The sequence below is a fragment of the Akkermansia muciniphila genome (genome assembly GCF_018709685.1).
In the GTDB taxonomy this organism is placed as follows: Bacteria; Verrucomicrobiota; Verrucomicrobiia; order Verrucomicrobiales; family Akkermansiaceae; genus Akkermansia; species Akkermansia muciniphila_E.
This window is the reverse complement of sequence record NZ_JABDHQ010000007.1, coordinates 1-57,671: the sequence shown is the minus strand read 5'-3', so window position 1 is coordinate 57,671 and position 57,671 is coordinate 1. Positions and strand designations below refer to the sequence as shown.

At 59.6% G+C, this 57,671-nt stretch carries 43 protein-coding genes, 1 tRNA gene and 1 riboswitch; of the genes, 25 read left to right on the top strand and 19 right to left on the bottom strand.

The genetic code is table 11. The features are described from left to right. The first annotated feature begins 132 nt into the window (after positions 1 to 132). The 3 genes from HHJ06_RS06255 (at position 133) to HHJ06_RS06245 (ending at position 4,206) form a co-directional block, all read left to right on the top strand. Positions 133 to 633 (top strand): hypothetical protein, encoded by a 501-nt coding sequence (locus tag HHJ06_RS06255; protein ID WP_215428495.1) that lies wholly within the window; start codon positions 133 to 135, stop codon positions 631 to 633. Between the two features lie 291 nt (positions 634 to 924). Beyond that, a complete protein-coding gene (locus tag HHJ06_RS06250; RefSeq protein WP_215428494.1) occupies positions 925 to 2,511 on the top strand; it encodes a SecDF P1 head subdomain-containing protein in 1,587 nt (528 codons plus the stop codon). 48 nt (positions 2,512 to 2,559) lie between these two features. Then, positions 2,560 to 4,206: a fumarate hydratase gene (locus HHJ06_RS06245; RefSeq protein WP_102713342.1), complete on the top strand. Its 1,647-nt coding sequence runs from the start codon at positions 2,560 to 2,562 to the stop codon at positions 4,204 to 4,206. A gap of 634 nt (positions 4,207 to 4,840) precedes the next feature. Here HHJ06_RS06245 and HHJ06_RS06240 read toward each other — a convergent pair. Continuing rightward, a complete protein-coding gene (locus HHJ06_RS06240; protein ID WP_215428493.1) occupies positions 4,841 to 5,377 on the bottom strand; it encodes a hypothetical protein in 537 nt (178 codons plus the stop codon). Positions 5,378 to 5,549: 172 nt separating this feature from the next. Here HHJ06_RS06240 and HHJ06_RS06235 point away from each other — a divergent pair, with 172 nt between their 5' ends. Next, a complete protein-coding gene (locus tag HHJ06_RS06235; protein WP_215428492.1) occupies positions 5,550 to 6,002 on the top strand; it encodes a 6-pyruvoyl trahydropterin synthase family protein in 453 nt (150 codons plus the stop codon). 115 nt (positions 6,003 to 6,117) lie between these two features. Here HHJ06_RS06235 and HHJ06_RS06230 read toward each other — a convergent pair whose 3' ends face one another. The 3 genes from HHJ06_RS06230 to ffh form a co-directional block, all read right to left on the bottom strand. Next, a complete protein-coding gene (locus HHJ06_RS06230; protein ID WP_215428491.1) occupies positions 6,118 to 6,900 on the bottom strand; it encodes a hypothetical protein in 783 nt (260 codons plus the stop codon). A 211-nt stretch (positions 6,901 to 7,111) separates the two neighbouring features. Then, the gene (locus HHJ06_RS06225) at positions 7,112 to 8,761 is read right to left on the bottom strand and encodes a beta-N-acetylhexosaminidase (RefSeq protein ID WP_215428490.1); all 1,650 of its coding nucleotides are present in this window, start codon (positions 8,759 to 8,761) and stop codon (positions 7,112 to 7,114) included. Between the two features lie 124 nt (positions 8,762 to 8,885). Continuing rightward, on the bottom strand, positions 8,886 to 10,325 hold the full coding sequence (gene ffh / locus HHJ06_RS06220; RefSeq protein WP_215428489.1) for a signal recognition particle protein: 1,440 nt from the start codon (positions 10,323 to 10,325) through the stop codon (positions 8,886 to 8,888). Positions 10,326 to 10,436: 111 nt separating this feature from the next. On the opposite strand from ffh, the gene nadA reads away from it, so the two are divergent. The 8 genes from nadA to HHJ06_RS06180 all read left to right on the top strand — a co-directional run bounded on the left by nadA (position 10,437) and on the right by HHJ06_RS06180 (position 19,424). Further along, a complete protein-coding gene (gene nadA, locus HHJ06_RS06215) occupies positions 10,437 to 11,372 on the top strand; it encodes a quinolinate synthase NadA (protein ID WP_215428488.1) in 936 nt (311 codons plus the stop codon). 17 nt (positions 11,373 to 11,389) lie between these two features. Then, positions 11,390 to 12,388, top strand: coding sequence for an SAM-dependent methyltransferase (locus tag HHJ06_RS06210; protein WP_215428487.1), 999 nt, complete (start codon positions 11,390 to 11,392; stop codon positions 12,386 to 12,388). A 489-nt stretch (positions 12,389 to 12,877) separates the two neighbouring features. Then, positions 12,878 to 13,459: an NADH-quinone oxidoreductase subunit NuoB gene (gene nuoB / locus HHJ06_RS06205; RefSeq protein WP_215428486.1), complete on the top strand. Its 582-nt coding sequence runs from the start codon at positions 12,878 to 12,880 to the stop codon at positions 13,457 to 13,459. 55 nt (positions 13,460 to 13,514) lie between these two features. Continuing rightward, the gene (locus tag HHJ06_RS06200) at positions 13,515 to 14,099 is read left to right on the top strand and encodes an NADH-quinone oxidoreductase subunit C (RefSeq protein WP_215428485.1); all 585 of its coding nucleotides are present in this window, start codon (positions 13,515 to 13,517) and stop codon (positions 14,097 to 14,099) included. Between the two features lie 35 nt (positions 14,100 to 14,134). Beyond that, positions 14,135 to 14,947, top strand: coding sequence for an RbsD/FucU domain-containing protein (locus HHJ06_RS06195; protein WP_215428484.1), 813 nt, complete (start codon positions 14,135 to 14,137; stop codon positions 14,945 to 14,947). Positions 14,948 to 14,955: 8 nt separating this feature from the next. Beyond that, positions 14,956 to 15,255 (top strand): hypothetical protein, encoded by a 300-nt coding sequence (locus HHJ06_RS06190; protein ID WP_215428483.1) that lies wholly within the window; start codon positions 14,956 to 14,958, stop codon positions 15,253 to 15,255. 15 nt (positions 15,256 to 15,270) lie between these two features. After that, positions 15,271 to 16,398: an AMP-binding protein gene (locus tag HHJ06_RS06185; RefSeq protein ID WP_215428482.1), complete on the top strand. Its 1,128-nt coding sequence runs from the start codon at positions 15,271 to 15,273 to the stop codon at positions 16,396 to 16,398. Between the two features lie 251 nt (positions 16,399 to 16,649). Then, positions 16,650 to 19,424 carry a tetratricopeptide repeat protein gene (locus HHJ06_RS06180; RefSeq protein WP_215428481.1) on the top strand — a complete coding sequence of 925 codons (2,775 nt, stop codon included), beginning with the start codon at positions 16,650 to 16,652 and terminating at the stop codon, positions 19,422 to 19,424. A gap of 89 nt (positions 19,425 to 19,513) precedes the next feature. On the opposite strand, the gene HHJ06_RS06175 is transcribed toward HHJ06_RS06180, so the two are convergent. The 8 genes from HHJ06_RS06175 to HHJ06_RS06140 form a co-directional block, all read right to left on the bottom strand. Beyond that, positions 19,514 to 23,194, bottom strand: coding sequence for a LamG-like jellyroll fold domain-containing protein (locus HHJ06_RS06175; protein WP_215428480.1), 3,681 nt, complete (start codon positions 23,192 to 23,194; stop codon positions 19,514 to 19,516). Between the two features lie 164 nt (positions 23,195 to 23,358). Then, positions 23,359 to 24,168: a PEP-CTERM sorting domain-containing protein gene (locus HHJ06_RS06170; protein WP_215428479.1), complete on the bottom strand. Its 810-nt coding sequence runs from the start codon at positions 24,166 to 24,168 to the stop codon at positions 23,359 to 23,361. A 414-nt stretch (positions 24,169 to 24,582) separates the two neighbouring features. After that, entirely contained in the window at positions 24,583 to 25,905 is a 1,323-nt protein-coding gene (locus tag HHJ06_RS06165) for a Gfo/Idh/MocA family protein (protein WP_215428478.1), read from the bottom strand. A gap of 21 nt (positions 25,906 to 25,926) precedes the next feature. Then, positions 25,927 to 28,029 carry a M3 family metallopeptidase gene (locus HHJ06_RS06160; protein ID WP_215428477.1) on the bottom strand — a complete coding sequence of 701 codons (2,103 nt, stop codon included), beginning with the start codon at positions 28,027 to 28,029 and terminating at the stop codon, positions 25,927 to 25,929. 155 nt (positions 28,030 to 28,184) lie between these two features. Beyond that, on the bottom strand, positions 28,185 to 29,840 hold the full coding sequence (locus HHJ06_RS06155) for a tetratricopeptide repeat protein (protein WP_215428476.1): 1,656 nt from the start codon (positions 29,838 to 29,840) through the stop codon (positions 28,185 to 28,187). A 12-nt stretch (positions 29,841 to 29,852) separates the two neighbouring features. Continuing rightward, on the bottom strand, positions 29,853 to 31,610 hold the full coding sequence (gene argS, locus HHJ06_RS06150) for an arginine--tRNA ligase (protein ID WP_215428475.1): 1,758 nt from the start codon (positions 31,608 to 31,610) through the stop codon (positions 29,853 to 29,855). 482 nt (positions 31,611 to 32,092) lie between these two features. Continuing rightward, complete coding sequence (locus HHJ06_RS06145; protein WP_215428474.1) at positions 32,093 to 32,617, bottom strand: hypothetical protein; 525 nt, start codon at positions 32,615 to 32,617, stop codon at positions 32,093 to 32,095. Between the two features lie 94 nt (positions 32,618 to 32,711). Continuing rightward, positions 32,712 to 33,575 carry a hypothetical protein gene (locus tag HHJ06_RS06140; protein ID WP_215428473.1) on the bottom strand — a complete coding sequence of 288 codons (864 nt, stop codon included), beginning with the start codon at positions 33,573 to 33,575 and terminating at the stop codon, positions 32,712 to 32,714. A 191-nt stretch (positions 33,576 to 33,766) separates the two neighbouring features. On the opposite strand from HHJ06_RS06140, the gene HHJ06_RS06135 reads away from it, so the two are divergent. Together HHJ06_RS06135 and HHJ06_RS06130 are read left to right on the top strand one after the other, a co-directional pair. Then, the gene (locus HHJ06_RS06135; protein ID WP_215428472.1) at positions 33,767 to 34,267 is read left to right on the top strand and encodes a GNAT family N-acetyltransferase; all 501 of its coding nucleotides are present in this window, start codon (positions 33,767 to 33,769) and stop codon (positions 34,265 to 34,267) included. 96 nt (positions 34,268 to 34,363) lie between these two features. Next, complete coding sequence (locus HHJ06_RS06130; protein ID WP_215428471.1) at positions 34,364 to 35,377, top strand: TlpA disulfide reductase family protein; 1,014 nt, start codon at positions 34,364 to 34,366, stop codon at positions 35,375 to 35,377. Between the two features lie 40 nt (positions 35,378 to 35,417). Here HHJ06_RS06130 and HHJ06_RS06125 read toward each other — a convergent pair whose 3' ends face one another. After that, positions 35,418 to 35,777: a TfoX/Sxy family protein gene (locus HHJ06_RS06125; RefSeq protein ID WP_251841441.1), complete on the bottom strand. Its 360-nt coding sequence runs from the start codon at positions 35,775 to 35,777 to the stop codon at positions 35,418 to 35,420. 189 nt (positions 35,778 to 35,966) lie between these two features. Beyond that, positions 35,967 to 36,185: riboswitch (cobalamin riboswitch) on the top strand. A gap of 15 nt (positions 36,186 to 36,200) precedes the next feature. On the opposite strand from HHJ06_RS06125, the gene HHJ06_RS06120 reads away from it, so the two are divergent. The 8 genes from HHJ06_RS06120 to HHJ06_RS06085 are packed head-to-tail and all read left to right on the top strand — an operon-like array spanning position 36,201 to position 46,689. Further along, a complete protein-coding gene (locus HHJ06_RS06120; RefSeq protein ID WP_215428469.1) occupies positions 36,201 to 37,166 on the top strand; it encodes a sirohydrochlorin cobaltochelatase in 966 nt (321 codons plus the stop codon). A 1-nt stretch (position 37,167) separates the two neighbouring features. Beyond that, positions 37,168 to 37,875, top strand: coding sequence for a precorrin-2 C(20)-methyltransferase (locus tag HHJ06_RS06115; RefSeq protein WP_215428468.1), 708 nt, complete (start codon positions 37,168 to 37,170; stop codon positions 37,873 to 37,875). Beyond that, positions 37,872 to 39,113 carry a hypothetical protein gene (locus HHJ06_RS06110; protein ID WP_215428467.1) on the top strand — a complete coding sequence of 414 codons (1,242 nt, stop codon included), beginning with the start codon at positions 37,872 to 37,874 and terminating at the stop codon, positions 39,111 to 39,113. Before HHJ06_RS06115 ends, HHJ06_RS06110 begins: the two co-directional genes overlap by 4 nt. A 6-nt stretch (positions 39,114 to 39,119) precedes the next feature. Next, positions 39,120 to 39,782, top strand: a complete 663-nt coding sequence (locus tag HHJ06_RS06105; RefSeq protein ID WP_215428466.1) for a precorrin-8X methylmutase — start codon at positions 39,120 to 39,122, stop codon at positions 39,780 to 39,782. A gap of 38 nt (positions 39,783 to 39,820) precedes the next feature. After that, entirely contained in the window at positions 39,821 to 40,939 is a 1,119-nt protein-coding gene (gene cbiD / locus HHJ06_RS06100) for a cobalt-precorrin-5B (C(1))-methyltransferase CbiD (RefSeq protein WP_215428465.1), read from the top strand. Beyond that, complete coding sequence (gene cbiT, locus HHJ06_RS06095; RefSeq protein WP_215428464.1) at positions 40,927 to 42,144, top strand: precorrin-6Y C5,15-methyltransferase (decarboxylating) subunit CbiT; 1,218 nt, start codon at positions 40,927 to 40,929, stop codon at positions 42,142 to 42,144. Before cbiD ends, cbiT begins: the two co-directional genes overlap by 13 nt. Continuing rightward, on the top strand, positions 42,141 to 44,759 hold the full coding sequence (gene cobM / locus HHJ06_RS06090) for a precorrin-4 C(11)-methyltransferase (RefSeq protein WP_215428463.1): 2,619 nt from the start codon (positions 42,141 to 42,143) through the stop codon (positions 44,757 to 44,759). Before cbiT ends, cobM begins: the two co-directional genes overlap by 4 nt. 46 nt (positions 44,760 to 44,805) lie before the next feature. Beyond that, on the top strand, positions 44,806 to 46,689 hold the full coding sequence (locus HHJ06_RS06085) for a cobyrinate a,c-diamide synthase (RefSeq protein ID WP_215428462.1): 1,884 nt from the start codon (positions 44,806 to 44,808) through the stop codon (positions 46,687 to 46,689). 57 nt (positions 46,690 to 46,746) lie between these two features. Here HHJ06_RS06085 and cobO read toward each other — a convergent pair whose 3' ends face one another. Beyond that, positions 46,747 to 47,274, bottom strand: a complete 528-nt coding sequence (cobO, locus tag HHJ06_RS06080; RefSeq protein ID WP_215428461.1) for a cob(I)yrinic acid a,c-diamide adenosyltransferase — start codon at positions 47,272 to 47,274, stop codon at positions 46,747 to 46,749. Positions 47,275 to 47,281: 7 nt separating this feature from the next. Here cobO and HHJ06_RS06075 point away from each other — a divergent pair, with 7 nt between their 5' ends. The 3 genes from HHJ06_RS06075 (at position 47,282) to HHJ06_RS06065 (ending at position 48,420) form a co-directional block, all read left to right on the top strand. Next, the gene (locus tag HHJ06_RS06075) at positions 47,282 to 47,461 is read left to right on the top strand and encodes a hypothetical protein (protein ID WP_215428460.1); all 180 of its coding nucleotides are present in this window, start codon (positions 47,282 to 47,284) and stop codon (positions 47,459 to 47,461) included. Between the two features lie 56 nt (positions 47,462 to 47,517). Further along, a tRNA-Ser gene (locus HHJ06_RS06070) sits at positions 47,518 to 47,605 on the top strand. Positions 47,606 to 47,769: 164 nt separating this feature from the next. After that, positions 47,770 to 48,420 carry a hypothetical protein gene (locus HHJ06_RS06065; protein WP_215428459.1) on the top strand — a complete coding sequence of 217 codons (651 nt, stop codon included), beginning with the start codon at positions 47,770 to 47,772 and terminating at the stop codon, positions 48,418 to 48,420. A 309-nt stretch (positions 48,421 to 48,729) separates the two neighbouring features. Here HHJ06_RS06065 and HHJ06_RS06060 read toward each other — a convergent pair whose 3' ends face one another. The 5 genes from HHJ06_RS06060 to HHJ06_RS06040 all read right to left on the bottom strand — a co-directional run bounded on the left by HHJ06_RS06060 (position 48,730) and on the right by HHJ06_RS06040 (position 57,526). Beyond that, complete coding sequence (locus tag HHJ06_RS06060) at positions 48,730 to 49,536, bottom strand: hypothetical protein (protein WP_215428458.1); 807 nt, start codon at positions 49,534 to 49,536, stop codon at positions 48,730 to 48,732. Between the two features lie 48 nt (positions 49,537 to 49,584). Continuing rightward, positions 49,585 to 51,852 carry a cytidylyltransferase domain-containing protein gene (locus HHJ06_RS06055; RefSeq protein WP_215428457.1) on the bottom strand — a complete coding sequence of 756 codons (2,268 nt, stop codon included), beginning with the start codon at positions 51,850 to 51,852 and terminating at the stop codon, positions 49,585 to 49,587. Beyond that, positions 51,831 to 53,873 carry a hypothetical protein gene (locus HHJ06_RS06050; protein ID WP_215428456.1) on the bottom strand — a complete coding sequence of 681 codons (2,043 nt, stop codon included), beginning with the start codon at positions 53,871 to 53,873 and terminating at the stop codon, positions 51,831 to 51,833. Before HHJ06_RS06050 ends, HHJ06_RS06055 begins: the two co-directional genes overlap by 22 nt. A gap of 333 nt (positions 53,874 to 54,206) precedes the next feature. After that, the gene (locus tag HHJ06_RS06045) at positions 54,207 to 56,414 is read right to left on the bottom strand and encodes an alpha-1,2-fucosyltransferase (protein WP_215428455.1); all 2,208 of its coding nucleotides are present in this window, start codon (positions 56,412 to 56,414) and stop codon (positions 54,207 to 54,209) included. Positions 56,415 to 56,479: 65 nt separating this feature from the next. Further along, a complete protein-coding gene (locus tag HHJ06_RS06040; RefSeq protein WP_215428454.1) occupies positions 56,480 to 57,526 on the bottom strand; it encodes a glycosyltransferase in 1,047 nt (348 codons plus the stop codon). Positions 57,527 to 57,671: the final 145 nt, after the last annotated feature.

Below are 57,671 nucleotides of genomic sequence, written 5' to 3'. Positions count from 1 at the left end.
ATGGCTTCAACAGCCCTCTTACGCTGTCATAATGCACCTGAAATGGTACTTTAGTCAACGAAAATATACCATTAAAGTTACCTTTTACAAAAAAGGTTGAAAAATCGCACCATTCCCGTTATAAATCATTACATGAGTGAGAATCAGGATGAACTCAAGGTGCAGATCAAGGCATGGCTGAAAGCCCAGAACATCTCCCGCAGTGATTTTGCGGCCGCATGCTTCGTCTCTCCCCACACGGTCCGCAACTGGCTTGCCAAGGTGTCCATCCCCAAGGACAAGGAAGCTCTCATCCGGCTCATGATGGAAAAGACGGAAGGAGAGAAAAAACTGAAGGAGGCGGCAAGAGCCAATTGGAAACCCTTTGCCGTCATGCTGAGCACGGAGGATTACAAGCTCATTGAAGAAGCTGCCAGAAGAGACAACATGACGGTGGAGGAATGGGCGGAAGCCACTCTGATCAAGGACGCCCAAAGGAGGATGAAGAATTATTACGACGACGAAAGCAGCCTGGTGAACGATACTCCCATGGCTGCGGAAATTCCGGAGGAATACGGCGCCCCCAAGTCTTCTTCCTCTTCCAGTTCTTCGTCCTCCGCCCCCTCTTCTCCCCGCCGCAAACCACGGCAGTAAACTACAGGGGACGTAACCCGCCCTTTCGGAACAGGAATGGCCACCCTCTGACGGTTCCCTTGACTCAAATCCTCCGGCACCCTGCGGTTCCGGGGGATTTTTATTCCGGGGCCTGGCGCGACGAAAGGCCATACGGCAACTGAACCGGGAACGGCCATGAGCAGACCATCTTAATGAAGAAGGCGCGTCCTGCGGGCCACGGCGGGGACATTAATAACGCAAAGGCTTGCGGCGCCTCAGTCCGTTCTTTTTTCTTGCCTGGCATGTCCAAGGGATTCTATCGTATTAACAATGAAACAACTACTCTGCCTGCTGCTCCTTTCCGCCTTCCGGCTCCCGCTTTCCGCCCTGGCGGAGGCAGTTCCTCCGCCCGTTCCCGCCATTGCCGTCAGGATGGTGCATCCGGACAATCAGGAGCTGGCCGGCAAAGGCAAACCGGCCCCGGAAGGGTACACGGCCTGCGTGCATGAGTTCCGGGGGAACGATGGGGAAATGAAACGGACACGGCTGTTTGTGAAAGATGCTCCCGTCATCACGGAAGCGGATGTGGAGCGTGCACAGGCTGATCCGGGCAATCCCGGACAGATCAACATCACCCTGAACACACGGGGCGGAAGAGCCATGAAAGAAACCACCTCCGCCATGAAGCTGGGGCATGACCGGCTGGCGGTTCTGGTCCATGGAAGGGTAACCACGGCTCCCGTAGTGATGGCCATTCTTTCCAATACCTTCACCGTCTCCGGACTGGACGGGGAAAATGAAGCTGAAAACCTGGCTGAACTGCTCAACCGCAAGGCTGCCGCCGGAAAGGCGATTTCCTTCACCCCCCGTGATCTGGCCCTGTACGCCGTTCATCCGGACAGCAGCCGGCTGGTGAAGGAAGGAACGCTTTCCGTACCGGGCTACCGGCTCTGGAGCCGCCCGGGCGCGGAGGAAGGAAAGAACGCGGAGAAGGAGTACCTGTTTCTGGGGAACGCCCCCATCGTCACCGGGGATTATGCCCAGTCCGCACGCCCCAATCTGGATTATCCGGGGCATCTGAACATCGTCTGGAATGAAGAAGGGGCCAGAAAGCTGGAACAGGCCTGCGCCGCCCTCCGGCCCGGCAGGGACAGGATAGCCGTAGTCCTGCGCGGAGCCATCCTGTCCACGCCCGTGCTCCATGGAGCGCCTTCCCATGCCACCCTCATTCCCGTGCCGGGGGATGACCGCCAGCTGGATGGCCTGTGCACGGCCATCAATAACCAGCTTCCGCCTCTCACGGAACAGCAGCAGCGGGAGGCGAAAAAGGAGCTGGCCATTTATCCCGTGCATCCCCGCAGCGCGGAACTGGAACAGAGGTTCCTCCCGGAACTCCGGCGGGGAAGAACCATTCACCTGAAAAGCGGGTTCCGCTCCATTCCTTACAACCGCCCCGGTTTCCCGGAGCCCGTCCCGGCCTGGGCCTTCATCCGGCCGGAATCCCTGATTGCCCCGGAGGATGTCCGGTACGCGTCACGGGAGCAGGACGGCACCATCACGTGCGACCTGCTGCCCCGGGCGTGGAAGAAGCTGCGTTCCTTCATGGACGGAAGCCCGGCGGGAAACGTGGCCGTGGCGATTGCCTTCCGGGGGAGGGTGCACCAGGTGTTCAACATCAGAAACAGCTTGTGGCAGATGTGGGGAGTCCCCCTGGTTACCACCATTCAGCCTGTTTCCGTCATTTGCATCTTCACCCCGGAGGAGGAACGGCGCATGGACCGGGAATTACTGTACTTCATCCTCAGGGACATGCTGTCCCCCGCCTGCCCATGGTTCTTTAAAAACTGCGTTCCCTTCCGTACGCTGGGGGAACAGAAGCCTTTTTTAATGATTGATTCCGGCTTGGACCGGCCCTGATTTTTTTGCTCGAACCGGGGGCGGCGCTCCGCTATATTGCCCCCCGTTATGGCAACACCGGATTTTCATTACCAGGACCCTTTTCCCATTGAAAAGGATGACACCCAGTACCGCCTCATCACGTCCGACTACGTGAGCGTGGGGGACTTTGAAGGGCACCCCATGCTCAAGGTACAGCCGGAGGGCCTGCGCCTGCTGGCCGCGGAAGCCTTCCATGACGTGGCCTTTTTCCTGCGCCCGGCCCACCTGAAGCAGGTGGCCGCCATTCTGGACGATCCGGAAGCCAGCGCTAATGACAAGAGCGTGGCCCTGACGATGCTCCGCAACGCGGAGGTAGCCTCCGCCGGCATCCTGCCCTTCTGCCAGGATACGGGCACCGCCACCATCGTGGGCAAGAAGGGCCAGCAGGTCTGGACCGGCTGCGATGACTGCGAACAGCTTTCCCACGGCGTTTACGATGCCTACACCCAGAACAACCTGCGCTATTCCCAGACGGTTGCGCTGGACATGTACACGGAGAAGAATACCGGCACCAACCTGCCCGCCCAGATTGACATTGAAGCCGTGGAAGGCATGAAGTACTCCTTCCTCTTCGTCGCCAAGGGCGGCGGCTCCGCCAACAAGACCTACCTTTACCAGGAAACGAAGGCCCTGCTGAACCCGGCCACGCTGAAGAAGTTCCTGGTGGAGAAGATGAGCACGCTGGGCACGGCGGCCTGCCCGCCGTACCACATCGCCTTCGTCATCGGCGGCACGTCCGCGGAAAAGTGCCTGAAGACGGTGAAGATGGCCTCCACCAAGTATTACGACAACCTGCCCACCACGGGCAACGAGTACGGCCGCGCCTTCCGCGACCTAGAGCTGGAAAAGGAACTGCATGAAGAAGCGTGCAAGCTGGGCCTGGGCGCCCAGTTCGGCGGCAAGTGGTATGCGCTGGACGTGCGCGTCATCCGCCTGCCCCGCCACGGAGCCTCCTGCCCGGTAGGCCTGGGCGTCTCCTGCTCCGCGGACCGCAACGCGAAGGCCAAGATCACGCCGGAAGGCATCTTCATTGAACAGCTGGAAACCAACCCCGGACAGTATATTCCGGAAGCCCTGCGCATGACCTCCAGCGAGTCCGTCTCCATTGACCTGAACCGCCCGATGAAGGAAGTGCTGGCGGAACTGAGCAAGTACCCCGTCACCACGCGCCTGAGCCTGAACGGCACCATCATCGTGGCGCGCGACATCGCCCACGCCAAGCTGAAGGAACGCCTGGAAAAGGGTGAAGGCATGCCCCAGTACATGAAGGACCACCCCGTGTACTACGCCGGTCCGGCCAAGACCCCGGAAGGGTACCCCTCCGGCTCCTTCGGCCCCACCACCGCGGGCCGCATGGATTCCTACGTGGACCTGTTCCAGGAAAACGGCGGCTCCATGATCATGATCGCCAAGGGCAACCGCAGCCAGCAGGTGACGGACGCCTGCCAGAAGCACGGCGGCTTTTACCTGGGCTCCATCGGCGGTCCCGCCGCCATCCTGGCCAAGGACAACATCAAGAAGGTGGAATTGCTGGAATATCCGGAACTGGGCATGGAAGCCATCTGGAAGATTGAGGTGGAGGACTTCCCCGCCTTCATTCTGGTGGATGACAAGGGCAACGATTTCTTCGCGAAGATCCGCGAAGGCTGGGCCTGCGCCGGCTGCGGCCATTAAGCCGCCCGGACAGAGCGCCGGATTTTTACCCCTGTTCCGCCATGCCGCGCGGAACAGGGGATTTTTTACGGGGCTTTTACAGGAAGAGCCGCGGCCATCCCTCATCCTTCTTCACGGGAAGCGGGATAAAAACCGGTTCATCCCTGCACTCTTTTATCCCTTTTGGGCTTTTGGGTGAACTCTCCCGAGCATCCCACGGTCCGCCGTTCAAGCATTCCATGAGGAAATCCACAGCCGCCAGAAAACCTTGCAAGACGTTTCCCGGAGATTTTCCCTCTTGACTATTTATGGAAATTTTCCATAGTAGTCCCAGTTAGTATCATACAAATCACATCACCTCTAATAAATCGCCCCGTCCTGTGTCAGCAGGACGGGGCTTTTCGTTAGCTGAACATTACAATGAGTAATTCAATCAGCCTAGTTAGTATGATACAGTAATTCACATGGTACACCTCCTTTTTCAATCCGGGACCAACCCGGCACGGAGATTGTGCATAAAATAACATTTATTTCAAGATTTTCTCATTTGAGAAGTTAAACACACAAGCGGCCGAATACTGTCTTTCAGCCTGTTTTCCGCACGTGCCGCAATCCGCTTCACAGGAAAACCTCCGGAACCTATGCGGCGCCCGCTTCACCCAAGCAGGGAATAAAGCAGCATCAGCGTCAGATTGGCGCCAGCGGCCAGCAACAGCCTGCCCGGCTTCAAGTACCGCGCCTTTCCCAGGAAAACCGCCAGCACCGTGAAGACGGCATACAGGGATGTCCATATCAGGAAGAATTCCGCCAGATTCCTTCCGTTCCCGAGATTGTCCAAGGGCATCTTCCAACCGTAAAACAGGAGGGGAAACGCCGGAAGCACAGCATAAACGGCATATACCCAGTTCCTCACCACCGGCCTGAAGGTGACCGTCAGCGGGTCCCTGCCAAACAGGATATTCCGGGCATGAATGTCCTGCACTTTTTCCTTCCGCAAAGCGAAGGGCAGATAGAAGAGGAGAAGCATGGGCAGCAGGGCGGCCCAGGCGTACAAGATCGTAGCCGCCCCCAGCATGAAGACGAAGAAGGCCACAAAAATGATGGGGATGGCCGCCATGAGCAGGAAAAGAAGGCTTGTCCTGCGATCCGATTTTTCTCCCATTTTCAGGAAGGACCATGAAAGGTAGGCCATAGGGTAAAAGGCTGGTTTTCCGGATGTTGACAGAAACCACTGCCGCACGCAAGGAAAAGCCGCCCACCGCCAGCTAGAGCCGTCACACCCCCTTCCGCACGCAGGAAAGGGGGGACGCAGACAGACTCTGATTGGGATTGCCCGCCGCCCCTTCCCACGCTATCCTGCCCTCATGGCCTACCGAATCTGCAAATCCATTGAACTGGAAAGCGGGCACCTTCTGTCCAAGCACCCCGGCAATTGCAAATTCCCCCATGGCCATACGCGCTCCGTGGAGATGGTGTTCCGGGCGGATACGCTGGACGCGAATGACATGGTGCTGGATTTCAAGGCCGTCAAGCAGATGATGGGGGATTTTCTCCAGCAGTTTGACCATTCCCTGTGCGTGAATACGGAAGACCCCAATTACGCCGCCTTTGTGGCCGCGTACGGGGAACGCATCATCCCGTTTGACCGGGAAGACCCCACCAGCGAGGTGATGGCGCGCACCATTTTCAACTTTGCCCGGCATGCGCTGGAAAAAGCCAAGGAAAGCTGCGGGGAGTACCCCGTGCGGGACTGCGTCACGCTGGAACGCGTGCGCGTGTGGGAGACCAGCAGTTCCTGGGCGGAATACGGGGAATAGAAGGGACAAGCCCGCTTTCCGCCGTCCCTGGAACGGGCAGGCACCACTCCATTCAGCTTGCGGTCTCCCGGCCGCAAGGCAGCTTCTCCTGCACGGAGTTTCCGAACGCCCACCCTTAAAAGGGATTGATGGAGATCATGCGTTTAGACGTCTTGTGCCCGTAGGTGGAGGAATACACATCCGTAATTTCACGGGACCATTCGTCAATGGTGTGCTGATGGTGGGCGTATTTTTTAAAGTCCTTGGTGTCCACGCCCAGCAGGGAGCTGTGGTCTTCCTCGTAATCCGCAAATTCGGAAACGATGCGGCCATTCTCATCACGCAGGCGTCCCGCCATGGCGATGTGCCCCTTCTTGATGAATCTCTTGACCAGGCCGCCCCCCTTGATGCCGCTCAACGCCGTGACAAAGATGCCCGCTTTGGCGTTCGTAGGCGTAATGGAGATGATGGCGAGTTCCAGCGTATAGGCTCCCTTGGTGCCGACGGGAACCATGTCGAAATTCGGGTTTTTGGCAACCTCCTTCTCCATGCTGGCCGTCACGCTCTTCTGGAAGTACGCCGCCAGATTGCGCAGGGCGTCAAACCCTTCACTGGTCTCCGGCCTCACATCCATGTGAACCGTATCCACCGGAAGAACGGCCATCATCACCTTTTTGCCATTTACGCCGTTCACCCTGTCATTCCATACCTTGTCATCCGGAGCGTTCCAGTAGGCATCAAAAGGAATGCGGGAATCCCCATTCTTCACACAATGCTCCACAAACCCCGTCTGCGGCACATGCTTGAAGTTGTTGGAACAGGCTACCACGGCCATGCCGCCAAGCAGGACGAGGACCATCAGGGAAGCCAGAAACAGAAACCGGTATTTTTTCATAAACAGGGAATCAGCTAGAGTCATTTCATACATGACCCGGCATCTTCTGTCAATAAAACCCCAGGAAACGGAACTCCCATGAACGGAAAAAGACAGGGAGGCACGGAATATTCCGGAAACCGGAGGGGCCTTTTAAGGCGGCACGGCTGAATCCCGCAATCAGCCTTCCCCCGGAAAAGGAAACCGTGAAGCTCATAAGGCGCCGGATTAAAAGAACGTCCGCTCCGGGCGCTTCTTAATCCTCATCATCCATGGGGCGGTATTTCACGGCCAGTTTTTCCAGGAGCTTCAGGGCCAGGGCCGCGCGGCTGCGGAAGGATTTGTAGTCCCGCGGGTCGCAGTCGCTCCAGGCGCGTTCGGCCAGCGCCAGGGCACGGGGCCACGCCATGTATTCCACCAGTCCCATGTTGTACAGGTATTCCGTCCAGATGTTGGCCTGGAGGCCGCGCACCTTGGCGGCCTCCTCCGGAGAGAGTTCCGGCAGTTCATAGCCGTAGACCTGCCTGAGCGGTATCAGACCCCCGATGGCCTTCGGCTCCGTGGGAGCGGCGGACTGGTAGTAGTCAAAGTAGAAGTGGGAGCAGGGGGCCAGAATGACGGGATGCCCCTTTCTGGCCGCCGCCGCGGCAAAGTCATTGCCGCGCCATACCATGACGAAGATGTGCTTGTCCGCCTCCAGCTCCCCGGCTTCATCCCAGACGATGGCGTCATAACCGCCCTGGCGAACGTAGTCCGCAATCTGCTGCAGAAAGTCCCGGCTCAGGGCCCTGAGGTCCGTCTCCTTCAGGTCTTTCAGACGGCTCTGGCAATATTTGCAGTTTTTCCATGCTTCCGCGGATACCTCGTCATGGCCCAGATGGATGGGGGAGCCGGGCGGGAAGACGGCCTTGAGTTCATCCACCACGTCTTTCACGAAGCGGAGCGTTTCCGGACGCCCCATGCAGACGGCGTCCCGGCCTTTTTTGCCTTCCACGGGAAAGTCCACCCCGTCGCAGATCAAATCCCCGTAAGCATGCATGGCCGCGTAGGAATGGCCGGGAAGGTCTATTTCCGGCACAATGGCGACCTGGCGGCTGCGGGCATAAGAGATGATTTCCCGCATTTGATCCTGGGTGTAAAAGCCGCCGTAGGTGGCCTCCGGGTCATGCTCCTGGATGGCCAGCTTCACTTCCTGCCAGTTCCATTCCCCGTTGGCCAGCGGCACGCGCCACGCGCTCATGGAGGTGAGGAGGGGGTATTTTTTGATTTCCATGCGCCAGCCGGGCCCGTCCGTCAGGTGCAGGTGAAGCCGGTTGAGCTTGAACAGGGACATGGTGTCAATCATGCGCTTGACCTCCGCCATGGTGAAGAAGTGGCGGGAGACGTCCAGCATGATGCCCCGCCATTCAAAGCGGGGAACGTCCCTGATGGAGAAAACGGGCACGGAGAAGCCTTCCGCGGTCCGGTTGGCGTTCAGTATCTGCACCGTGCTCTGCCAGGCGTAAAAGAGCCCGGAGGGAGCCGCCGCTTTCAAATGCAGCACGCCCCGGCCCTCCTTCCCGGCGTCCAGGCGCGCCTCATATCCTTCTCCCGTTCCCGCGGGGGTTCCTTCCACGGAGCACACCACGTCTGCGGATTCCCTGTCCCCGGTCATGGAGAGGCCGGACAGGACGCCCTGGGCGTTGAGCACATTCAGGAGAGCTTCCACTACGGGAGCATCCTTTTCCGGCGCATAGACCGCCAGCCGGAGCGGGAGACGCGCCACGGCGGACCGGTCAGACCTGCATGCGGAGGGCGCGGGGAGCAGCACCTCCTCCGCCGGGACGGCATTACCTTTTTCCGCATTCAGCAAGCCGGCCAGAACCAGCACAGCCGCCACCCGGTAAAACCGCCTTTGATCCGTCATTCCCGGAGTACGGGAACGCCCCAGCCGTTCTTTCACGCAAAGGGCGCCGCCAAGAGGGCCGCTCTCCGTGCACGCAAATAAAAAGGCGCGGCTGATTGCACAGCCGCGCCTCCGGTCATAACCGTTATTTGCGGCCGCCGAAGAGGCCGCCCAATCCTCCGCCAAGTCCGCCAAGACCTTTCAGGGAACCAAGACCGCCGCCCATGCCGGGAAGGCCGGGCATCTTGCCGCCCTTCCCTTTCATGGCCGTCATCTGCTTCATCATGGCGCCCATTTTGCCCTTGCCGGACATCATCTTGCGCATCTCGGAAAAATTCTTGATGAGCTTGTTCACCTCCATCAGGGAGCGGCCGCAGCCGGCGGCAATGCGGCGGCGACGGGACGGGTTCAGCAGGTTGGGATTGCTCCTTTCCCTGGCCGTCATGGAGAGCACGATGGCTTCCATGTGCTTCATCCTTTTGGGATCCAGCGCGCCGTCCGGAAGCTGTTTCTTGATTTTGCCGAAGCCGGGGAGCAGGCCCAGCAGGCCTTCCAGCGGTCCCAGGTTCTGCATCATCTTCATCTGGTCCAGGAAGTCGTTGAAGTCAAATTTGCCGGACATCATGCGGTCCATGGATTTGGCCGCCTGCTCCTCGTCAATGCGGGCGGCGGCATGTTCCACCAGCCCCACGATGTCGCCCATGCCCAGGATGCGGTCCGCCATGCGGCCGGGGACAAAGGGGCCGAACTGGTCCAGCTTTTCCCCCTCACCGGAAAATTTGATGGGCTTGCCCGTCACGGAGCGCATGGAGAGGGCCGAGCCCCCGCGGGCGTCCCCGTCCAGCTTGGTCAGGACGATGCCCGTGACGTTCACGGCCCGGTCAAAGGTCTGGGCCACGTTCACGGCCTGCTGGCCCGTGGCGGCGTCCACCACCAGCAGGGTTTCCCGCGGGGAGAGGAAGGCGTGCAGGTGGCGCAGCTCGTCAATCAGGGCTTCGTCCACTTCCTGGCGGCCCGCCGTGTCAAAAATCATCACGGTCCCGTTCTGGGTCCGGGCCCATTCCAGGGCTTCACGCGCCACGGCCACCACATCCCGGCTGCCGGGGGCGGGCTTGTATACGGGCACTTCTATCTGTGCCGCCAGCGTGGCCAGCTGGTCCACGGCGGCGGGGCGCACCAGGTCACAGGCCACCAGCAGGGGGCGGCGCCCTTCGTTTTTCAGGCGCAGGGCCAGCTTCGCGCTGGTGGTGGTCTTGCCCGCGCCGTTCAGGCCCACCACCATGATTCTGGCGGGGTCCGTCAGGTCCAGCCCTACGGCGTCCCCGCCCAGCAGGGCGGCGATTTCATCCCGGAAGATTTTGACGATCTGTTCCCCGGGCTTGATGGATTTAAGGACTTCCTGCCCCATGGCGCGCTCCTTCACGCGGCCGATGAATTCCCGGGCCACGCCAAACTCCACGTCCGCTTCCAGCAATGCCAGCCGGATGTCGCGCAGGGCGTCCGCAATGTTCTTCTCTGAAATCTTGCCCAGGCCGCGCAGCCTCCGGAACGTGTTATCCAGTTTATCTGCTAAAAGTGAAAACATAATCGTATGATGCGCCAGACTGTGCCACAATTCCCCGCCCCCGTCAACAAGTGCGCCCTGCATGGGACATGATGCTTGACTTGCCGGGGGCTTCCCCCCATCTTTTCCCGCATGGCACCTTTTGACCTGAAAGAGGAAATTTTACGCCTGAAACAAGAACGCAACGCCATTATTCTGGCGCACAGCTACCAGACCGGGGATATCCAGGACATGGCCGACTACGTGGGCGATTCCCTGGGGCTGGCCTACAAGGCCCAGCATACGGACTGCGGCGTGATCGCCTTCTGCGGCGTCCATTTCATGGCGGAGACCGCCAAAATCCTCAATCCGGACAAAACCGTCATCCTGCCGGACGCGGACGCCGGGTGCTCCCTGGAGGCCTCCTGCGACGCCGGGGAACTGGAAGCTTTTCTAAAAGAGAACGCCCATAAGAATTATTACGTGGTGGCGTACGTGAACTGCTCCATCGGCGTGAAGGCGCTGGCGGACGTGATCGTCACCTCCGGGAATGCCGTGAAGATCGTGTCCCAGGCTCCGGAGGACCGCCCCATCCTGTTCGTGCCGGACCAGAACCTGGGCGCCTGGGTAGGCCGCCAGCTGAACCGCCCCATGGAGCTGTGGAACGGCGCGTGCCACGTGCACATGGAGTTTACGCGGGACCAGATTCTGGCCCTGAAGGAGAAGCACCCCGGCGCGCCGGTGGTGGCCCACCCGGAGTGCACGGAGGCCGTGCGCCTTCTGGCGGACCACATCTGCTCCACGGAGAAGATGATTCCCTACTGCACGGAAAGCCCTGCCAGGTCCTTCATCATCGTTACGGAATCCGGCATCCTGCACCGCCTGCGCAAGCTGGTGCCGGGCAAGGAGTTCATCCCGGCCCCCACGGAGCAGTGCTCCTGCAGCACCTGCCCGTACATGAAGATGAACACGCTGGAAAAACTGTACCTGGCCCTGCGGGACCTTTCCCCCGCCGTGGAACTGCCGGAAGACCTGCGCAAGAGGGCGGAAGCCCCGCTGCTGCGCATGCTGGAGCAGTCCAAATCCTGACCCCCGTTTTCCCGCGCATGATACGCCTTTCCGACCACATCGCGGCCGCCGGCGGCTGGCTTTCCCTGGAAGCCTTCATGCAGCTGGCCCTGCACCACCCGCAGGAGGGGTATTACTCCGCCGCCATTGAGAACATCGGGAGCCGCGGAGATTTTTCCACCACTCCCACGCTGTCCCCCATTCTGGCAAAAGCCATCGCCGCCCGCTGGAAGGAGGCCTGCGCCCGCTGCGGCAAGCGGCTGCCCCTGCTGGAGATAGGCGCCGGCTCCGGCGCGCTGGCCGTCAAGGTCCTGGAACAGCTGGGTTTCTGGAACCGCCTGAATACGGATTACGTGATTGTGGAGTCCTCCCCCCGGCTGCGGGAATTCCAGCATCTGCTGCTCGGGAGCCAGGCCAGAATTTATGCCACCATGGAGAAGGCGCTGAAGCACTGCGGCGGCAGGGCCTTTATTTTTTCCAACGAACTGGTGGACGCCTTCCCGGCCCGCGTGTTTGAGTATACGGAACAGGGGTGGCAGGAGGTGGGCCTTGCCGTGAAGGACGGAGCCGTGCGGGAGGAACTGCGCCCCGTCCGCCAGAAGCCGCTTTTTTCCCATATGCTGGAGTACGATTCCCAGCCGGGGCAGCGCCTGGAGATTCATGATTCCTACGCGCGCTGGTTCACCGGCTGGCTGCCCCTGTGGAGCAAGGGAGTCATGACCATCGTGGATTACGGGGATGAAATGGAGCGCCTTTATTACCGCCGCCCCAAGGGTTCCCTGCGCGGGTATAAAAGCCACCAGGTGCTGACCGGGGAGGAGCTGTACCGGAACCCCGGCCTCACGGACCTGACGTGCGATGTAAACTTTACGGACCTGCTGGAGCTTTCCCGCAATTGCCTGGGGGATACGGTCACCCTGATGACCCAGCGGGACTATCTGCTCCCCTACGCGGAGAACACGCCGCAGGACGCCTTTCTGACGAATGAGGATGGCGCGGGCGGCCATTTCCATGTGCTGATTCAGGAACGGCTTTAAGACAGGTACGAACGCCGGAACCCGGGCGTACCCGGTCGGATGGGATGCGAAGCATGAAGCCCGCAGGGCGGTTGAATCTGAAAGATGAACGGATTCATGGAAGGCCTGTCTTCATCCCCTTCAAGAAGGGTCATACGTTAACAGCTCATCGTCAATACATAACAAATCCTTTTCCGCGCTTCTGTCATAAATTTCTCCACTTTTTGAACATCATGCCGTCACCGGGACTCTAACCTGCATCAGTAACAAACCGGGCGGCGGGAGGTAGAGAGACCGCCACCCACAATGGGGAGTTCTGAGTTTCATAGGTAATATAGTTGGATAAAAACCCGCACGGGGGAAACCCCGTGCGGGTTTATTCATCCCTGCTCCGGACCGCCCGGAAAACAAGGCCGGAACAGGCCGCAGAAAATCATGGCTGAACCAAATTAAGGCTTGAGAGTTGAGGGCATCTCGCTAATCTGGCTTCAGCAAGAATCATCTGTTATCATGGCCACCACGAACGAAACGAATATTTACGAAACAGGAGTACTGGACTCCAACGCGGAAGGCAGTTTTGTCTATACCACCCTGGACGCCGCCATCAACTGGATTCGTAAAAATTCCCTCTGGCCCATGCCGATGGGGCTTTCCTGCTGCGCCATTGAGTTCATGGCCGTGGCTTGTTCCCGGTATGACCTTTCCCGCTTCGGTTCTGAAGTGACGCGCTTTTCCCCCCGCCAGGCTGACGTGATGATCGTGGCCGGCACCGTTACCTACAAGATGGCCCTGGCCGTCCGCCGCATCTGGGACCAGATGCCGGAGCCCAAGTGGTGCATCGCCATGGGCGCCTGCGCCTCCACCGGCGGCATGTTCCGCTCCTATTCCGTGCTCCAGGGCGTGGACAAGATTATTCCCGTGGACGTTTACATTTCCGGCTGCCCCCCCCGCCCGGAAGCCATTCTGGAAGCGCTGCTCACCCTGCGCAAGAAGCTGGATACCCAGCAGCCCGCGCGCACCTTCTTCAAGAAGGAAGAGCCGCGCGAAGCCAACGCCCCCGTTCCGGTCGATACGGAAATGCCCCTCGAATAACACGCCAGCCCCCCGACTGTTTTCCTACCGTTCCACCTTTTACCATTCCTTTTTCATGCCTTCTCTAGAATCACAGATCAAGACCGCCGCAGACAACGCCCAGAAACGCTTTGGGAAAGACGTCATCACGGACCGCTATGAGTTCCGCGGAGACGTTACGCTGACCGTCGCACGCCACGCCGTGGCGGACGTCGTGCGCTGGCTGCGGGATTCCGCCGGATTTGACATGATCGTGAACCTTTGCTCCGTGGACAATATGGGAGAGAGCCCCCGCTTTGAAGTCAACTACACGCTGACGCAGGCGGAAACGGGCGTGAACCTGAGCCTCAAGACGAAGGTGGACGACGGTGAGGAAGTGCCCTCCGTCTCCGGACTGTTCCAGTCCGCCAACTGGCACGAGCGCGAAGTGTGGGACCTCATGGGCATTAAATTTTCCGGCCACCCGGATTTACGCCGGATTCTGATGTGGGAAGGCTATCCTTATTTTCCTTTGCGAAAGGATTTCCCGGTTCAGGGCGTACCTACTGAGTTGCCCGGCGTCGCCTTTACGGAGGCAGCCCCCACGCAGGGCGCGCCATTCGCCACGGAACAGGGCCGCTGCCCCAGTGCATGCCGCGAACCCCGGTCCCATAAATTCTAGCCCATTTTCCAGCCCCGCAAGGCGGGGCCCATCCCATGACCCGACTCCCCCTCATTCTGCCCGTGTGTATCATCAGCCTGCTCAGCGGCTGCCAGGACGCAAATCCGGCAGAGCAGGAATGGAGGGACCAGTTGTATAAAAATCTGGCGATCGTGGGAGCCAGAAACTGGATTGTCATTGCGGAGTCCTCCTTCCCCGCCTATACGGGCGCGGGCATCAAGACCATGGTTTCCGACAAGACGTCAGATGAAGTGCTCATGGACGTGCTGAACATGCTGGAGGAGGAGGCCCATGTGGTTCCCCGCATCATGGTCAGCTCCGAACTGCGCAGCGTCACGGAGGATTACGCTCCTGGCGTCAAGCGTTACCGCAATAATATCAACAAGATGCTTCCGGGACGCCAGCATTTTGAGTTGATGAGCCGCACGATCAATTCCCTGATCGAAGACGCCGCCAAGCAGTTCAACGTGCTGGTCATCAAGACCAGGACGTCCCTGCCCTATTCCAACATTTACATTGAACTGGATTCAGGGTACTGGAATTCGGAATCGGAGACGGCCCTGCGCAAGTCCCTGGAGGCCAAGGACGCGGCCAACCGCCGCGCGGCACAGGACACGGTGCTGGACGTCCCCCTTGCTCCGGGAGCGGCCCCCGCGCCCGCGACGCAAGCTCCCAAGGCAGGCCCCCAGACGCCGGGAACGCCTGCCGCCCCCACGGACAACCTGCCGGAGCTGCCCCGGGAAAACGGCCAGCCGGCCTCCCCCGCCGGAGACAAGGCTCCGGGAATTGCCCCTCCCCCCATCAAGGACCCGCTGGGCGGCAAGACCTCCATGGCAAGACTTTCATGAACCATCATATGGACAAGGCCACAGAAGAACGCCTCCGCGTGGAGGCATGGGTAGGGGACGCCATTCTGGCGCTGTACGTCAGGGAATGGATTCTGGCGGAGGAGGGAGCGATCAACGGAAAGCTTTTCATCGAGTTCACCAGCAATGATTTCCTGCGCCGCACCGGCAACGCCACAGGCGTGGAGGCGGAAATAGGCCGCACGTTCAAGACAGGCGGCTTGGAAGCGGCCTATGCGTGGATTGAGCACCATCTGAAACCCCGCATGGAGGAGCGCTGGCATACCCTGCGCAGGAACGCCTCCCGGTAAACCGCCGCGTCCGCCATGTCCGCCACCGGAACATCCCTGCCCTGGGACCGGGACAACGGCCCCTGCGTGATGGCGCCACCCCATTTGAAGGACTGGGGGGAACGTGCCGCGGCTTTTCTTTCCCGCCAGGGGATGGACAAGGCCGTTGCCTTTGCCACGTCCGGTTCTTCCGGTTCCCCGCCCAAAGCCATTTTATTCACCCGCCGCGCCCTGAACGCCTGCGCGCGCGGCGCGCTGGACCACCTGCACGCGGAACGCGGGGACTGGTGCTGCCCGCTGCCCGTCTGGCACGTGGGAGGCGCCATGATCCACCTGCGCGCCGCCCTGGCCGGGACCGCCGTCCATACGCTCCACGGCAAGTGGAATCCGCATGCTTATGCGGACCTGATGAAAAGTTCCGGGGCCCGCTGGTCCTCCCTGGTCCCCACGCAGGTTATTGACCTGGTCAGCCACCGCCTCCGGGCTCCGGCCACCGCCGGATGCATTATTGTGGGCGGGGGGGCCCTGGACCTGGAAACGGGGCGGAAGGCGCGCGCCCTGGGCTGGCCCGTGGTGCAGAGCTACGGCATGACGGAGTCCGGCTCCCAGCTGGCTACCGCCCTCCCCGGCGATCCCTACCACACGGACCGCCTTTCCCTTCTGCCGCACTGGGAGGCGGCAACGGATGAAGGTGGGCTCCTGCGCTTCCAGGGGGAAGGCAAGTTGTGCGGACGCCTGCTGACGCAGCCCGATGGAGGTTTTCTGCTGGAACGGGTAGCCCCGCAGGAGTGGTGGCGCACCCGTGACCTGGTGCGCCTGGAGGGGCGTCTGCTGACCTTCCTGCGCCGGGCTGACAGGCTCGTCAAGGTCCTGGGGGAACTGGTGGACCCGGATGCCGTTCAGGATGCTCTGCGCCGCAGCGTTCCGGAGGCCGTGGTGGAGGCCGTTCCGCATCCGCGCGCGGGAACCGAACTGGTTGCCTGCGGGCCTTCCGCGGCATTGCTGGAACAGGCCTGCCGTGAATGGAATGCGGCGGCTCCCGGCCCCCAGCGCATCCATTCCGTCATGGAGACGCCTATTCCCCTGACGGTGATGGGGAAACTGGACCGCAGCCGGCTGCGCGCCCTGCTGCGGGAACAGCCGGAAAAACGCCGGGAGGTTTAGTGAGCCGCCGGCCGCCGGAAGTTTTTATTTAAAATGGCGCGGGCCGGAGGGACGCTGCGGGCTTGAAATCCTCTGTTCCTTCCGCCCCTACCACCCGTGAAGCCCGCTCCTATGCCCCCGTCCGTACCCCCGGAGCCGTTTCAGGAGCCTGCTTTAAATTAAAGAACGTGACATAATAAATAGTTAAACATTCAGTCACGTGAAAAACGCTTGTAGGGCAGAGGTTTTTCCTGCTAGAAAAGAGCTGACCCATGCGTGCCCGTCTTCTGCTTATTCCCTTTATTTTTTCCCTCCCGGCCCACGCCCAGGACGCTCCGTCCCAGGCGCCCGCAAATCCGCCCGGACAGGCGGAGTCCGCCCCGGTCCGGGACCTTTCCCAACTGCCCATGGACGGCGGCTGGACGTATGGGGAACTGCTTGACAAGGCCGCCACGGGAGATTTCCGTGCCAACATGCTGGCCGGGGAGTACTGGATGGGACTTTATTACCTGAACCGCGGGGACCTGCCGCTGGCCTGCCTGGAACACATGCAGCATTTTTTCCGTGACGCGGCGACCGCATCCGGGCATCCGGCCCCCAGGCTCATGATGACGGACCCCTACGGGATTTTCGGCATTTTCAAGGCGCAAACCATGCAGCCGGAGCATGCGGAATGGCTGGAGGCCTGCCGCAAGCTGGCCGGGAAAGGGGACATGGACGCCGTCACCGCGCTGTACACCGTTACAGACCTGCCGGAGGCAGAGTTGAGGCGCTACCTGGCTCCCCTGGAGAAGAAAGCCGCCTCCGGCGACCAGGACGCGCTGGCCCAGCTCGCTTTCATCAAGGTGGACTGGCTGAAGGAAGACCCGGCCGCCGTTCTGGATTCCCTGATGAAGCACCGGAAAAACGCCAAAACGGTTCTTCTGGCCCGGATGGGGGAACTGGCCCATTTTCTGGGAAAGACAGCTTCCCCTGACCATCCGCGCCGGAAGGAGTGGCAGGAGCTGGCCTTTGAGACTCTTTCCAAAGCGGCAGAAGCGGGGCACGCCGCGGCCATCGCCATGCTTCCCACCCTGCCTGAAGAAATCCGCGGCGGGCTCAAGCAAGAATACCTCACGGAGCTTCTGGAGAGGGGGGACCTTCCCACCATGCTGGCCCTGATTTCCCGGGGCGCCAGCGGAACCCTCAAGCTGGAGAATGGGCAGGTAAAGCGCATCTGTGACAAAGCCCGGAAACTGGGGAGCAATAATGCCTATGCCTGGTACGCGCAGTGGATTTCCGAACAGAAGCCCCCGCAGGAACAGGAGCTGCGCAAAGCCGCTCTGGACCTGCTGGCCCTTCATGACGAACGGGGCATGCCCTTCCTAAAGGAACCGCTCACCCTGCCCCAGAAAAAGCTTAACCAGCTCCCGCCCTACGCCAAAACGCACAAGGAGCTGGAACTTGCCTCCCAGCTGGGAGACGCGGATTCCAGCGTCCAGCTGGGCGAGCTGTGGAAGGAGGAGCTTGCCAACACCATGGATTCCGTGGGGAAGGCCCATGAAGCGCGGGAGAACATGCGCACGTGGTACAAGCAGGCGGCGGAGGAAGGCCACCCCCTGGCCAAACTGCGCCTGGCCCAGATGGAGGACCCGGAGTTGATGGACAGGCCTGCCATGGAACCGGCCAAAACCCTGCTGAATGACTGCCTGGCGAAAGCCGCCACAGGGGATTTCATCACGCTGAGAGGCATTTCCGAGTACGTCACTCCGGAACAGTGGGAAGACCTGACCGCCGTTCTCCGCAAAAAAGCGCAGGAAGGGGACGCCCGCAGCCAGGCGGACCTGGCCTACCTGATGCTGTTCAGCTACAGGAGCGAGGAGTCCGGCTACCCGGAAGCCCTGGCCTGGGCCCGGCTTTCCGCCGGACAGGGGGACCCCTGCGGCATGTACGTGCTGGGCCGCGCCCTCATCTATGAATTCGGTCTGGAAAAGCGCATGGCGGAGGGGGATTCCTGGATGTTCCGGGGAGCCCTGAAAGGCCATGTGGATGCGGCGGACATGTGGAGTTCCAATAATGAAAATCTCCAGCCTTACAGCGCCATGATGCACGGACTGGCGGCGCGGGGGCATATTCCCTCCCTGCTCTTCCTGGCCAACCAGGCCGCCTATCCCCAGAATATGGAGGAAGCGGCGGTGCAGGATTCCTCCAGTTCCCCTTACCAGCAGGTGAAGCTGACCCTGAACGGAACGGATGAAAATACTCCCCCGTGGCTCAAAAAGCCGGGCGCGAAGAATAAGGCGGAAGATACCCTGACGGACGCCGGAGCCGTTCCGCCCTGGATGACGCCATCCGGCAAGGAACGCCAGGCCCCCGCCCCACAGGCCATTAACCCGGAGGCCGTGAAGCTGTGGGAACAGGCCGTGGAACTGGGCAGCCTGACCGCCCTGGACGAGCTGGCCAATTATTATGAAACCGTGGCCGGGAACATAAAGGACCCTGCGGAACGGCAGCAGCTCCTGGCTTCCGCCATGACGGCAGCCACCGCGCTGGTGAAAAAGGAGGATGTGCGCGGCCTCAAGAGGCTGGCCCGGTATTACGAGCAGGGAATCGGCGTGCAGCCGAACAAGGAGCTGCACAAGGATTACGTGCTGAAGGCCGCGGAGACGAAGGATCCGGAGGCCCTGGTGGAGAAGGCGCGCCTGCTCATCAAGGGAGAGGACATGGAGCCGGACCCCAAGGCGGCGCTTGATATTCTGACCAGGCTGGAGCAGAACCAGACCCATGCCGTGCCGGGCATGTATTTCCTGCTGGGCTACCTGCATGAGGAAGGCCTGGGAATACCGCAGGATACGGCGTTGGCCTACCAGTTTTACATTAAGGGCGCGGAACAGGATGACGCCAAGTCCATGAATAACCTGGGTTCCATGTATGAACGCGGAACGGGCGTGGCCAAGGACCTGGCCGAGGCGCAGAAGTGGTACGAACAGGCGGCGGAACTGGGGAATGAGGATGCCCGCGCCAATGTGGAGCGGGTGAAGGAAAAGATCAAGAAGAAGGGGAAATAGTTTCCTCTCCTGTTCCGGGAATACCACGGAACGGGGTGGGCCGCAGACCTCTGCGGCCCTTTCTATTTCACAAAGGGAGAGTAAAAAAGCTATTCCCGCGTCACTTTCAGGCGGAGGAAGCGGCGTCTCATTCCGCTCTCCTGCACGGGTTCCGTATCCCGGAATTCGGCGGACGTCTTTCCGGCGGTTTCCACTTCTCCCAAGGACGTCCAGTTGAGCAGGTCCGGGGAGACTTCCACTTCATGCCTTACTTCCACCGCCTGCGGGTTCACGGGCCAGCGCAGGACCATGTACATTTTTCCGTCAACGCCCTCTTCCGCCGTCACCTTCGTGACGCTTCCGCAGGGTTTCAGCGGGTCCAGGCCCGTGGCGTATTTCATCAGGTTGATGATGCCGTCCCCGGAGGGGGAGGCATCCGCAGCCGTCCGGTCCGCCGCGGCGTCCGGGGGGAAGGAGTCCTGCACCCATTTGTCGTAGCCCGCCAGGTCGGCCCCGGCCTGCGTGACGGTGACGGCGCATTCCTGCTTGTCGGAAGCGCGGAACACCACCGTTCCGGACCGTGCGGCGGCGGATTTGTTTTTCGCCGCCGTCAGGATGACCGTGGTGCGGCCAATGCCGGAGGCGGCGGAAACGGAAATCCATTCCGGAGATTCCGCCACCACCCAGCCCAGGGCTTCCTCTTCCATCTGCACTTCCACATCCACCGCGCCTCCGGCGGCGGGAACGGACGCCCCCACCCGGGACAGGCTGAACGGGGAGGCCGTCACGGGGAACGACGTGGAAGACACGTAGCGGTTGGCGGCGCGCAGCAGGGAGCGCCGGTCAAAGTAGTTGTTGCTTCCGGAGGCGTCCGCCACGTCCAGCCCCATGTCCCAGTACATGAAGCCCGCCAGCTTCTGGCCGCTGATGTATTTGGCTTTCTTTTTGACGGTGGTGACGCCGTTGTAATGCAGCGTCAGGTTCAGGCCGGAATAGGAATAAACGGCCGTGTCATTGTCAGGGTTGTCCGCTTCCGGGCAATTGGCGGCAATCTCCCTGTATCCCCTGATGTAGTCCCCCGGCTTTTTGCCGTCAGGCAGTCCGGAGGTTCCGGGCGTTCCCTGGAAAGGGGCGCTTAAAATGATCTTGTTGTCCGGGAAGCCCTGGCTCCGGAATTTTCCGCAGGCGGAAACCATGCTGTTATAAGTATTCACGTCAATGGACGGCCCGTAGTTCTGGAAGGTGAAGTAGTCCACATACTGCATGTACGCGGCAGGGAACCAGTAGGCGACGGTATGCAGGGAGATGGAAAAGAACATGTCCGGATTGGTCTCCCGGATGGCCTGGGCCAGCTGGCCGTAGTTGGTCCATTTCCCGTCCCCCTGGTACAGCCATTCAAAGTCCAGGTCCACGCCGTCCAGCGGATATTTTTTCAACAGGTCCCTGATGCCGTCCGCAAACCTCTGGCGGGCGGCGGCATTCGGCAGCATGGCGCTCCACGCTCCTCCGGCAATGCCCAGGCGGATGCGCATGCCTCCAACCCCTTCCGTCATGCTGCGCAGCGTGCGCACATGTTCCGCCCAGGAGGCGGTATCACGGCCAAAGACATCACTGTTCCCCCAGCGGGCCACAATGAGGCGGTCATTCCAGTTGGGCTGCACTTCCGTGCCCAGACGGTTGACGGGCCGGGCCAGATGCCACAGGCGCATGTCGTCTATTTTCCCCTTCAGGTTCCGGCCCACGACGGCATTCGGCGTGCCGTTCATCTCCCCGGCGGCAACCGCCGCCGTTTGCAGGGGGGAACCGTTCAGGTAAAAGACGCCCGTTCCCGCCGTGGAGTTGCGGATGAAGGCCAGCCAGAAATATTCGTTGAGGGCTACTGCGGGCAGGTCCGCCTCCCAGGCGGCGGTGGAGCCCGCTTGCAGGCGCGCCTTGTAATGGCCGTCCGCCCACGCCAGCGTCATGGACACGCTGTCGTTTTCAAACAGGGTGACATTCTGCTCCCCGGCGGATAGAGCCAGGTTCACTTCAATAGTGAACGCGTTGGCATTGCTGCCCGCCAGCAGCCCGTTGCCCACGTTCATATAAGCGTTTTCTCCGGTGAATTCCAGAACGTTCGTCCGCGTGCCGTCAGCGGGGAGAAGCTGCACGCCCCGGCTTTCCGTCACGTCGTTGTCCGGGTAGGAAAAGCTGATGTCCCCGTTGGCGGCGGCGGAAGCGGCGCCGATGTAAATGAGGTCGGAGTTATTGATCATGTGGGGGCGGGAGGGCCAGTTCCACATGATATGGCTTTCACGGACGTATCCGGTCACCAGCATGTACCGGAAGGTGTTGTTGTCCGTGACGATGGAGAATTCCGCTCCGGGCGGCGTCACCGCCTGGTAAGGCCGGGTGAAGGAACTGCCCGTTTTGTCCGCAAATTCCGTCCATTTGGCATCCCGGAAGTCCCCGTCCAGCCTCCATAATCCTATCAGGCGGCCATACCTGGGGTGTGCCATGGGCAACGGCCCCGTCAGGAAAAAGTCATCCGCCTCCGCCCCCAGCTCCGCATTCCAGAGCCGCAGTTCATCCCGGGCGCCCTTGAACTGCGCCGCCAGCTCCAGCCCGGTCCAGCCGTTTTTCATGGCAGCGAGGTAAGGCGCGGCGGGAGCGGTCCCCGCCAGCATTCCGTCCACATACAGGCTGACGTTTTCCGCCCCCAGGGATACCGCCACATGGCGCCAGGTTCCGGCGGCAAAGGACTGGCCGGAAGCCTCCAGGGAGGCGGGAGTTTCCGCATTCCCCGCTTCCAGGCGCAAACGGCCCCCGTTCAGGGAGAGCGTGGAAGACCCCAGGGAAAGTATGGCGCCGGAGGCGGCGTCCTCATCCGGCCTGATCCACAGCTCACAGGTCATTTCCCCGTTTCCGGTCCAGGCGTCCGCAGGAACGGGAAGCGCCACCGGGGAGGAAAGAACGGTCAGCGCCTTGTTATGCAGCACGCTGACGGGCCGCGGCTCCGGAGCGGGAGGGGCCGCAGTATCATCCGTACGGACAGTCAGCGCATTCAAATTCATGGAGCCTGTTCCGGCGGAGCTGCCTTCCTTCACCACGTCAAAAACGAGCGTCCCCGCCTCATCCGCTTCCGCAGTCCATTCCACCGCCATGTAAGTATCCGCATCCGCCGTGTTGACGCCCCCCTTCCATTTGCCGTCCGTCCGGGAACCGGTGGAGGTCTGAAGGGCCTTCACGTCCACATGCCCTCCGGATACCAGGGAAACGGACTGGTACGCAGGCCTTCCGTTGCCCAGGAAAAAGGAAACGGCATATTCCTTGCCCGGAGCCAGTCCGGAAAGGGAGACCCGTACCGTACCGGCCCGGACCGCCATGCCGTTGGTGAACAGCATCAAACTTGTATTAAGGGCCTCCCCATGATTCGGGAAGGTGAAAACGCTTTCCGCCTCCAGCACGCCCCCCGCCTGCGTTCCCCGGGTTTCCCCCTTTTCCCGCCACGTGGAATTGGCGTTGTTGTAACACATGTTTCCCACGCTTGCCTCCGACTTGGCCGCCACCGCCAGATACACGGAACGCCCGAACAATGTTCCGGCCAGAACGGGGGAGGAAGAGGCTTCCAGATTATTTCTTCGCAGGGGCACGCTTTTCAGCGTGGCGGACGGGGCGGTGGTCACTACCCCCATATTCGTCCATCCCGGCTGCGCCGCAGAGGAGGCATTGCCGAAATCCACGCCGAAGGATTCCACCGTTCCCCCTCCCTGCGCCAAATTCCCCAGAGCGCAAAGAGCGGAAACAACCATGACTCCCAAAAGAAAGAAGAGAGATTTCCTTTTCATAGATATAAAGTTACTACATAATCTAACAAATCAAGCTCTGCAAATAAAAAATGCCGGAAAGGGGGATGGCAGCTGCCATGCTCTTTCATCCCTCCTTTCCGGTTATCTCGTCAAAAAACTGAATGTTCCTATCTTTTGCGCCGCCGCAGCATCAATGCGGCCAGGGCGACCAGCCCCAGAGACGCCGTAGACGGTTCAGGAATGGGCTCGGTCGCCAGCATGAACCCGTTTAAAGCAACATCCCCGCTTAAAACATCCGCGGCCACGCCTGCGGCGCGTTCATAAGTGAGCGTCACCTGGCCGGAGCCGTCCGTAGTGAAGGCCCATTCCATCCCCACGCCGGAGGAATCCGTCGTTCCCTGAAAGGTTGAACCGGCCACCGTTCCCGCACCTTCATAACCGTCCATCAGGCTGCCGGTGACGTCACTGACGCCGCCTGAAAGAGTCATGCTGGTTTTATTAGTGGAGAAGCCGCTGTTGCCCAGAACGTAGAGATAATAGGTGGTATTGGCCGCCAGGCCGCTCAATGTGAATTGCAAGCCGACGGCCTGAGTTTTCACCCCGTTGCACTTGCCGTTGATGGAAGAGTACGTTACGGTGTCCGGGAACAGGGAGTTCAGGGAGGGAGCCGTTCCTGCCGCGTCCAGATACCCCGCATTCATGGCGGCGGTGCTTTTATAAGCCATGCTGAGCGTGATGTCCCGGCCATCCAGATTGCCGAGAACGAGGGAGGAGGAAACAGCGCCCCCGTTTTTGCTCAAGGAAGCAATGGGAGTGTAGGAGGTGGCTTTTCCTCCCGTGATGGAGGTCGTTTGAGTAGCCACACTGATCCAATCCGAATCCCCGGCGGAGGAAGACCCCAGATTGATTTTCAAGGAAGCCGCAGAAGCCGCGGAGACGGCCCCTGCCAATAATAGCAGAATGAATGATTTCTTCATGGTTTTAACCAATTCACAAGATATATGCCGGATTTGGAATCCGTGATCAGTCAGAGCCGCCATCAAGGATGCCTATGATAGGGACCATAAGGATAATAGGGGCAAGAGGGCAATTTTGCCATCCTCTATTATCCCTATCATCCTTATATTCCCTATTACCCCTAAACAACTTTCCTCCAGATTTTTCCCTTGACTTCGGATTCCAAATCCGTCCGATTTATAACTTCATCATGACCAATAAGTTATTTTTTATGATTTAAAACCGGAAGAATCATGATTTACGAACTTGGCCAATTATTCTGCCTTTTCATGGTGGAATAAGTTTTCAACCATCAACGGTTCCAGCCCCGGAATCAACAGAAAACGGACGGTTTCCCGTCCGTTTTCTGGAAATTGAGGCGTTGAATTACCGGATCAATAGTCCAGTTCACCCCTCATGACCCGGCGCTCGAATTCGGCCACGTCCACTACCTGGCCGGTCAGCCGGGCGTGTTCCGTGGCAAAGGCCATCACATGGGAGTGGGCGGATTCTTCAATGGAAGTGGTCATGTCCGCCGGGGTGGGCACCGTCAGCATGTCGTCATAAAGGGCGTCCACCAGTCCCCAGTCGCCGCCGCCGTGGCCCTGGTAGCCTCCGGCCAGTTCTTCCAGCTCCACCATGCGGGTTTTTCCGCCAAAGTGGGGCGTGACGGTGATTTCACCGGGGCCGTTTTCCTTGTAGAAGGCTCCGGCGCGGATTTTGCCCTTGGTGCCGTATACCTCGATATGGCGGCCCTGTTCAAAGGCCGTCATCGTGAAGGTGCCGGTCAGCCCCCCTTCAAAGCGCATGATGGAAACCTGGTGGTCCGGCTGGTCGTTGTCGCACTGGAGGTAGTCCCTGCCCCACGGCGAGGTTTTGAGCCACTCGCAGATTTCCTCCGCCGTGGCTTCCTGCGCGCGGTCGTAGACCATGCCCAGCCAGCGCTTGCATTCGTCATCCGTGGCGTATTTGCGGGCGTCCCAGGGGTCTTCCCCCACCGGGGAGGTCCAGTCCGTGCAGCGTTCCGGCCGGGGGGAGGAGAGCGTTTTTTTCGTGAAGAAGGTGAGCTCCCCGAAGCTGGCGACGGAGAGGCATTTGCGCCGCCCCATGAGCCAGTAGAGAATGTCCATGTCATGGCAGCATTTGGCCACGATCATGGGGGTGGAGGTTTTGCTGTTGCCCCAGTGACCGCGCACGAAGGAGTGGGCGAAGTGCCACGCCCCCACGCCTTCATTGGCATTGAAGGTGATGACGTCCCCTATTTCCCCGCTGGCGATGATTTTTTTCAGGGTGCGGTAGAACTGGGTGTAGCGCAGCACGTGGCACACGGCCACGCGGCGCTTCAGCTGGCGCGCCATGTCACGCAGTTCCAGCGCTTCCCTCAGCGTCTTGGCGATGGGTTTTTCCAGCAGGACGTGGTAGCCCAGCTCCATGGCTTTTTTGCACGGGGCGTAGTGGTAGTCGTCCTGCGTGCCGATGATGGCTACGTCCGCCAGGCGCGGTTCCTCCAGCAGGGAGGCGGCGTCCTTGAACAGGCGGATGGAGTCCCGCTCCTCCTCCGGGGCAAAGTCACGCACGGCTTCCGTGCGCTGCTTCACGGGGTCCGACGCGGCGGCAATGCGGTAGCGGTCTTTTTGTTCCATGGCCAGCTTCATGTAGGTGCGCGTACGGGAGCCGCACCCGATGCCGGCGAGAGAGAGTCTTTTTTGTTCAGGCATGAGAATTATATGATCAATTGATTAAAGAACTCCGGATTTGACGAGCAGCGCTTCCGCGTCCGGATCACGGCCCATGAAGTCGCGGTAGAGTTCCGCGGCGGGCTTGCTGTTGCCCTTGCTGAGGATGCAGCGGCGGAAGTCGCGCCCGGTCTGCGGGTTCAGCACCCCTTCTTTCAGGAAGCGGCTGAAGGCGTCCGCTTCCAGCACTTCCGCCCATTTGTAGGAGTAGTAGCCGGAGGCATAGCCCGTGGGGTCCGCGAAGATGTGGGTCAGGCGGCGCGCCACGGAGGGGCCGCGGTGGGTCATGGGCACCCGGTAGTCCGCCAGGATGCGCTCATCCGTTTCTTCCAGCGGAACGCCCTTGTACTGCGGCCAGTTCACGTGAAGCTCCAGGTCCAGCTTGCCGAAGCAGAGCTGGCGCATGAAGTCCGTGCCGCTCATGTAGTTGCGGGCGGCGCGCATTTTGGAGAAGAGTTCATCCGGGATTTTTTCACCCGTCTCATAGTGCGCGGCAAAGAGGTCCACGGATTCCCGCTCCCAGCACCAGTTTTCATTGATCTGGGAGGGCAGTTCCACAAAGTCCCAGGCCACGTTGGTGCCCGCCAGGGATTTGACCTCCACATCGGAAAGGAGCTGGTGCAGCAGGTGGCCGAATTCATGGAAGATGGTTTCCACCTCCCGGTGGGAGAGCAGCGCGGGCTTGTCCCCCACGGGCTTGGTCATGTTGCCGACCATCAGCCCCACGTGCGGAACGCGGGGCTTGCCGCCGTGCGGGGGTTCCCCCACGCTCAGGTAGTTCATCCACGCCCCGGCGCGCTTGGAGTCCCGCGGGTGCCAGTCCGCATAAAAGGAGCCCAGGTGCTCCCCGCTTTCCGCATCATGCAGTTCATAGAACAGCACGTCCGGGTGCCATACTTCCACCGCGCCTTCCGGCACTTCTCCGGGTTCTCCCGGCTTGAAGGCCACTGTGGGGCGCGGCGTTACCGTGATGCCGTACAGGCCGGAGTAAATGGAGAAGAGGCCGTCCATCACCTTTTCCACGGAGTAGTACGGCCGCAGGTCTTCCTCATCAAAGGCGTACAGCTCGCGGCGGCGTTTTTCAGACCAGTAGCCGGTTTCCCACGGGGAGAGTTTTTCCACGGGTTTTCCGGTTTTTTCCTCCTTGTAGAGGCGTACGGCTTCCATGTCTTTCAGGAAGGAGGGCTTCACCTTGTCGTGCAGGTCGTTGATGAAGTCCAGGGCGTTGGCGCCGCTCCCGGCCATGCGGCGGGAGGTGGCGTAGTCCGCAAAGCACCCGTATCCCAGCAGGCGGGCCTTTTTATCCCGCAGTTCCAGGATTTCCGCAATGAGGGCCTCGTTGTCGTATTCCCCGTCCTTCCCGATGGAGCAGGAGCCTTCCCACATTTGACGGCGCAGCCCGTCCGAGTCCGCGAACTGCATGACGGGCTGGAGGGAGGTGAATTTCTGCGTAAAACGCCAGCGGGGGGCTTCTTCCGTGCCGTGGCCATTGGCCAGGGCGTCCAGCCGGGCGGCCTCCTTCGCGGAGTCCGGCAGGCCGGAGAGTTCCGCTTCATCTTCCACGATGAGTTCCCAGGCGTTGGTGGAGTCCAGCACGTTTTCCGCGAATTTCTTGGTCTTCAGGGAGAGCCGGGCTTCTATTTCCGCATATTCCGGCTTCACGCCGTCCGGCAGGTCCGCCCCGCTTTCACGGAAGTCCGCCAGGGTTTCCTGAATGAAGCGCTGCCTGACGGGGGAGAGGTCTTTCACCCAGTCACAGGCCGCGGCGGCTTTCAGGACCGTCCACAGGCACGGGTTCAGCGGCACGGAGGAGGAGAAGGCCACCACCTCCGGCAGCATTTCACCGATGGCTTCACGCTGGGAGGGTTCATCATTCACGGAGTCCAGATGCATGGCCCGGCCCCAGCCGAGGTGCAGGTCCTCCGAGGCTTTTTCCAGAGCGCCGAAGGTGCTTTCATAAGTGAGGGAGTCCAGGGGCTGGTCGCAGATGGCCTGGATGTTGGCTTTGGCGCGGGAGATGGCCTCCGTGATGTCAGGCTTGATGGCGTCCGGCGTGAGCCGTGACCAGGAGACCAGGAAGGAGGGGTCCAGATAGGGATGGTTCATATTTGATTGATGTATGTGGTTATTGAAATTGAATGGTTGCCGGAGTGTTGCAGCATCAGGAACGCCAGCGGAAATATATGTGTGCGAACCCGTTAAAGTTTCCCGATGAAGGCGGCGGGATTTCCGCCGGTTTCAATGTTCCATCAGTATCCATTTTATTTGGTTCGGTTCTTTTTCCGCGCCTGCGTTACGGGCGCGGCCTTTTCCTTGCCGCGGGCCTGGCTCATGGTGGCCAGTACCCCGGCGTGGTTGGGGAAGCGTTTCAGCGCCTGCCCGCACATGTCCGCGCATTCCCGGTATTTGCCGCCCTGGAGGTAGGCCTGGGCCAGCTTCCATTCCGCGGGGTACGGCACCACGGGGGGCAGCAGCAGGGAGGAATAACGCTGGCTCCGGATGGATTCCGACATCCAGACGTGGGCGGAGTCCGGGAACATGAGGGCACGGATTTCCGAGGAGTATAGGCTTCCCATTTGAAGACAGCGCGCCCAGTAGGAGAGGCTCATCTGGCGCCGGGCCGCTTCCGCGCCTTCCATGAACAGGCGCAGGATGCCGGACAGTTTGTCAAAGCCGGCCGCTACGGCGCCCGGCCTGCCCTGTTTGGCCGCGCAGCAGGCGCCCATGTACTGGGTGACCACCGCCGTCATGCCGTTGCTCAAGTCCGGAAATCCCTTGGGGAGCGGCCCCGGAGACGCCTTCAGCAGGTGCGCCTGCGCGGGAAGGGAGGGCCTGGCCAGCATGAGCCGGACGGGCAATGTCCTGGCCTCCCAAATTTGAAGGAGCGTGCCGGGGGCCAGGGGGTGTTCCCTGTCCAGCGGCATGGCGGCCGCCCTGGAGGCGATGGCCTCCGCCTTTTTGTAATGGCCCGCGCAGAATTCAGAGACGGCACGGTAAAGAATGGAACGGAAATAGGCGTCATTCAGCGCACGGGGCACGTTTTCCGTTTTTTCCCACGCCAGGCACAGGTTTTCAGAGGCCTGGAAGGCGGCGGAAGCTCCTTCATAGTCCCCCGTGCGGAACAGGCAGTGCCCCAGCAGATGCTGGGCGGAAGCGGAGAGGGGGTTGGCCGCGGCGGCCTTGCGGGCGGTTTCCACCGTCTCCGGAGAAATGACCGGGGCCACCTCCTCCAGCAGGACGCGCATGAACAGGGCCGCCTGGGAGTCCGGGCGTTCTTTCAGGACGGCGTCCACCACGCGGACGGCCTCCTTCTGCCCTTCTCCGGGGTTGCCGTCTCCGTCAAAACCGTCGCGCAGGAGCATGGCGTAAAAGAGGGGGGCGTAAGGATCGCGCTTCCAGGTGGAGCAGATGTTTTTCCATGATTCCCGCGCTTTCTCCGGGCCGTCCATCAGCAGCACGGCCAGGGCGTCCGCATAGGCGCGTTCCTGTTCCGGGCAGTCCGGGCGCAGCGCCAGCTCCTTCATGCGCTTCATGGATTGGACGCGCCGGGACTGGAATTCCGGGCCTGCGCCCATCAGGCTCATGCACCGCCCCCAGTGGGCCATCAGGCAGTCCGGGTCCAGCCGGAGGGCGCCGTCAAATTTCAGGGTGGCGCGCATGTCACCGAAGGTGAGCAGGTGCGTCATCCCCTCCAGCACCAGAATCTGAACGGCGGGAGAGGAGGAGCCTACCATCATCATCTCCACGCCGGGCGGGAGCACGGCTGGCTGGGCCGGAACGCCGGCGCGGAAGACGGCCTCCCGCCAGCCGTTCAGGGACGGACTGCTCATCCAGTACCCGTGTTCCCCGTCCGGAGCGGCGGAACAGCAGCCCGCCAGGGCGGCGGACAGGAGTACATGGCGGAAGGAGGCTTTCATGTCAGGAGCGGGTTACATTCTGTCCGGAAGCTGGATGCCCAGCAGGCCCAGCCCGTGCTTCAGGGTGCGGGCCGTCAGCTCGCACAGGGCCAGGCGGGAGTGACGCACGGCCCCTTCCGATTTCAGGACCGGGCACGCTTCATAGAAGGAATGGAAGGCGCGGGCCAGGTCAAAGAGGTAGGCGGCCAGCACGTTCGGGCGGCAGTCGTCCAGCACCTGGGGCACTACCTCCCCGTAGCGGGCCAGGAGCCGCGCCAGGTGGATTTCCGCATCTTCTGAAAGCTGAATGGGAGCGGACCAGTCCAGCGGGCTGCCGTCCAGCTTGCGGAAGATGGAACGGACGCGCACGTAGGAGTTCTGGAGGTACGGGGCCGTGTCCCCCTGGAGGGCCAGCATCTTGTCCCAGTTGAAGACGTAGTCCGTCATGCGGTTCTGGGAGAGCTCCGCGAACTTCACGGCGCCTATGCCCACGACTTTCGCCACGCGCTTTTTTTCCTCCTCCGGCATGTCCGGGCTCTTTTCCTCCACCACGCGGGCGGCGCGTTCTATGGCTTCATCCAGCACGTCCTGAAGGGAAACGGTATCCCCGGAGCGTGTCTTGAACGGCTTGCGGTCATCCCCCAGGATGGAGCCGAACGCGATGTGGCGGTAGTCCCCGTCCATGCCGCGGCGGCGCTGCGTGGAGAATATCTGGCGGAAATGCAGGGCCTGCGGGGCGCCCACCACATACCAGATGGAATCCGCTCCCCACGTTTTGATGCGGTGGTCCAGCGTCGCGAGGTCCGTGGTGGCGTACAGGAAGCCGCCGTCCGCCTTGCGGATGATGCAGGGGTTGGCGCGCCATTCCCCCTTGTCCTGCACCAGGAAGGGGTCTTCACTGGGCGGTACGGAGCCGTCGGAAAACACGCAGATGGCGCCGTCGCTCTCCCTGGCCATTCCGGCGGCAATCATGCCGTCCACCAGCGGTGCCAGGGCGTCGTTGTAAAAGCTTTCTCCCAGCCAGTAGTCAAAGTGAATGTCAAGCTGGTCGTAGATTTTGGAAAGGCCGGATTTGGAGACTTCCACGCAGCGCTTCCAGATCGCCAGGTTTTCCCCATCCCCGGCCTGGAGCTTCACCAGCTCCGCCTTGCAGGTATCCAGCAGTTCCGGCTTTTCCTTGCACATCAGGTTCACGTCCTTGTACACCCGCAGAAGCTCGTCAATGGGGTTGGCGGCCAGGGCCTGTTCATCCAGAATGTTCTTCCACCCCCACAGGATCATGCCGAACTGGGTGCCCCAGTCACCGATGTGGTTGTCCGTGATTACGTTGTGCCCCACAAAGCGGGCCACGCGGGAAAGGGCGTCCCCGATGATGGTGGAGCGGATGTGGCCCACGTGCATCGGCTTGGCGACGTTGGGCGCGGAGAAGTCAATGACGATCGTTTTGGGGTCCTGCACCTTCTCCACCCCCAGCCGGTCGTCCGCCAGCATGGCCAGCAGGCGCGCGGCGTAAAATTCCGGCCTGATGCGGAAGTTGATGAACCCGGGTCCGGCGATTTCCAGGGAACAGACGTCGTCCTGCCCCATCCGGTCCACCACCTGCTGGGCCAGAGCGCGGGGGTTCGTGCGGCACCGCTTGGCAAGCACCATGGCGGCGTTGCTCTGGTAGTCCCCAAACCGCAAATCCGCGGACGGCGTCACACTGGCGCAAAAATCAGCGGGAAGCTCCTCCCCCAACACCGCTTTCAACGCGGCGGACAACTTTTCTTCAAGAATTCCGGGTATGGTCATGTCTGCTCAGATGAACGGACATTCCACCGCCGTAGTCAAGGCGCAACTGTCATGAAGACATACCTTTTCCGGTAAAAACAACAGGACGGAGATTCCATCCCCGTCCCTCCCAGGCGAGCCGGGCGTCCAGCGCCCGAATCCGCCTTTTCCGTCAGCGTTCCTTTGCTAGAAGGAGCGCATTCTGGAAGACTTCAACCAGTCTTCCAGTTTCCTGGAGGCCTTTGCCTCTTTTTCACGTTTCTTTTCCGGCACGGACTTTCCGGAGAAAGCCTTCGCCAGAACCAATGCCAGTTTTCTTTTCATTTTCATTCTATTTTTTCTATAGGGTTTGCTCCCTCCGGAACGGGAGACATTCAGGGAGAATCCTCCCTCCCCTTCGGGGAACGCCGCCTACTTACTGTATGCAGGAAGTTTAGTCCACTAGAAAAAAAACGCTTCCTTGTCATACTAATTACAATAAGTAAAGCAGGCCGCGCAGGCCTTTAATCAAGAGACTTTTCCAGCAGGTCCGCATCCTTGGCCGCAGACGGGTCAAAGGGGCGGCCTATCTTCTTCATCTCCATTTCCACCCGCTGGTGTGACAAATTGTCCTCCAGCATGCCGTCCAGGGAGCGTTTCAGGGAAGCCAGGTTGGACGTGTAAAGCTTTTGCCGCGCCGCCGAGCGGGAGGCCAGGACGCCCTGCCGGTCAAACAGGGCCAGCACCGTATAGACGTCTCCGTTTTTGCCTCCGGCAATCAGATTGACTCCAAAGAGGGGGATGTTCCCCAGGAAGTTGTTTTTAGCCTTGCGGTAGCGGTAGGTCCACAGCGTCCCGTTTTTCATGGTGACTGCGTCGGAGGGCTGGCCCAGGACGTCGTAAACGTCCGCCTTGGAGGATTTTCCCGGAACCAGGGCGCCGTATGCCGCCGGGGACGCCACGGATTTGTTGCCGTAGGTGACGGAACAGGCGGAGAGCGCCAGACAAAGGGCGCCCATGAAGGGGAACAGGACGTAACGCATCTGCATGGCGGAAAGGTACGTTGGCGGGGCTTCAAGTCAATCCCGCAGCCCACCATTTCCCGCATGCGCCGGAAATATCCGCGCAGAGGAGATGCCTTACTCAGGCCTTCCCTTTCTCCCCAAAGTCATATTTTTCCGTTTTCCAGAGGAACATGCGGCGGTAGAGGTGGTATTCCGTCACGCAGAGGATGGGCATGCCGATGGTTCCGATGAAGGGCAGAAGGCGGAAGAGGTGGCGGCACAGGTAGAGCACCACCATCAGGAAGCTTTCCCTGAATACGGTCATGTACAGGGAGTACGGGTTGACGAGCGTTCTTTTGTACAGGGAGGAGGCCAGCAGGGGGCCGAGAATGGGAATGACGCCCAGCACCACCACGGCCGCAAAGGTCCATCCCCTGCGCCGGGCAATGTAATCATCATAACGGTCCACGGATTGCTCCCCCTGGAGCACCGCTTTTCCGCAGGCCGGGCAGTTCTGTTCCAGGGTAGGTTCATGGAGCGGCTGCCCGCAGTAGAAGCACCGCCGGTAGCTGCGGAGCACTTCCTCATGCCTTTTCCGCCCGGTGGACGGAATGACGGTGCGCAGCCTGGAGTAACCGATCCAGTTCAGGGCGCGGGGCTTTGGATTGGGCGTGCCGCACTTGGGACAGTGCAGGCCGCACGGGTACATCATGGTGCCGCACTTGGAGCAGAAGATGCGGTGGTCGTATTCCCGGCGGCGGCAAAAAAGGTAGTAGGCCCCCAGGGCCAGGCCGCCCAGCAGGCCCAGGGCGATCACCACCCACGGATAAAGCAGGCAGTAGGCCACCAGGTATTCCGTCCAGGAATGGTCGGAATGATGGATGAAGGATTCCGGACTGATGGGGTTCTGCGCCACGTCCGGAAGCTGGCTTACGTATTTTTCACCCATGTCCCTGAGCGGCCCCGCAGGGATCCATTGTTGTATGGGGATGGGTTCTCTCATGGTCTGGCATGCATGCAGGGTACACCATACAGACAGGATTCACCCCGGTTTCCGTTAAAAAAGCCTGTGCCATCCAGCATAAAACTCTCCTGCCGGAATAGGGAGGTGAAAGTAGGCCATGCCGGGAAATTCCCCCGGGAACCGGGAAGAGGCCCTTTTCATCCGGCGCTTTTCCGTGTAGTATTCCCGCCATGCCGACACTCCGCCAAGCCACCAAAGACGACATCATGCTTATTCATGAACTGGCCGGGCAGGCTTTCCCCGCCACTTACCGGGACCTCCTTTCCCCGGAGCAGATGGAGTTCATGATGGACTGGATGTATTCCCCGGCCAATCTGGAGAAGCAGATGGAAGAGGGGCACGTGTATTTCATCGCCTCCCATGACGGGGAGCACTGCGGCTACCTGTCCGTCCAGCCGGAAGGCCCCGGCGTTTTCCATTTGCAGAAGATTTACGTTCTGCCCGGTTTCCAGGGCCTCCACATCGGCAGCTACCTGTTCCGCCAGGCCATCAGCTACATCAGGAGCATTCACCCGGAGCCGTGCCTGATGCGCCTGAACGTCAACCGCTACAATACCCGGGCAGTGGAGTTTTACCAGCGCATGGGCATGCGGGAACTGGAACGCTGGGATTTCCACATCGGCCACGGCTATTACATGACGGATTACATCATGGGGCTGGACATTGCCTGAAACGCCTTTCCCGCGGAAAAGGGGAGCCGGAGAGGCAGGCGCGGGGAGCGCGCTTCCTTCTTGACACTCAATGCGGCATTCTGCATCATTCACCCTATGAAAACCTTTACTGCCTTCCTCTTGTCCGGAACCATCGCCGCCATAGCGGCCCCGGCTTTCATCCAGGCGGCGGACAACGGCGCCGGAGCCAAGGTCACCTACCCTTCCTTTGACAACAGCAGCCACCTCCACGGGCCCAGGATCAAGGCTTCCGACCTGAAGGGGAAGGTGGTGTTTTTTGAGTACTGGGGCATCAACTGCCCGCCCTGCATCGCCAGCATGCCGCATTTGCAGGAATTGCAGGATAAGTTCCAGTCCAAGGGCTTTACCGTGGTAGGCAGCCACCGCCAGGGGCTCAGCCCCAGGATCAAGCAGTTCCTGGAGGAAAAGAAGATTACCTTCCCCGTTTACCAGGGGCTGGATATTCCGGCGGCCTCCTGTCCGGGCGGACTGCCGCATGCCGTACTGATCGGGGCCAACGGCAAAGTGGTGGCGAAGGGCCACCCCACCCAGCTTTACGACCTGGTGAAGAGGGAGGTGATGAAGGTGGAACGCGGCCTTCCCATTCTGGAAGGTGTGGAGCTGGACAAGTACAAGTCCCTCGCCAAAACAGTCGTTTCCAACGGCAGCAACATTGAAGCCAAGATTACTCCCCTCCGGAAGAAGACGGACGACGAGGAGGCGCAGGCCGTGTGCAACGCTTTTGACGAATGGCTGGGAGACGCCAAGGAGATGGTGCAGGCCCAGATCCAGTCCAACCCGCTGGAAGCGGTGACGGCCATCACGCGCCTGAAGACGGCGGTTCCCTCCGTCAAGGAGTTTGACGAACCGCTGGCGGTCCTGAAAGCGAACAAGGACCTGCCGAAACTTGCGGACCTCAACAAGAAGATTTCCGCGCTGGAACAGCGGAAGGCGAAAGGCCGCAAGGTTTCGGAATCCGACCTTAAATCCCTGACGCAGGCCGTGGACAAGTTCGCGGAGTCTGACAATGAAGCCACGCAGGCCGTTGCGGGCAACCTGAAAAAGAGCCTCTCTTCCCTGGCCGTATCGGAGTCCCCGGAAGATAAGTAAGTTTTTCCTCCAAACGTTTTTATACGGCACCAGCAGGCGTTTACGGACGCCTGCTTCTTTTTTCCCCGGAAGTTTTTTTCTTCTTCCCGGACAGGACGTCCGGAGCGGAGAGGACGGAACACGTTTCCCGGACAAAAGAGGAAAGGGCCCGGTCATCATCCAGCTCCGTCATCAGGAAATGCGGCCGGGCTCCGGGATAGGGAGAGCCCTGCTCCTGCTGCGGCAGCCTGTTCAGCCCCGGCTCCGTGATCTTGACGAACAATTGGTTGTCGCATACCAGGCCGAAAAACTTCCGGTCACAGTACAGGCCGTATTCCCCAAACATTTTTTTGAAGGAAATATCCCCGGCATGCCGGAGCTGGAAACAAATATATTCTACTACATCAGGGGAAGAGGCCATGCCCCATGTTCTCATACCATCCCCGCCTGCGGCAAGCCGCAAACGCCGGACTGCCGGACTGGAAATCCGCGGTCCCGCAGCCGGAGCCGGGCGCCTTTTTCCTGCGCGGCCGCAGGAGCGGGAGGAAAGGCGGCTTTTACCCGTTCACGCGTCTTTTTCCGGATACCCGGAAATCCGGCGGAGGTTCTAATAAACATTGACACTGACGGCTAAAAACGCCATTAAACACGCCGAAGCAACGGGGAATTCCGTGAGAACCGGAAACAGTCGCGCTGCGGTATCGGGTTACAAACCCTCAAGGAACGCTTTTCCGCAAGCGTTCTGGCCAGCCAGTCCTCCCATTCCGGAGGGTGAAGGCGAGGGGGAGGCAGGAGGCCCGGAGTCCGAATATCCTTGCTTCGGTTCACCATACCTTATCAACGCATGATTGAAACATCCTCTTACGTGCCGGGGGCGTTCCTGCCCCTTTCCTCCGTTTTTCTTGCAGGCCTCACCCTGTTTTCCCTGCCCGTGCTTTCCGCGGCCCCATGCGGGGCGGAAGCATCCCCCGCCCCGGCGGAACAGGCGGCAGTACCACAACAGGACGGGCTGCTTCTCGTCGCCTTCGGGACCAGCCACCAGGACGCCACCGTCTCCTACAAGGAGCTGGAAAAGGACATGCTGCCCCATTTTGCCTCGGACCGCCTGAAGTGGAGCTATACTTCAAGCATCATCCGCAGGAAGCTTGCTGGACGCGGAACCCCGGTTCCCTCCGTAGAGGAGAATCTGGACCGCATGGCCCGCGCGGGCATACGCACGCTGCGCGTCCAGTCCCTCCACATCGCTCCCGGAGAGGAATTTTCCCGGATGGAGAGGCAGATCGTCAGTTTCCTGGCGCGCCATCCGGACAGCTTTGACCACGTGTTCATCGGCCGCCCCCTGCTGGAAAGCGAGCGGGACAGGGACGAGGCGGTCACGGCCTTGTTACAGCATTTCCCCGCGGAACGGAAGAAGGATGAAGCCATCCTGCTCATGGGGCACGGCCAGCAGGAAGGCCGCTGCGACATGGTGCTTTCCGATTTTGCCCGCGAGTTGAATGACCGCGACAGCCTGGCGTTTTTCGCCACCGTGGAAGGGACGCGCAGCGTGGCCCCCATTCTGGAACAGCTCAAGAAATCCGGCGCAAAAACGGTCTGGCTGGCCCCTTTCATGCTGGTGGCCGGAGACCATGCCAAGAACGACCTCTGCGGGGACGAGGAGGATTCCTGGGCCTCCATGCTCAGGAAGGAGGGATTCACCGTTAAAACGCACCTGAAGGGCCTGGGGGAAAACCCGGGCATCCGCGCCGTTTTCTCCCGCCATGCCCGGACCACGGCGGACGACCTCATGGCTCCCAAGAAAGCGCACTGACATGTCCACTCCCGGAAAATTTTACGGCGTGGGCATAGGCCCCGGCAATCCGGAATACCTGACGCTCAGGGCGGTCAACGTGTTCAGGTCCGTGGACGTGGTGTTTACCGTGACAGGCCCCAACAGCGATTTCAGCATTTCCGAAGCGGTGGTGCGGTCCGTGGGCGGCGTGAAAGCCCAATTCCACAAGCTGGTTTTCAGCATGTCCCGCGACGCTAGAACCCGGCAGGAGCAGATTGAAAAGAATACGGCCATTATTGAGGAGTCCCTTTCCCGCGGCCTGGACTGCGCCTTTGCCACGCTGGGGGACGCCATGACGTACAGCACCCTGGGCTATATTTTGAGCCTCCTGCTCAGCCGTAATCCGGACCTGCGCACGGAAGTGGTGCCGGGGATCACCTCCTATTGCACCCTGGCGGCCCACAGCCGCCGGATCCTGGTGGAGAACGGGGAACGGCTCCGGGTTATTCCCGCCTTCAGGCCGGAGATGGCGGATTCCCTGGAGTTCCCGCCCGGAACCACCACCGTTCTCATGAAGACCTACCGCAGCCGCGCGCGCCTGATGGAGCGCATCCGGCGGGAGAAGGATATCCGCGTTATTTACGGGGAAAGACTGGGCATGCCCGATGAGTTTATTACGGACGATATTGACGTCATCGCCGCCAGGCCGGAAGAATACCTTTCCCTGATGTTCGTCAAGAAGGCATGAACGGCACCAGGCACTCCCGCACCTATCCCTGGCGCCAGCCCCTCCGCTGGCTCTGGCTGGCGCTGGCGCTGGCGGCCTCCGGAGTCATGGTGGTGAAGATGCCCGCGGGCATGGGCGCCTCCGCGCCCGGAAAGTCCCGCATGACCATGAAGCCTGCCGCGGAGGCTCCCGCGGAAACGCGCGGGGAAGGAAAGGAACAGAAAGAAGGCTCTGCTGCCAGCCCGTCCCCGGCTCCCAAAAAGCGCCATCATTCCCGGAGCGCGCAGGCTCCGGAAACAGGCGCGGAGAAAATCCTGGCGCGCCTGCCCCAGATAGGCAGCCTGATCGGCCTGGTGGCCCTGGCGGCCTTCATCGGCGGGATTGCAGAAATCTTCCGCTTTCATTTTGCCCTGGGCAAGCTGTTCGGCGGGCTGGCCCGCTGGGCCCACCTGCCGGAAATCATCAGCCTGTCCATCCCCACGGCCCTTTATTCCAACGCCGCGGCCAACGGCATGCTGGTGAGCAGCCATGCGGAAGGCAAAATCACCCATTCCAACCTGATTGCAGGCGGCATGATGAACAGCTACCTGTCCTTCGTCTCCCATTCCCTGCGGGTGGCATACCCCGTCATCGGCGCGGTGGGGCTGCCCGCCATCTGCTACTTCGGCTGGCAGATGGGCTTCGGCTTCCTGTTCATTACGGGCGTGCTGTTCCTCCACCGCAGGAAAAGCCCCGCCGCCGTTCCGGAGGCAGCGGCTTCCGGTGAGGCCCCCGCCGCCGGGCGCCCCTCCCCGGAATGGCGCCAATCCCTGCGCCAGACATGCCTGCGGGTGCTCGCGCTCGTTTTCCGCATGCTCTGCCTGACGGTTCCCCTGATGATCGGCGTGGAGTGGCTGATGAAAAACGGCCTGTTTTCCTGGTGGGAGGAACATGTGCCGGACTGGGTCAACCGCATTTTTCCCGCGGAGCTCATGAGCATTGTGGCTGCGCAGATGGGCGGCCTGGTCCAGGCCGCAGGGGTGGCCGCCAATCTCCGCAGCCACGGCATGGTTACCTCCTCCCAGATTTTGCTGGCCATGCTGGTAGCCAGCGCCATCGGCAACCCCATCCGCGCCCTGCGGCGCAACCTTCCCTCTGCCATGGGCATTTTCCCCGCGCGGGACGCCCTGACGATCGTGCTCGTCATGCAGCTTTCCCGCATGATCGGTGCCATTCTTCTGATTGCCCTGACGGGCCTTTTCATCCATTATACCCATTGACGCCTCATGACCGCCGCACCTGAAATCCGCTGGGACATGTCCCCCGCCGCCATTGAGGCGGAAAGCTTTGCCGCCATTGAACGGGAGTTCCAGGGCTGGGAAGAGCTGCCGCCCGCGGAATGGAAGGTCATGCGCAGGCTCATCCACACCACGGCGGACCTCTCCATTGCCGCGGGGCTGGCTTTCCGCCATGACCCCATTCCCTCAGCCCTGGCGGCCCTCCGCAGCCACTGCCCCATTTTCTGTGATTCCAACATGATCCGGGCCGGGCTTTCCGTGGAACGCCTGAGGCGCGCCCACCCCGGTTACGGCAAGGAGGATATCCATTGCTACATTGCGGACGCGGACATCGCCGTGCAGGCCAGGGCCACCGGGAGGACGCGCGCCATTTGCGCCGCGGAGAAGGCGCGCCCCATCCTGGACGGAGCCGTCGTCCTCATCGGGAACGCCCCCCTTTCCCTGGCCCGCATCTCCCGGTATGTACTGGAGGAGGGCATCAGGCCCGCCCTGATCGTAGGCATGCCGGTGGGGTTCGTCAACGTGGTGGAATCCAAATTGCTGGCGGGGACCTGCCCTGTTCCCCAGATCGTTCTGGACGGGCGGCGCGGCGGCAGCGCCCTGGCCGTCACCACCCTGCACGCCATTCTGGAAAACCTGCCTGCCGCCTGATTTTTCTGCATTCATCCCCATCCGCCGAGTTCCGTTCCATGTCCACCCCCCTCCGCCAGCCGCTCCGGAAAGGATTTTCCACCGGGGCCAATGCCGCCGCCGCCATCACGGCCGCGTGGAGGACGCTGAACGGAGAGAACACCAGGGAATCCATTCCCCTGCTTTTCCCGGACGGGGAGACGAGAACGCTGCCGCTGGCGGCCAGTGAGCCGGGTTTTTCCCGAATTATCAAGGACGGAGGGGATGACCCGGACTGTACCCACGGAGCCGTGATGGAGGCGCGCGTCCGGGCGGCCGTTCCGGAAGAAGCCGCCCCGGAGGATTACCTCCTGTCCATCCGCGGGGCAACCCTTATCCTGCGCTCCGCCGGGGGCATAGGCCTGTGCACGCTGCCGGGCCTGGATTGCGAGCAGCACAAATGGGCCATCAACGAGGGACCGCGGCGCATGATTGCGGACAACCTGGCCCGCTCCGGCATGCGGGAAGGCTGCTGGCTGGCGGAAATCTCCGTGCGGGACGGGGAAAAGCTTGCCGGGAAAACGCTTAATCCCCTGCTGGGCGTGGTGGGGGGAATTTCCATTTTAGGCACCAGCGGCATCGTGCGCCCGTACAGCCATGAAGCCTACATCGCCACCATCCGCATCTGCGTGCGCTCCACCCGGCTCTCCGGCTTTGACAAGGCGGTGTTCTGCACGGGGGGAAGGACAGCCGCACTGGCCAAGTCCCTTCTGCCGGGATACCCCTCCATTTCTTTCATCTGCATTGGCGATTTCATTGCGGAAAGCCTTCAGAGCGCAGTAGAACAGGGCATGGCGGAGGCCGTGGTGGCCTGCATGCCGGGCAAGCTCTGCAAGTACGCCGCCGGGTTCTCCAACACGCACGCCCACAAGGTGGCGCAAGACATGCAGCTCTTTCTCCGCACGGCGGAACGCCATGCCGCGCTGACGGAAGAAGCGCGGCGGAGCATTCCGGCCTGTTCCTCCGTACGCCAGGCTCTGGCGCTGGTTCCGGAAGAGGCCCATCTTTCCCTGTACTGGGACCTGGCCGCGGAAGCCCGCCGGCAGTTCCAGCGCCACGCGCCCGGCCTTCCCGTCCGTTTCCTGATCTCCGGTTTTTCCGGCAACCTTCTTCTTGATCTACCTCCATGCCTCCCCTGACCGTTTTTTCCTGTGGCATAGGCCCGCTTCACCCCTCCCCGGCCCAGCTGGACAAACTGGCAGAGGCGCAGAGCCTGTACGCTTCCGCCGCCCTGCTGAAGGAGTGCCCGCCCTGCAACGCACGGCGCATCCCCATCGGCAAGAACGCGCGGGAACAGGCGCGGGAGGCGCTGGAAGAGGCCCGGCAGGGTAGAAACGTAATAGTGCTGGCTTCCGGAGACGCCCTGTTCCACGGAATGGGAGGCACGCTCCAATCCCTGGCCTGTGATGAAGACCGGCTGGAATTCATCCCGGCCCCCACCGCGTTCCAGGCCCTGTTCCACCGCCTGGGCATGCCGTGGGACCGCGCACGGTGCTTCAGCGCGCACAGCACGGAAGAGGTTCCGTGGGGGGACATTCTGGCCCAGCCGCTCCCCGTCCTTTACGGCGGGCATCCACTTACCGCATGCCGCCTGGCCGGAGAGGCCGTCCAATTCCATCCCCCGGCGGCCGAACGTTCCGCCGTGGCAGCGGAATGCCTGGGAACTCCCGGGGAACGCATCCTGAAAGGAACCCTGGCGGAACTGGCACGGGAGGAATGCTCCCCTACCTCCTTGCTCCTGCTGCTGCCGGACGAACGTTCCGGAGCCGCGCCCATTCTGCCGCTGGGCCTGCCTGCGGATTTTTATGAAAAGGAGAACAACCTGATTACGGCGGAGGAAGTGCGGGCGGTCATCCTGTCCAAACTGCGCCTTCCCGCCTGGGGCGTGCTGTGGGACGTGGGCGCCGGAAGCGGCTCCATTGGCCTGGAAGCCGCCGCCCTGCGCCCCGGGCTTTCCGTGTACGGGCTGGAACGGCAGGATTCCCGCCTGGAACTGATCCGCCGGAACAGCCGGAAGCTGGGTTGCGTGAATTACGCCTGCATTCAGGGAGAAGCACCGGAAGCCCTGGCTGCCCTGCCCGCGCCGGACCGCGTTTTCATAGGAGGCGGGGGAGGCACGCTTGAATCCATCCTCCAGGCGTGTTTTGATGCCTTGAATCCCGGCGGCCTCCTGGCGGCCTCCGCCGTGACCACGGAAAGCGAGCACCTGCTTTACGGCTGGAACGCCGCCGCACGCACCGGCATGTTCTCCCTGGACATCGCCTCCGAATCTCCCATTGCCGGAACCTACCACCATCTGCGGCACGGCAACCGCATCACTCTTTTCACTTATTCCCGCGCATGAATACCACCCGTTTTCCCATCCATTTCATAGGAGCCGGCCCCGGGGCCGAAGACCTGATTACCGAACGAGGGGCCGCCCTCCTGAAGGAGGCGGACGTGGTCGTCTACGCCGGGTCCCTGGTCAATCCGGGCCATCTCAAACGCTGCCGCCCGGAAGCGGAACTCCACGACAGCGCCAAAATGAACCTGGAGGAACAGGTGGAGGTCATGGCACGGGGGGTGCTGGAAGGAAAGAAGGTGGTGCGCCTCCACACGGGGGACCCGTCCATGTACGGAGCCATCGCGGAGCAATTCGACCTGCTTGACAAAAAGGGCATTGAATCCATCGTGGTGCCGGGGGTCAGCAGCGTTTTTGCCGCCGCCGCGGCCCTGCGCACGGAACTGACTTATCCGGGAATTGCCCAGAGCCTGGTGCTGACGCGCACCCCGGGCAGAACTCCCATGCCCTCCGGGGAAGCCTGCGAGGCCTTTGCCAAAACGGGCGCCACGCTGGCGTTCTTCCTCAGTGCGGGGAAGCTGGACGAACTGGCCGCACGGCTTATCTCCGCCGGGAAGTCTCCCGACACGGCGGCGGCAGTGGTGTACCGCGCCACCTGGCCGGATGAAAAAATCATCCGCGGCACGCTGTCCACCATTGCGGCTGAAACGGCACGCGCGGGCATCGGCAGGCAGGCCCTGATCCTGGTGGGTGACGCCATCGGCGCGCATGACTGCGGGCAGTCCCTGCTCTACCACGGCCAGTTCAGCCACGGCTACCGGAATGAGAAGGAAGACGAACGGTTCAACGGGAACTGCGCCTTTTACGCCTTCACGGCCAAGGGCGCCCGGAAGGCAGTGGAAATCTCCCAGTCCCTAGGGAAAACCGTCATTTACTCCGTAGGCAGGAGTGGGGGGGAAGAAGGCGTGAACCGGGTGGCGCCGGAAGATTTTGACCAGCTTCTGGCCCGGCAGTGGAACCAGTTTGACGCCCATGTCTTTGTGGGGGCCGCGGGCATCGCCGTCAGGAAAACCGCCCCCCTGCTCCGGGACAAGGCCACGGACCCGGCGGTGGTTTCCTGCTCCGAATCCGGCTCCCACCTCATTCCCCTGCTCTCCGGTCACCTGGGCGGCGGCAACCGCCTGGCGCGCAGGCTGGCCCGCATCAGCGGAGGGGAAGCCGTCATCACCACCGCCACGGATACGAGGGGAATCACCGCCTTTGACGAAGCGGCGGCCAGGGAACAAGCCTGCGTCCTGAATCCGGACGCCATTAAAGCCCTGAACGCCGCGCTGCTGGCCGGAGACTCCATCCTCTTCCATGGTCCGCAGGAAATTTATGAACGGTACTGGAAGGAATGCCCCCAGGTCATCCCGGCGGAAACGGAAGGAAAGGAGGCCACGGAAACGCCGGATGTTCCCGCCGTGTACTGGGACGTGACCGCGCCGGAGACCGTGGGGAAAGCTCCCGCCCTGTCCATCCGGTCCGCCTCCTTCGTGCTCGGAATAGGCTGTAAAAAAGGGACAGCCCCTGAATTGCTGAAGCAAAGCGCGGAGGAATTCCTGCAGCGGCAGGGACTTTCCCGGTCCCGGCTGAAAGCCCTGGCCTCCTGTACCCTGAAGGAGCAGGAGCCGGCCATCCTGGCCCTGGCCGAGCAATGGGGAGTGCCGTTCCAAGTCTTTACGCCCGACGAGCTGGACAAGGTGGACATCCCCACGCCGTCAGACGCCGTCTTTGAAAAAACGGGCACGCACTCCGTTTCCGAGGCCTCCGCCATCCTGGCCTCCGGAGGAACTCTGAAAACGCCCAAAACCGTTTGCAGCGGAAGCATCACGCTGGCTCTGGCGGCGTGCCCGCACGGCAGCCGGGACACGGGGTGCCAGGGAGCGGGAAGCGTCATCGTCATCGGTCTGGGGTCCGGCGCGCCGGGCCAGCTCACGCCGGAAGCGGCGGCGGCCATTGACCGTTGCGGCTGCATTGCCGGCTACACCAGGTACCTGGATTTCATCCGGGAACGCATTCACGGGAAAAGAATGATCCAGACCGGAATGATGGGGGAAGTGCCGCGCTGCATGGCCGCGCTGGAAGCGGCGCTGGCGGGGGAAAACGTCTGCATGGTGTGCTCCGGAGATCCCGGAATCCTGGCCATGGCGGGGCTGCTCTATGAACTGCGGAAGGAAAATGAACGCTTTTCTACCGTCGGCATTGACGTGTTGCCGGGAATTACGGCGGCCAATATCTCCGCCTCCGCCCTGGGGGCGCCCCTCCAGAACGGCTTCTGCCTGCTGAGCCTTTCCGACCTGCTGGTGCCTGCGGAGGAAATCCGGGCCAACTTGGAGCAAAGCGCCGGAACGGCCCTGCCCGTGGTGCTGTACAACCCCGCCGGGCGCAAGCGCCGCCATCTGCTGGAAGAGGCCCTGGATATTTTCCGGAACAAACGCGGCGGCCAAACCCTGTGCGCCTACGTGAAGCACGCGGGACGCCCCGCCCAGCAAAAATGGGTGGGCACGCTGGACGAATTCCCGCTGGAGGACGTGGACATGTCCACGCTGGTGCTCCTGGGAGGCCCCCGGACCATCAGGGACGGCGGCGTGCTCTTTGAACGAAGGGGCTATGCCGACAAATACGGAATATCCTGACCTTGTCCGGAAAAACAGCCGCCGCAGAGAACATTCCATATCCCCCATGAACAAGCCCTTTCACGCCTTCTGCATTGCCTCCACCCAGTCCGGCGGCGGCAAAACAACGGTATCCCTGGCCCTGATGGCGGCCCTCTGCGGCCGGGGCTTCCGCGTGCAGGCCTTCAAATGCGGACCGGATTACATTGACCCGTCCTTCCACCGCCAGGCTACGGGCCAGCCCTCCTTTAACCTGGACACGTGGATGATGGGGAAAACCGGGGTGCGGTTCCAATGGGCGCGGCACGCCTCCTGCGCGGACATCGCCATCTGCGAGGGAGTCATGGGCCTCTTTGACGCCCGGACGCCGGAAAGCCTGGAAGGAAGCACGGCGGACTGCGCCCTCACGCTTGGCCTGCCCGTCCTGCTGGTGGTTCAGGCGCGCGGCATGGCGGGCTCCATTGCCGCCGTGGTCCGCGGTTTTTCCCAGCACCATCCCGGCCTGAACATCGCGGGAGTTATTGCCAACGGCGTGGGAAGCGCCACGCACGCGGACCTTCTGCGCCGGGCGCTGGCCCATTACGGCATGCCGCCGCTGGTGGCGGCGCTGCCCAGAAACGCGGAATGGACGCTCCCGGAACGGCAACTGGGCCTTGTTCCCGCGGAAGAGGAGGCCCGGCAGCAATCCTGGTTCCGCCGACTGGCGGAAGCAGTGGAAAAGCATGTCAACTGGGAACTGCTGATGGACATCACGGAAATTCCCCGCCCCGCTCCCCTGAAAGCCTCCTTGCCGTCCGCCCCTGCCCGCGGGCGCCTGGCCGTGGCGCGGGACAACGCGTTCTGCTTTTACTATGAGGACAATCTGGAACGGCTAAGGCAGATGGGCTGGGAAATTACCTGCTTTTCTCCGCTGGAAGACACCGCCCTGCCGGAAGGTACCGGGGCCATTTATCTGGGGGGCGGCTATCCGGAAACCTTCGCAAGCCGTCTGGAACGTAATGAGGCCATGCGGAACGCCATCCTGGATTTTGCCCGGAGCGGCGGAGAAATCTTTGCCGAATGCGGCGGGTACATGTACCTGTGCCACGAGCTGGTGCTTCCGGACGGGACAATCAGGAAGATGTGCGGAGTCATTGACGGGACGGCGCGGATGGGAGAAAAGCTCCGTTCCCTGGGGTACCGGGAAGCCGTGATGGAAACGGAAGCCCCGTTCGGCCAGCATTTCACCCGCATCCGCGGCCATGAATTCCACTGGTCTTCCATTAAACTGAACCGCCCCTACCCGCCCCTTTACACGGTCAGGGGAAAGGATGGACGCCTGAACGCGGAAGGCGTGGCGGACGGCAACGTGAAGGCCGGCTACATCCACCTGTACTGGGGGCAGGAAAACCCGGAAGCCCCGCAGCCACCCCAGCCGCGGCAGGGGCGCGTCATCCTGCTCAACGGAGCCTCCAGCGCGGGAAAAAGCACGCTGGCCCGGACCCTGCGCCGCCTGATGGGGGAGGATTCCATGATCTTTTCCATGGACGACTACCTGTCCATGAGCCGGGGAAGGCATGAAAACGCCCTGGACGCCGTCCGGGAAACCGGACTCCCCTTCATCGAGTCCTTCCATGCCGCCATTGCGGAAGCCGCGCGGAAAGGCGCCCTGGTCATTGTGGACCACGTCATCGGCGAATCCGCCCGCTGGATCCGGGACCTGCTGAACCGCCTGAACGGCATTCCCTGCGCCCTCATCAAGGTGGACTGCCGGGAAGACATCCTGCTGGAACGCGAGCGGAACCGTACCGACCGTACTCCGGACCCCGCCCATGCGGAGCGCCAGCACGGAAGCATCCACCGGCACTTTCCGCATGATTTCTCCATAGATACCTCGGAAGCCACGCCCCGGGAATGCGCCCTGGAGCTCATGGGACAGCTGCCGCCGGAATTCAGGATGGCGCAGGAATGAAGAGTGAGGGCCGATGGAGGGAACAGCTTTATCCGAGAGTTTCCAGAAGAGAATGTTTTAAAACTCAACATTACTCTGAGCCTTGGTTCCCTGCTGAAAGGCATGCTTCACGCATTCAATCCGGCTTACGGTATCAGCCACGGCGACAATTTCCTCCGGCGCATCCCGACCCGTCAGGACGACAACCTTTCCGGCGGCAATTCTCTTCAAGGCACCCACGACTTCCGCAACGGGGATGAAGCCGTAATTCAGTGGGTAAAAAATCTCGTCCAGAATTACGGTGCCCATGGAATTGTCCTCCAGTCTCTGCCGGGCCACCCGCCAGCCATCCCGGGCGGCGGAAGCATGGCGTTCACGGGACTCTTCATCCCTGGCGCGCCCCGTAAATCCTTGTCCGGAACACACTACCTCCGCATTCGGAAACTGCCGGAGGGCCACCACCTCCCCATAGGAACCGTCGTGCTTGATAAACTGAACCACGGCCACCTTGCCGCCATGCCCCAGCGCGCGCAGGGCCATGCCGAAGGCGGAGGTGGTCTTTCCCTTGCCGGGTCCGGTCAGAACGAGAATGCGGGAATCTTTCATGCACGGCATGATACAGTTTACCAGCGGCAATACCCAGCCCAAACTCCCATTGGTTCCCGGCGTGAAATGCACTGCCAATCTCCGCATTCCACTGTTGTTCATGGCGGAAGCATCTTCTTCCGGCAGCACAAAATTTCATGAAGCACAGGCGCTCATGCCACCTCCGCAAACCTGCGGGCAGACGTGAATAGGGCTTTACAGAACCGCCCTCCTCACGGTAGCTTATGCCCGCGCTTGTTGCATGGAGAGATGGCAGAGCGGTTTAATGCAGCGGTCTTGAAAACCGCCGTGGGGCAACCCACCGTGGGTTCGAATCCCACTCTCTCCGCCACCGTTGCCTATTTTAAGTTATCCCAAGTCGTTGATTGATCAATGTTTTACTTTTCCGGGCCTTGATCTTCTTGTCGGCGTTTTCCCAAGGGACTTCCGGTTCCCGAAGAGCCAAGGCCCGCTGATTCCTTCTTTTTGGCCCCCTATTTCCTGATACGGTAGGGCATGTTTTACAGAATACTCATCGTCAGTCTGCCCGGTTCACCCAAACGTGAAATCATGACCCAGCGCCTCTCTGCCCAGGGGCTTTCCTGGGAATGGGTGGACGGAGTGCGCGTCGCTTCCATGGAGGACATCCCCTGGGAGGAAAGGAACGATTTGGAGGCTTACGGTATTCCCCGTCTCAAGCAGGCTCCGGAATACGTTTGCCGGGCCATCGGGTGCAAGCGGGCCATGCGCCGCGCCATTGACCATGCCGCCACCTGCGCGGAAGACTGGATACTCATCCTTCAGGACGACGCCGTGCTGGTGGATTCCTTTGACTCCAAACTGAAGGAACTGCTCCATCGCGTTCCCTGTGAAACCGGATGCGTGATGCTGCACCACGCAGGAAGCGGCGTGAAGGAAGTGGAGGGCTGGACGCGCGTCACGGGCGATGTGCGCAGCATGACGGCTTTTGTGCTGCGCCCTTCGTTTGCCCGGTCCATGTCCAAAGCCCTCCTGCAGTGGGGAGGAGAAACAGACCGCATTTGGGAACACCTGGCCCGGCAGGGGGAGTTCATTATCATCCCTGCCGGGCCAGGGCTTGTTTCATGCAGCCAGAAGGAAAGCGACATCATCGGAGGTATCCCGGAATTGAGCAAATTTTGGGAATGAAGGAACCAGACAGAAGACCCGTACACGTTATGCAGGATGAGGGCCGCGTGACCGTGCGGTTCAGGTATGCAGCAACGGTGACCTTCAAAGGAATGCGCGGCATTGCAAGGATGGAAACAAGCAAGCCGGTCCATCCACAAAAACAGCGCATGGATACATTTTTTAAATCGGGTCCGGAATGTGATTCCCCGGTTTAGAACCGGATTTGAGGCAGCCAGAAACCATGCGCAGGGAGAGCAATCAGGGAAGCATGGATAAGAGTTTTCCGGGAAAACAAATGATTGCCCAGCGGGCCGACATCACCAGTACTTAATCCAAACGGAGATGGGCATACGGGCTTTTTGCCTCCTGCAATAACGGCAGAATCCGGGAGAGGAAACACTCCCGCAGAGCCGGATTGCGGGCAAGGGGGATAGTTTCATCATCATGAAATTCCCGGATGACATTCTTGTACTTAGCCGTTTTCATGAAGTGCATCCAGCAGGGATTAGGATAAGGTTTTACTTGCGGATGAGCAGTTATATCCACTTCATAAGGCGCCGTAATTCCAAAACGGGGCAAGTTGTTCATGCCGCAGATGAGGTAGTCCCCCCCTCCATTTACGGGCCGAGGACCGTAGATCATCAACCTTTGCTGATGGACGAGGGTATTGTGCCCCTGGACAGAGACGCAGTCCTCCGGGCCGGATATCATTTGAAAGGCTGCTTCCAGTTCCCGGGTGAAATAAATTTGGTCAGCGTCTATCTTAGACATACAAAACGGCTGCCCTTCACCAAGACGACGAATGAATTCCATCCCGAAATTCAAGTAGGTGTCTATTCTGTTTTCAGGCGGCAGGCTTCTCAAGTCATCCACGGAATGAGGAGGGACGATGTGGTGGGGATAATGGAGAAAGCTGAAACGGCACTGATAAGCGCTGCAGAGGCGCTGCTCCCATTCCCTGATCAGGTCAATACTGCGGTCATCCATATCCGCCCAGAGCACAACAACGTGGTCCAGAACGGGAGCTACGCTCAACAGGCATGGAATAACGGCATTTTCTTCATTGAGAACACGGAGAAAACCTATCCGTTTCATGTTTCCCGGTGATTTTGTTTCCTGTGATTGACGTTCCATATAGTTTTAATTAAGTGTTTTTCATTTTCGGGGCATTTTCCGGCAAGCTCAGGCCGGTATAAGCAGATTTTCCCCGTCTGCATGATTCCCGCTTTCCGTTTCCATCATCCGGAACATTTCTTTCATCCAGGATTGAACCAATTCCGGTTTTTCTTTTACCAAGTGTATGATTTTTCCATGGACATCAGTATGATGTTCCTTGCTGCCAGCCTGATGGACATATGTTTTCAGAAGATAGGGTGCCAGTCTTTCCGTTGCTTCTTCATCAAGGGTCCAATGTTGATTGGCGCTGTAAAATGCAAACAATTGAAGGCCGGATGTTTCCGGCTGCCGAATCAGCCTGAGGGGGTCTCCATAACGCTGCAAAAGATTTTTAAACGGCTTTTTTTCTCTAATCTGCGCATGGAACGGAGAAACCTTCACCCCCCGGTGTACAGGGGACTGCCCACTGAAGTCCACCGGCCATGCGCATCCCCACACACCAATATGAAGATGGGGGAAATCCTTTTTCAACCTCTGCGCCAGAACAAGGGCCGCAAGAGCATCCTTGCAAATCCCCATCAGCAGCACGGATTTCAACCGGGGCATTTTCCGTATCCCCCGTTCCATATCAAGATACATGCGTTCCAGAAGCATCAGTCCCTCCCATTGGTGATATCTTATGCCGATAAAAGGACGGCAGGAGTGCCGGAATACGGAGTTACTGCCATCGTACGGGTTGACGATCAATTCCGTGGCGTATTTGTTCACTTCATTGAGGGTAGAGAAGAAATGATAGTCCAGGTATTTATATTTCCCCTCTTCCGTCTTGAAGAATTGTTCAGTTCCCCAGTTATCCCATTTAAGAACGAGATTGCTTTCATCATGTTGAAGTATGGTTGCATGGTCATTGCGGTGAAGCCTGTGACCACGTTTTTCATCCATCTGGAATTGGTCTGTCCACTGAGGATGGCTGAGGATAATGGTCTCCGCTGAAGTCATGTCCATGGTAGGAACGTCCACAACGGAAGGAACCGGAGATGCCGGGCAGGAGTAATGGAATTCACTGGCGGCATCTTCCAGAATGGGGATGACTCTTCCACTGTCAATGAGGGATTGCATGTAGGCATTTTCCGTTGGCGCATGATGCTTCCATGAACCTGCGGCCCTCAGGTTCATATCCGTATCTCCCAAATAATAAAGCTGGGCTTCAGGGAATAAATAGTCCGCGAGACAAAGAGCCTTGCTTAACGTGGTGAAGTTGCCCGTGCTCCGGTGAACTGCTCCCGGCATGAATTTCCAGTTTTCCAGTCCTTCCCGGCAGGCAAATTCATTGGAAGAGTCCAATTCTTCATTATTAAAGTAAATTTCCGGAACTCCGCGCAAGACTTCCATATGCCTTTCCCCAGGAGAAAAAGCCAAGTATATGGCGCAGCAGGAAATCAGAACTATATCCGTCTTCACTCCTGCCAGGCCGGAATTCAAATTATCCATTTTGCTTACTCTGATCACTTTGTCACAAGAGTCTACAAACGCTGAATAGTTGCGTGTCAAATCACGTTTATTGGAAACGATGCAAATACGTTGCCTGCATCCTTCTGAAGCCAGAAAATATTGATAGTTTTTGATTTCACTTAATCGCGACAAGGCATGCCACTCTTCTTCCGTATCAATTTGCAGGCAACAGGGAAAGTCATTTGGATAGGGGCACGAGTTATCCTCAAACATCGTGCCCGTTTCCAGAAATTTCTTCCGGGTTACGATATTGATGTTTCCATCAAAAAAATAGAAAAATTTTTTGGCATCCTGTTCACGATGCGCCAGATGGAAATGCCCCTCAAAATGGCCAATCATTTTAGTCTTGCGGGCCGTATAAGCGGATTGAATTTTTCCCTTTTCCACATCTTCCGCCATTTGACGAAGAAGCCCCGGACGGCGGAAGGGAGAAGTTGGCTGCAGTACGGCGAACATCTCGCAGGAGAAGCGGGCCAGCACCTGGCGTATGCAATTTTCCATCCGGCGGTCGTCCACCGTCTCCCGGAAGAAATGAATGCCTTCCCGGCGGCAGCGTTCCATTATTTCTTCACTGTCCGTACTGACAACGGGGACAAATCCCTCCTGCAGGGCGTAGGAAACGGAATATAAAAACAAGGGCCTTCCATTCAACAAGCGCCTGTTTTTATTAGGACAGCGCGCCGAATGTTTTTTAGCAGGAATGATGGCCAGTTTGCGGACAAAAGAGGGCAGAATGCGATCCTGTGGGTCAAATCCCGCCCGCAAATCCGCAAAAGTAACATGTTTGGCCTCCTGGAATTTTATATCTGCTGCCTCAGCCATGTGTGTCCTCCACGTTTTTGAAGAGATTTATCCTTCACGATCATTTTGGCTTTCGGCTTGATCGCCATAAGATTTTTTTGATTAAAGTCCAATGTTTCAGGAAACAAATATTCCGGGGATAAAACAAGCGGATGCCTGCCGATCATATATTTGTTGAGATGGCTTTCATCATGCCAGACGGCAATGACGCCATCCTCAAGATCCCGTCTGACGGCACCGGCCAATTCCCGGCACATGCAGAGATAATCTTCAGCCCTTCCCCCATTGAAGCCTCCGGCGAAATAATATTCTCCCTCGGAAGGGAGAACACGTGCCCGGGACATTCCATTTTTTTCATAGGGGTAAGCGGACCGATGGCATTTGTAGTACCCCGGATGCATCGTTACCGTAAGACCTTGCCGGCTCGTCGGGAAAATTTCCCGCCCGATAGGCGCTACCGGAAGCAGAGTGCCGTTCATGAAATAAATGTAGTCGTACTGCTGTAATTCCTCCTGAACCTTTAAAAAAGTTTCAAACCTTCTCAAGGTTTCCATGGGCCATGGATAAAACGGTTTGCTGACAAGGGTAACGTCTTCTCCCGTTTCCACTTCCGTATGATCCGTGAATAGAAAATAATGCACATCGTGCCCTGTCAAAAAATACTGTCTGGAAGCCGCATAGAACTCCTCCCAGAATGTAATATAACGCCCCGTGGCCACAAACAGCACAGCCACTTTTTTTCCGGATGGAGGAGAAGGTTCCTCACGCTTGCCGCTGCCTGACAAAAGGAAGACGCCGTCTTCCCTTTTTTTAAACGTCTCCACTCCCCAGCAATCCCACTTAAGGGTTATTGCCTTGTCAGTGGCGGAAACAACATCCGCTCCGTCATCACGTTCAAAACGGCGCGCCCGGTTCCCAAGGATACGGATAACATCATGCCATTGGGGATGATGCACTTCCATGAGATGCTCCTCATTGTCCCGGTTAATGGAAATGTTCCAGTTCCTACCCTGAAAATCTCCCGGCACCAGTCCTCCGCGCATTACGGAGGCATTGCCGGTCTGGATCACCAGATGCATCGGAAGGGACATTTCCTGTATATACCGGGTACGGTTGCAACTCCCGGTATCCAGCATGATCATGTGCATGAAGTTGTCTTCCGTAAAGCCGTATCCGGCATGACGGAGCCTGGGCGACATTTTGGATATCCGGTGCGGCTCCTGCTCACAAATCATTAATTTTTCCAGGACATCACGACTAAAGACCAGAGTGGGGCCAAAGCAGCCGAAAAATCCATTTCCGGAGAAGGGATAACCACCCCTGGCGCCCAAGTATTCTCCCGGTCCACAGTAGAAGCTGCTGAATTCCGGAGGAAGATGCAGATGGAAGTTATTGACTGACTTGAAATAGTCCCTGCCGTACAAGTCATCATCATCAACTTTGGCGAAAAGATCGTACCCGGAAACGTCCAAATCCCTTACCGTATCCAGAAAATTGGAAAGCTGGTTCTTGTTAGGGAACAGCCGCATCGTCAAACGTCCTTCGTGAATGAAATGTTCAAACAGGGGCAGCACAGTCCTGCGGTACGTACCTTCCGGTATTCCTTTGACAGCTGCAAAAACATGCAGATTCGGATAGCTCTGATCCATCATGCACCAAATTTGCCTCTGCAAATCCGTCAATCGCTTATAGGAGGAGATGCAGACCGCAATCTTGCAGTCCGGTCTCTGTTTGGTGCGCTCATGCTGATAGAACAAATTGTGGCGCGCCACCCGTATCTTGAGGTCTCCATGGCTGTTGGCAGCCTCCAGAGCTATATCAGTAGGTAACCGGTAATCTGCAAAAACCCGGGCCACCCTGGAACGCCGCGCGGCAGGAATGACAAGGGCATGCGTTCCCCATACGTAGGAGGTATTGGAATCCGTCTCTCCCGTTTTAAAATCTTCAAACAAGATTTCATCAGAGTCAGCGGGGGCTCCCTCCGGGGACCAGGCCGCATGATGGAACAGCCGGAAAATATCCGTCTCCGGATGTTCCATCATTTCCTTTCCGAGAGCTGTTTCCAAACGGGAGGAAGCCACCATCGGCACGGCATCACTTTCACCGAAAATAATCAGATCGTTTCCAGCATACCTCCTGTCCTCCAGAAGGCGTATGAAAGATGCCCTCAGTGAACGGACGTGCGAACGTTCCGCAGATGCAGGGGACCTTCCCAAGTAGGAGGAGCTTTCCTCTTCCCGGCTGTCCCTGAGGGCGGAAAGATCCCAGGTAGAGGGATAGAGCTCCAGCTCATACCCCAGCCGGTGCAATTCGGAAGCACCCTCCGCCTTTTCTCCGGGCGATACAATCAAAACACATTTCATAAGATGCGCCTGTTAAAGTTTAATCCATTGCGGGCAGAAGATGTCCTGCTCGTCCTCAATTTTTCCGGCAAACCATTGTTTTTGAATAAAAACCCTCTGCTGGCCTCCCAGCCAGGCCCCCCACCAGGAAAAGGAGGAACAGGAAAGGATGAGTTCCTGCATGGACGTCAATTCCCGGAGGGCGTCCAGCGTCCCATGCGCATCCATGATTATTTCAAAACGTTTTGCTTCCGGAACCCTCTCCATTAATTTCCGGGCCAAATCCGGAGAATCCGAAAAGATGACCAGCTTCTTGATGTTGCCGGAAAGCCTGCGTAAGGCTTCATCAAGGAAAGGAACATCCGGCGTGCGGTACATGTCTGCATGGTCAAGATAGTCCCCCATCCTTATATGGACGCCCGCGGAGCCCTCCTGAACAGGAGAAATGAGAGGAGCAAACAGAGAACGGACTTCTTCCGCAACATCATTAAAATACCGCTCGCTCTGGAAATATCCTCTCAGGGCGCCACGGCGAACCGTGTGCGGAATGGGACGATAGGAAAATGCGGGTTCCCTGTATGTCACGGGATCAGTATACCCGCCGTCCGGACACAGGGAGCAAGCCTCCCCCAAATAAGCCATCAGTTCCCAGGTTTCAGAACCGTGCCTCCAGGGGATACGGCATTCCACCCCTGTCCGGAGGGCATGCGCATAAGCGGCAGCTATCTGGAACAGATGGTTGCCCGTACGCGATCCGGGCATGAACTGCGTAGTGACGTAATCAGGAGATACGGGCACAGAGGTACGACGCATGGATAAAAGCGCGCCGGAAGCGGCTCCTTCCGGTTTTACGGCATCCAGGCAGACGGAGCCCAGCAGGTCAAAGGGATGTTCATCCCTGTCAGCACGTCTTTCCAGGCATTGAAGATGCAAATGGCGGGAAATACCCGGAGCGTGCTGGGAAACCTGGAATCCCAACTCCTCCAGAACATAACTCAGAAAATCGGCAGACCACAGGGATTGTTGCCTGTAAACTTCCATAAATGTACACAAATCATTCCCCGGAACCGGATTTCCCTTCCCCCGGTCCTTCATGTACTGCCTGAACGCAGGCGTCATCATCCCGCGCATCAGGCGCACGTCCCGAAAACTCAGACGTAAAATTCCCCCGGGTTTCAGAGAACGGAAGGCCTCCGTGAAAAACCGGCAGGCCTGTGCAGCCGTTACTGAGCCAATGACGTCTTCCAGATAAAAGGCATCCACGGAACCGTCCTTCCACGGGAGCGGCCTGGTGATGTCATAATTGGGGGCGTCCAGATTCAACCAGCCATTCAATCTCCGGGCGCCGCATCCCAAGTGAATGTACAGGAGAGGGGACTGGTCCATGATTTCCACATTTCCGGAAGAAAGACGGCGTTCAGCCCATAACCGGGCCAGGGACGGCATGTCCGGCCTCTGGCATATCTCCGTTTCCGATCCGATATACCGCTCTCCTTCCAAAAGGAGCTGCTCCATAGGCCACATCTGCCATTTCAGCGTCAGTTCCCCTTTGGAGCCGATGCTCCACCAGCCATAGCAGGAAGTATCCCTCCTTCTGAATGCCCCATTGGAGTAAAACAGCATCTCCCCTTTCCAGTGAAGATGTGCAACATCACACACGGTGGAGGGAATTCTGTAATTGAAAGAATAAATGGCTTGCATGATGGTGGGAGAGCACCAGTGAGCCGTTACCATGTCGTTATTCATTTCCGGATAATAAACATTGGACATGTAAAGCCGTTTGGTGGACTTCAGCCTGCCCCCCAGCTTGCCTACCAGTTCACCTACAATCACATCCTCCGCCCCGCATTCCGCAAAACCCGACGCATCCACCAGCTTTTCCACCATGCTGCGCTTCAGCAGGTAACCAGCCCCTCCGCTGGGCGAGTTGCGAAGAGAAACCAGAGCATCCCCGATCAGATCGTAGTCTTCATCGATTAACGATGCCAACCGGCTCAGTTCCAAATATGTGTCGTCATCACATTTGAAGAGCCAGTCGAATTCGTAGTGCTCCAGCGCATGACGAAAGAAGGATTTCACCTTTCCGGGCAGTTCGTTGTAGCCATCAGCCGCGTCAAGCCCCACTGTGTCCCTTTCCTCCCCCTCCGGCGCCCGGTTATCTCCCACAAAGAACACGCATTCGATGCCGTCCGCAGGATGGGAGAGCCACGTAGTGCGCACTGCCTCACGCTTATCAACCATTCCATGGCACGAGCAGATGCCTACGATTATGTTTGTTTTCTTTTTCATGGTTTTTCCCTCCATTTCTAGCCCGGCAATTTTTCCACCGCTTCAAAAACTTCCTCCCAGCTGGCGACAGACGCTTCCAGGCCACCAAGCTCCAGCCCCCGTTCCCGAGCGGCATGGGCCATGTCCGACCTCAGGCCGGGCTCGTAGGCCATTTTACTGGCGTAGTAGATGAAGTCCCTTTCATGGTCGCACAGCCACCCGGTTTTGCCGTGCTCCACCATCTGCCTCCAGCCTCCACGGTTATCCACCACCAGTACGCTTCCGCTGGCCATGGATTCAAAGCCTACACGCGGCCAGTTTTCCGTCGTGTCCGTCGGCTGAAGTACGATCTGGCAATGCTTGTAGAAGTCCTGCTGACTTACCTCCCTCTGATCGCGGGCCGTGCGTATCCAGCCGTAGGGCTCTCCGATCTTCTCCCGGCTTCTCTGGTCAAAACCCAGAAAGAGGCCGCGCTTAAAGACGGGGGCTACGAAATACTCATAGATGTGGAGCGTATTGGCCGCAAATTTGTCCGCATCCTGGCGCGAGATACGCCCGCAGCCGAAGTATTCCTGCGTCCTCTCCTCAATAAAGGGGAAGGATTCGTTATGAAAATAGGGCTTGAAGGTCATAAAAACGATGGAAGGATCGTCATTGCAGCGCTTGAGCAGGGGCATGTTTTTCTGCCTGACTTCCTCATTCTGGTAAAGGAACATGGCAATGAGCCCCTGCTTCATGAGTTCCTTTTCCTTGTTAAAGAGCCAGGTCATGCAGTTGACAAAGATAGTGCGTTTGGTGCGCCGGCGAATGGCGGGCATGTTTTCCAGGAATTCCCCGTTACAGAACCCGATGATAGCATCCCCTTCCTGCAGAACGGTCCAGTCGTTGGGGGCGTGGATATGGACGCCCAGACGGATCATTTCCAGATAAAGGGCTTCATTTTCAAATCCGCCGTTGGTGGGGATGATGTGGACGTCAATGCCCATGTGGAGCCAGACCATGATCTGGTGGTGGAGTTCGGTTCCCGCTCCTCCGTAAAGGCTGGGGAACCCGTTGACATAGATCTTTTTCAAGGTGGTACTCATGGAATAATGGAGTTAAGGGTTGAACGAATTCATTGATGGACGCTAGCACGCTGCCTTTTAAGCTGGCAATGGGTAAATTTTGAAAATATGGCAAAGAAATACGTGCCACCGGAGAGCAAGATCCCCTCTTTTTCCACGTTGCCAT

Excerpts from the sequence above, each read along its gene's own strand:
- HHJ06_RS06255 (WP_215428495.1), top strand. The coding sequence starts at position 133 with ATGAGTGAGAATCAGGATGAACTCAAGGTGCAGATCAAGGCATGGCTG.
- HHJ06_RS06250 (WP_215428494.1), top strand. The coding sequence starts at position 925 with ATGAAACAACTACTCTGCCTGCTGCTCCTTTCCGCCTTCCGGCTCCCG.
- HHJ06_RS06245 (WP_102713342.1), top strand. The coding sequence starts at position 2,560 with ATGGCAACACCGGATTTTCATTACCAGGACCCTTTTCCCATTGAAAAG.
- HHJ06_RS06240 (WP_215428493.1), bottom strand. The coding sequence starts at position 5,377 with ATGGCCTACCTTTCATGGTCCTTCCTGAAAATGGGAGAAAAATCGGAT.
- HHJ06_RS06235 (WP_215428492.1), top strand. The coding sequence starts at position 5,550 with ATGGCCTACCGAATCTGCAAATCCATTGAACTGGAAAGCGGGCACCTT.
- HHJ06_RS06230 (WP_215428491.1), bottom strand. The coding sequence starts at position 6,900 with ATGACTCTAGCTGATTCCCTGTTTATGAAAAAATACCGGTTTCTGTTT.
- HHJ06_RS06225 (WP_215428490.1), bottom strand. The coding sequence starts at position 8,761 with ATGACGGATCAAAGGCGGTTTTACCGGGTGGCGGCTGTGCTGGTTCTG.
- ffh (WP_215428489.1), bottom strand. The coding sequence starts at position 10,325 with ATGTTTTCACTTTTAGCAGATAAACTGGATAACACGTTCCGGAGGCTG.
- nadA (WP_215428488.1), top strand. The coding sequence starts at position 10,437 with ATGGCACCTTTTGACCTGAAAGAGGAAATTTTACGCCTGAAACAAGAA.
- HHJ06_RS06210 (WP_215428487.1), top strand. The coding sequence starts at position 11,390 with ATGATACGCCTTTCCGACCACATCGCGGCCGCCGGCGGCTGGCTTTCC.
- nuoB (WP_215428486.1), top strand. The coding sequence starts at position 12,878 with ATGGCCACCACGAACGAAACGAATATTTACGAAACAGGAGTACTGGAC.
- HHJ06_RS06200 (WP_215428485.1), top strand. The coding sequence starts at position 13,515 with ATGCCTTCTCTAGAATCACAGATCAAGACCGCCGCAGACAACGCCCAG.
- HHJ06_RS06195 (WP_215428484.1), top strand. The coding sequence starts at position 14,135 with ATGACCCGACTCCCCCTCATTCTGCCCGTGTGTATCATCAGCCTGCTC.
- HHJ06_RS06190 (WP_215428483.1), top strand. The coding sequence starts at position 14,956 with ATGGACAAGGCCACAGAAGAACGCCTCCGCGTGGAGGCATGGGTAGGG.
- HHJ06_RS06185 (WP_215428482.1), top strand. The coding sequence starts at position 15,271 with ATGTCCGCCACCGGAACATCCCTGCCCTGGGACCGGGACAACGGCCCC.
- HHJ06_RS06180 (WP_215428481.1), top strand. The coding sequence starts at position 16,650 with ATGCGTGCCCGTCTTCTGCTTATTCCCTTTATTTTTTCCCTCCCGGCC.
- HHJ06_RS06175 (WP_215428480.1), bottom strand. The coding sequence starts at position 23,194 with ATGGTTGTTTCCGCTCTTTGCGCTCTGGGGAATTTGGCGCAGGGAGGG.
- HHJ06_RS06170 (WP_215428479.1), bottom strand. The coding sequence starts at position 24,168 with ATGAAGAAATCATTCATTCTGCTATTATTGGCAGGGGCCGTCTCCGCG.
- HHJ06_RS06165 (WP_215428478.1), bottom strand. The coding sequence starts at position 25,905 with ATGCCTGAACAAAAAAGACTCTCTCTCGCCGGCATCGGGTGCGGCTCC.
- HHJ06_RS06160 (WP_215428477.1), bottom strand. The coding sequence starts at position 28,029 with ATGAACCATCCCTATCTGGACCCCTCCTTCCTGGTCTCCTGGTCACGG.
- HHJ06_RS06155 (WP_215428476.1), bottom strand. The coding sequence starts at position 29,840 with ATGAAAGCCTCCTTCCGCCATGTACTCCTGTCCGCCGCCCTGGCGGGC.
- argS (WP_215428475.1), bottom strand. The coding sequence starts at position 31,610 with ATGACCATACCCGGAATTCTTGAAGAAAAGTTGTCCGCCGCGTTGAAA.
- HHJ06_RS06145 (WP_215428474.1), bottom strand. The coding sequence starts at position 32,617 with ATGCAGATGCGTTACGTCCTGTTCCCCTTCATGGGCGCCCTTTGTCTG.
- HHJ06_RS06140 (WP_215428473.1), bottom strand. The coding sequence starts at position 33,575 with ATGAGAGAACCCATCCCCATACAACAATGGATCCCTGCGGGGCCGCTC.
- HHJ06_RS06135 (WP_215428472.1), top strand. The coding sequence starts at position 33,767 with ATGCCGACACTCCGCCAAGCCACCAAAGACGACATCATGCTTATTCAT.
- HHJ06_RS06130 (WP_215428471.1), top strand. The coding sequence starts at position 34,364 with ATGAAAACCTTTACTGCCTTCCTCTTGTCCGGAACCATCGCCGCCATA.
- HHJ06_RS06125 (WP_251841441.1), bottom strand. The coding sequence starts at position 35,777 with ATGGCCTCTTCCCCTGATGTAGTAGAATATATTTGTTTCCAGCTCCGG.
- HHJ06_RS06120 (WP_215428469.1), top strand. The coding sequence starts at position 36,201 with ATGATTGAAACATCCTCTTACGTGCCGGGGGCGTTCCTGCCCCTTTCC.
- HHJ06_RS06115 (WP_215428468.1), top strand. The coding sequence starts at position 37,168 with ATGTCCACTCCCGGAAAATTTTACGGCGTGGGCATAGGCCCCGGCAAT.
- HHJ06_RS06110 (WP_215428467.1), top strand. The coding sequence starts at position 37,872 with ATGAACGGCACCAGGCACTCCCGCACCTATCCCTGGCGCCAGCCCCTC.
- HHJ06_RS06105 (WP_215428466.1), top strand. The coding sequence starts at position 39,120 with ATGACCGCCGCACCTGAAATCCGCTGGGACATGTCCCCCGCCGCCATT.
- cbiD (WP_215428465.1), top strand. The coding sequence starts at position 39,821 with ATGTCCACCCCCCTCCGCCAGCCGCTCCGGAAAGGATTTTCCACCGGG.
- cbiT (WP_215428464.1), top strand. The coding sequence starts at position 40,927 with ATGCCTCCCCTGACCGTTTTTTCCTGTGGCATAGGCCCGCTTCACCCC.
- cobM (WP_215428463.1), top strand. The coding sequence starts at position 42,141 with ATGAATACCACCCGTTTTCCCATCCATTTCATAGGAGCCGGCCCCGGG.
- HHJ06_RS06085 (WP_215428462.1), top strand. The coding sequence starts at position 44,806 with ATGAACAAGCCCTTTCACGCCTTCTGCATTGCCTCCACCCAGTCCGGC.
- cobO (WP_215428461.1), bottom strand. The coding sequence starts at position 47,274 with ATGAAAGATTCCCGCATTCTCGTTCTGACCGGACCCGGCAAGGGAAAG.
- HHJ06_RS06075 (WP_215428460.1), top strand. The coding sequence starts at position 47,282 with ATGATACAGTTTACCAGCGGCAATACCCAGCCCAAACTCCCATTGGTT.
- HHJ06_RS06065 (WP_215428459.1), top strand. The coding sequence starts at position 47,770 with ATGTTTTACAGAATACTCATCGTCAGTCTGCCCGGTTCACCCAAACGT.
- HHJ06_RS06060 (WP_215428458.1), bottom strand. The coding sequence starts at position 49,536 with ATGGAACGTCAATCACAGGAAACAAAATCACCGGGAAACATGAAACGG.
- HHJ06_RS06055 (WP_215428457.1), bottom strand. The coding sequence starts at position 51,852 with ATGGCTGAGGCAGCAGATATAAAATTCCAGGAGGCCAAACATGTTACT.
- HHJ06_RS06050 (WP_215428456.1), bottom strand. The coding sequence starts at position 53,873 with ATGATGGAACATCCGGAGACGGATATTTTCCGGCTGTTCCATCATGCG.
- HHJ06_RS06045 (WP_215428455.1), bottom strand. The coding sequence starts at position 56,414 with ATGGTTGATAAGCGTGAGGCAGTGCGCACTACGTGGCTCTCCCATCCT.
- HHJ06_RS06040 (WP_215428454.1), bottom strand. The coding sequence starts at position 57,526 with ATGAGTACCACCTTGAAAAAGATCTATGTCAACGGGTTCCCCAGCCTT.